Origin of the sequence: Halomonas icarae, from assembly GCF_009901955.1 — a bacterium.
GTDB lineage: Bacteria > Pseudomonadota > Gammaproteobacteria > Pseudomonadales > Halomonadaceae > Halomonas > Halomonas icarae.
In genome coordinates, this window is the sequence record NZ_WUTS01000001.1 from 2,435,745 (window position 1) to 2,490,722 (window position 54,978).

At 65.3% G+C, this 54,978-nt stretch carries 57 protein-coding genes and 2 pseudogenes (1 of these 59 cut by a window edge); 39 read left to right on the forward strand and 20 right to left on the reverse strand.

What is annotated here, in order from left to right; all coding sequences use genetic code 11:
• Nucleotides 1–276 (forward strand): pyruvate kinase alpha/beta domain-containing protein (locus GRB80_RS10990; RefSeq protein ID WP_272922908.1); only part of this gene is annotated, 276 nt, incomplete at its 5' end.
• A 4-nt stretch (nt 277–280) separates the two neighbouring features.
• Entirely contained in the window at nt 281–772 is a 492-nt protein-coding gene (locus GRB80_RS10995; protein WP_132042179.1) for a methylglyoxal synthase, read from the forward strand.
• A gap of 31 nt (nt 773–803) precedes the next feature.
• On the opposite strand, the gene GRB80_RS11000 is transcribed toward GRB80_RS10995, so the two are convergent.
• Entirely contained in the window at nt 804–1,196 is a 393-nt protein-coding gene (locus tag GRB80_RS11000; RefSeq protein ID WP_132042180.1) for a fluoride efflux transporter FluC, read from the reverse strand.
• The gene (locus GRB80_RS11005) at nt 1,193–1,573 is read right to left on the reverse strand and encodes a fluoride efflux transporter FluC (RefSeq protein WP_161423615.1); all 381 of its coding nucleotides are present in this window, start codon (nt 1,571–1,573) and stop codon (nt 1,193–1,195) included. Before GRB80_RS11005 ends, GRB80_RS11000 begins: the two co-directional genes overlap by 4 nt.
• A 241-nt stretch (nt 1,574–1,814) precedes the next feature.
• Here GRB80_RS11005 and GRB80_RS11010 point away from each other — a divergent pair, with 241 nt between their 5' ends.
• Entirely contained in the window at nt 1,815–4,187 is a 2,373-nt protein-coding gene (locus GRB80_RS11010) for a mechanosensitive ion channel domain-containing protein (RefSeq protein ID WP_161423616.1), read from the forward strand.
• A gap of 339 nt (nt 4,188–4,526) precedes the next feature.
• On the opposite strand, the gene GRB80_RS11015 is transcribed toward GRB80_RS11010, so the two are convergent.
• Genes GRB80_RS11015 through hemC form a run of 4 tightly spaced genes read right to left on the reverse strand, consistent with a single transcriptional unit; the run spans nt 4,527 to nt 8,938 of the window.
• Entirely contained in the window at nt 4,527–5,783 is a 1,257-nt protein-coding gene (locus GRB80_RS11015; protein WP_132042183.1) for a heme biosynthesis HemY N-terminal domain-containing protein, read from the reverse strand.
• A complete protein-coding gene (locus GRB80_RS11020) occupies nt 5,780–7,192 on the reverse strand; it encodes a uroporphyrinogen-III C-methyltransferase (protein ID WP_161423617.1) in 1,413 nt (470 codons plus the stop codon). The genes GRB80_RS11015 and GRB80_RS11020 overlap by 4 nt, the downstream gene beginning before the upstream one ends.
• Nucleotides 7,193–7,199: 7 nt before the next feature.
• The gene (locus tag GRB80_RS11025) at nt 7,200–7,997 is read right to left on the reverse strand and encodes a uroporphyrinogen-III synthase (protein ID WP_161423618.1); all 798 of its coding nucleotides are present in this window, start codon (nt 7,995–7,997) and stop codon (nt 7,200–7,202) included.
• Nucleotides 7,997–8,938 (reverse strand): hydroxymethylbilane synthase, encoded by a 942-nt coding sequence (hemC, locus tag GRB80_RS11030; protein WP_132042186.1) that lies wholly within the window; start codon nt 8,936–8,938, stop codon nt 7,997–7,999. The genes GRB80_RS11025 and hemC overlap by 1 nt, the downstream gene beginning before the upstream one ends.
• Before the next feature lie 276 nt (nt 8,939–9,214).
• Between hemC and argH the strand changes: the two genes are divergently transcribed.
• The 7 genes and pseudogenes from argH to GRB80_RS11065 all read left to right on the forward strand — a co-directional run bounded on the left by argH (nt 9,215) and on the right by GRB80_RS11065 (nt 15,372).
• Nucleotides 9,215–10,633: an argininosuccinate lyase gene (gene argH, locus GRB80_RS11035; RefSeq protein WP_132042187.1), complete on the forward strand. Its 1,419-nt coding sequence runs from the start codon at nt 9,215–9,217 to the stop codon at nt 10,631–10,633.
• A pseudogene (gene lptM, locus GRB80_RS16380) lies at nt 10,633–10,749 on the forward strand (LPS translocon maturation chaperone LptM); the annotation flags it as partial. The gene argH and the pseudogene lptM, both read left to right, overlap by 1 nt.
• An 86-nt stretch (nt 10,750–10,835) precedes the next feature.
• The gene (gene lysA / locus GRB80_RS11045) at nt 10,836–12,122 is read left to right on the forward strand and encodes a diaminopimelate decarboxylase (protein ID WP_161423620.1); all 1,287 of its coding nucleotides are present in this window, start codon (nt 10,836–10,838) and stop codon (nt 12,120–12,122) included.
• Nucleotides 12,122–12,970 (forward strand): diaminopimelate epimerase, encoded by an 849-nt coding sequence (gene dapF / locus GRB80_RS11050; RefSeq protein ID WP_161423621.1) that lies wholly within the window; start codon nt 12,122–12,124, stop codon nt 12,968–12,970. The genes lysA and dapF overlap by 1 nt, the downstream gene beginning before the upstream one ends.
• A 41-nt stretch (nt 12,971–13,011) precedes the next feature.
• A complete protein-coding gene (locus tag GRB80_RS11055) occupies nt 13,012–13,728 on the forward strand; it encodes a DUF484 family protein (RefSeq protein WP_132042191.1) in 717 nt (238 codons plus the stop codon).
• Nucleotides 13,721–14,638, forward strand: a complete 918-nt coding sequence (locus GRB80_RS11060; RefSeq protein ID WP_161423622.1) for a tyrosine recombinase XerC — start codon at nt 13,721–13,723, stop codon at nt 14,636–14,638. The genes GRB80_RS11055 and GRB80_RS11060 overlap by 8 nt, the downstream gene beginning before the upstream one ends.
• Nucleotides 14,635–15,372 (forward strand): HAD family hydrolase, encoded by a 738-nt coding sequence (locus tag GRB80_RS11065; protein ID WP_132042193.1) that lies wholly within the window; start codon nt 14,635–14,637, stop codon nt 15,370–15,372. The genes GRB80_RS11060 and GRB80_RS11065 overlap by 4 nt, the downstream gene beginning before the upstream one ends.
• Before the next feature lie 104 nt (nt 15,373–15,476).
• On the opposite strand, the gene yihA is transcribed toward GRB80_RS11065, so the two are convergent.
• Nucleotides 15,477–16,106 carry a ribosome biogenesis GTP-binding protein YihA/YsxC gene (gene yihA, locus GRB80_RS11070; RefSeq protein ID WP_161423623.1) on the reverse strand — a complete coding sequence of 210 codons (630 nt, stop codon included), beginning with the start codon at nt 16,104–16,106 and terminating at the stop codon, nt 15,477–15,479.
• A 233-nt stretch (nt 16,107–16,339) separates the two neighbouring features.
• On the opposite strand from yihA, the gene GRB80_RS11075 reads away from it, so the two are divergent.
• From GRB80_RS11075 to GRB80_RS11095, 5 genes are all read left to right on the forward strand, one after another.
• Nucleotides 16,340–16,960, forward strand: a complete 621-nt coding sequence (locus GRB80_RS11075; protein ID WP_161423624.1) for a c-type cytochrome — start codon at nt 16,340–16,342, stop codon at nt 16,958–16,960.
• Nucleotides 16,961–17,140: 180 nt separating this feature from the next.
• Nucleotides 17,141–17,773 (forward strand): thiol:disulfide interchange protein DsbA/DsbL, encoded by a 633-nt coding sequence (locus GRB80_RS11080; RefSeq protein ID WP_161423625.1) that lies wholly within the window; start codon nt 17,141–17,143, stop codon nt 17,771–17,773.
• The gene (locus GRB80_RS11085; protein ID WP_161423626.1) at nt 17,774–18,598 is read left to right on the forward strand and encodes an endonuclease/exonuclease/phosphatase family protein; all 825 of its coding nucleotides are present in this window, start codon (nt 17,774–17,776) and stop codon (nt 18,596–18,598) included.
• A 79-nt stretch (nt 18,599–18,677) separates the two neighbouring features.
• On the forward strand, nt 18,678–19,223 hold the full coding sequence (locus GRB80_RS11090) for a TRAP transporter small permease subunit (RefSeq protein ID WP_132042198.1): 546 nt from the start codon (nt 18,678–18,680) through the stop codon (nt 19,221–19,223).
• Nucleotides 19,223–20,638, forward strand: coding sequence for a TRAP transporter large permease (locus GRB80_RS11095; protein ID WP_132042199.1), 1,416 nt, complete (start codon nt 19,223–19,225; stop codon nt 20,636–20,638). Before GRB80_RS11090 ends, GRB80_RS11095 begins: the two co-directional genes overlap by 1 nt.
• 5 nt (nt 20,639–20,643) lie before the next feature.
• Here the strand turns inward: GRB80_RS11095 and GRB80_RS11100 are convergent, their stop codons facing one another.
• A complete protein-coding gene (locus GRB80_RS11100; RefSeq protein WP_132042200.1) occupies nt 20,644–21,075 on the reverse strand; it encodes a YqaA family protein in 432 nt (143 codons plus the stop codon).
• A 66-nt stretch (nt 21,076–21,141) separates the two neighbouring features.
• On the opposite strand from GRB80_RS11100, the gene thiD reads away from it, so the two are divergent.
• The 3 genes from thiD (at nt 21,142) to dtd (ending at nt 23,400) form a co-directional block, all read left to right on the forward strand.
• Nucleotides 21,142–21,954, forward strand: coding sequence for a bifunctional hydroxymethylpyrimidine kinase/phosphomethylpyrimidine kinase (thiD, locus tag GRB80_RS11105; protein WP_161424326.1), 813 nt, complete (start codon nt 21,142–21,144; stop codon nt 21,952–21,954).
• A 102-nt stretch (nt 21,955–22,056) separates the two neighbouring features.
• Nucleotides 22,057–22,902 carry a universal stress protein gene (locus tag GRB80_RS11110; RefSeq protein WP_132042201.1) on the forward strand — a complete coding sequence of 282 codons (846 nt, stop codon included), beginning with the start codon at nt 22,057–22,059 and terminating at the stop codon, nt 22,900–22,902.
• Between the two features lie 60 nt (nt 22,903–22,962).
• A complete protein-coding gene (dtd, locus tag GRB80_RS11115) occupies nt 22,963–23,400 on the forward strand; it encodes a D-aminoacyl-tRNA deacylase (RefSeq protein ID WP_132042202.1) in 438 nt (145 codons plus the stop codon).
• Between the two features lie 223 nt (nt 23,401–23,623).
• Here dtd and GRB80_RS11120 read toward each other — a convergent pair whose 3' ends face one another.
• Nucleotides 23,624–25,576: an ATP-binding cassette domain-containing protein gene (locus tag GRB80_RS11120; protein WP_161423627.1), complete on the reverse strand. Its 1,953-nt coding sequence runs from the start codon at nt 25,574–25,576 to the stop codon at nt 23,624–23,626.
• A 50-nt stretch (nt 25,577–25,626) separates the two neighbouring features.
• Here GRB80_RS11120 and GRB80_RS11125 point away from each other — a divergent pair, with 50 nt between their 5' ends.
• The 7 genes from GRB80_RS11125 to GRB80_RS11155 all read left to right on the forward strand — a co-directional run bounded on the left by GRB80_RS11125 (nt 25,627) and on the right by GRB80_RS11155 (nt 31,786).
• On the forward strand, nt 25,627–26,163 hold the full coding sequence (locus tag GRB80_RS11125) for a TIGR02444 family protein (RefSeq protein ID WP_237561974.1): 537 nt from the start codon (nt 25,627–25,629) through the stop codon (nt 26,161–26,163).
• Between the two features lie 90 nt (nt 26,164–26,253).
• On the forward strand, nt 26,254–27,276 hold the full coding sequence (locus GRB80_RS11130; protein WP_132042204.1) for a TRAP transporter substrate-binding protein: 1,023 nt from the start codon (nt 26,254–26,256) through the stop codon (nt 27,274–27,276).
• A 193-nt stretch (nt 27,277–27,469) separates the two neighbouring features.
• Nucleotides 27,470–28,048 (forward strand): TRAP transporter small permease, encoded by a 579-nt coding sequence (locus tag GRB80_RS11135; RefSeq protein ID WP_132042205.1) that lies wholly within the window; start codon nt 27,470–27,472, stop codon nt 28,046–28,048.
• A 30-nt stretch (nt 28,049–28,078) separates the two neighbouring features.
• The gene (locus GRB80_RS11140; protein ID WP_132042206.1) at nt 28,079–29,362 is read left to right on the forward strand and encodes a TRAP transporter large permease; all 1,284 of its coding nucleotides are present in this window, start codon (nt 28,079–28,081) and stop codon (nt 29,360–29,362) included.
• A gap of 17 nt (nt 29,363–29,379) precedes the next feature.
• Complete coding sequence (locus tag GRB80_RS11145; RefSeq protein WP_132042207.1) at nt 29,380–29,820, forward strand: universal stress protein; 441 nt, start codon at nt 29,380–29,382, stop codon at nt 29,818–29,820.
• A gap of 129 nt (nt 29,821–29,949) precedes the next feature.
• Nucleotides 29,950–30,732 carry a BamJ family beta-barrel-assembly machinery protein gene (locus tag GRB80_RS11150; protein WP_132042208.1) on the forward strand — a complete coding sequence of 261 codons (783 nt, stop codon included), beginning with the start codon at nt 29,950–29,952 and terminating at the stop codon, nt 30,730–30,732.
• Nucleotides 30,733–30,763: 31 nt separating this feature from the next.
• A complete protein-coding gene (locus GRB80_RS11155) occupies nt 30,764–31,786 on the forward strand; it encodes an extracellular catalytic domain type 2 short-chain-length polyhydroxyalkanoate depolymerase (RefSeq protein WP_161423628.1) in 1,023 nt (340 codons plus the stop codon).
• Nucleotides 31,787–31,803: 17 nt separating this feature from the next.
• Here the strand turns inward: GRB80_RS11155 and GRB80_RS11160 are convergent, their stop codons facing one another.
• Nucleotides 31,804–32,391: an SCO family protein gene (locus tag GRB80_RS11160; protein WP_132042210.1), complete on the reverse strand. Its 588-nt coding sequence runs from the start codon at nt 32,389–32,391 to the stop codon at nt 31,804–31,806.
• Entirely contained in the window at nt 32,388–32,888 is a 501-nt protein-coding gene (locus GRB80_RS11165) for a hypothetical protein (protein WP_237561975.1), read from the reverse strand. The genes GRB80_RS11160 and GRB80_RS11165 overlap by 4 nt, the downstream gene beginning before the upstream one ends.
• Nucleotides 32,889–32,995: 107 nt before the next feature.
• Here GRB80_RS11165 and GRB80_RS11170 point away from each other — a divergent pair, with 107 nt between their 5' ends.
• Nucleotides 32,996–33,913 (forward strand): AEC family transporter, encoded by a 918-nt coding sequence (locus GRB80_RS11170; RefSeq protein ID WP_161423630.1) that lies wholly within the window; start codon nt 32,996–32,998, stop codon nt 33,911–33,913.
• 185 nt (nt 33,914–34,098) lie between these two features.
• Here GRB80_RS11170 and hemN read toward each other — a convergent pair whose 3' ends face one another.
• Complete coding sequence (gene hemN / locus GRB80_RS11175) at nt 34,099–35,484, reverse strand: oxygen-independent coproporphyrinogen III oxidase (RefSeq protein WP_161423631.1); 1,386 nt, start codon at nt 35,482–35,484, stop codon at nt 34,099–34,101.
• A gap of 113 nt (nt 35,485–35,597) precedes the next feature.
• The gene (locus tag GRB80_RS11180; protein WP_161423632.1) at nt 35,598–36,740 is read right to left on the reverse strand and encodes an NnrS family protein; all 1,143 of its coding nucleotides are present in this window, start codon (nt 36,738–36,740) and stop codon (nt 35,598–35,600) included.
• Nucleotides 36,741–36,826: 86 nt separating this feature from the next.
• Here GRB80_RS11180 and GRB80_RS11185 point away from each other — a divergent pair, with 86 nt between their 5' ends.
• The 8 genes from GRB80_RS11185 to GRB80_RS11215 all read left to right on the forward strand — a co-directional run bounded on the left by GRB80_RS11185 (nt 36,827) and on the right by GRB80_RS11215 (nt 44,394).
• Nucleotides 36,827–37,237 carry a YbaN family protein gene (locus GRB80_RS11185; protein ID WP_161423633.1) on the forward strand — a complete coding sequence of 137 codons (411 nt, stop codon included), beginning with the start codon at nt 36,827–36,829 and terminating at the stop codon, nt 37,235–37,237.
• Nucleotides 37,238–37,269: 32 nt separating this feature from the next.
• On the forward strand, nt 37,270–37,719 hold the full coding sequence (locus tag GRB80_RS11190) for an Rrf2 family transcriptional regulator (protein ID WP_132042216.1): 450 nt from the start codon (nt 37,270–37,272) through the stop codon (nt 37,717–37,719).
• 252 nt (nt 37,720–37,971) lie between these two features.
• Nucleotides 37,972–38,286 (forward strand): c-type cytochrome, encoded by a 315-nt coding sequence (locus tag GRB80_RS11195; protein ID WP_132042217.1) that lies wholly within the window; start codon nt 37,972–37,974, stop codon nt 38,284–38,286.
• An 83-nt stretch (nt 38,287–38,369) separates the two neighbouring features.
• Nucleotides 38,370–38,861, forward strand: coding sequence for an FMN-binding protein (locus GRB80_RS16385; RefSeq protein ID WP_237561976.1), 492 nt, complete (start codon nt 38,370–38,372; stop codon nt 38,859–38,861).
• Nucleotides 38,840–40,480: a 4Fe-4S binding protein gene (locus tag GRB80_RS16555; protein ID WP_309663553.1), complete on the forward strand. Its 1,641-nt coding sequence runs from the start codon at nt 38,840–38,842 to the stop codon at nt 40,478–40,480. The genes GRB80_RS16385 and GRB80_RS16555 overlap by 22 nt, the downstream gene beginning before the upstream one ends.
• 2 nt (nt 40,481–40,482) lie before the next feature.
• Nucleotides 40,483–42,375, forward strand: coding sequence for a TAT-dependent nitrous-oxide reductase (gene nosZ, locus GRB80_RS11205; protein WP_132042219.1), 1,893 nt, complete (start codon nt 40,483–40,485; stop codon nt 42,373–42,375).
• Nucleotides 42,376–42,430: 55 nt separating this feature from the next.
• Complete coding sequence (locus GRB80_RS11210) at nt 42,431–43,804, forward strand: nitrous oxide reductase family maturation protein NosD (RefSeq protein WP_161423634.1); 1,374 nt, start codon at nt 42,431–42,433, stop codon at nt 43,802–43,804.
• Complete coding sequence (locus GRB80_RS11215; RefSeq protein ID WP_237561977.1) at nt 43,801–44,394, forward strand: ATP-binding cassette domain-containing protein; 594 nt, start codon at nt 43,801–43,803, stop codon at nt 44,392–44,394. Before GRB80_RS11210 ends, GRB80_RS11215 begins: the two co-directional genes overlap by 4 nt.
• A gap of 143 nt (nt 44,395–44,537) precedes the next feature.
• Here GRB80_RS11215 and GRB80_RS16620 read toward each other — a convergent pair.
• Nucleotides 44,538–45,017 (reverse strand): annotated as a pseudogene (locus GRB80_RS16620) (IS110 family transposase); the annotation flags it as partial.
• A 123-nt stretch (nt 45,018–45,140) separates the two neighbouring features.
• Here GRB80_RS16620 and GRB80_RS11225 point away from each other — a divergent pair.
• The 4 genes from GRB80_RS11225 to GRB80_RS11240 all read left to right on the forward strand — a co-directional run bounded on the left by GRB80_RS11225 (nt 45,141) and on the right by GRB80_RS11240 (nt 47,312).
• Complete coding sequence (locus GRB80_RS11225; RefSeq protein ID WP_309663555.1) at nt 45,141–45,617, forward strand: nitrous oxide reductase accessory protein NosL; 477 nt, start codon at nt 45,141–45,143, stop codon at nt 45,615–45,617.
• Nucleotides 45,618–45,719: 102 nt separating this feature from the next.
• Nucleotides 45,720–46,259: a hypothetical protein gene (locus GRB80_RS11230; RefSeq protein ID WP_161423636.1), complete on the forward strand. Its 540-nt coding sequence runs from the start codon at nt 45,720–45,722 to the stop codon at nt 46,257–46,259.
• A gap of 89 nt (nt 46,260–46,348) precedes the next feature.
• Nucleotides 46,349–46,924: a peptidylprolyl isomerase gene (locus tag GRB80_RS11235; protein ID WP_161423637.1), complete on the forward strand. Its 576-nt coding sequence runs from the start codon at nt 46,349–46,351 to the stop codon at nt 46,922–46,924.
• A 22-nt stretch (nt 46,925–46,946) separates the two neighbouring features.
• Complete coding sequence (locus GRB80_RS11240; RefSeq protein WP_161423638.1) at nt 46,947–47,312, forward strand: DUF6164 family protein; 366 nt, start codon at nt 46,947–46,949, stop codon at nt 47,310–47,312.
• Between the two features lie 77 nt (nt 47,313–47,389).
• On the opposite strand, the gene ahpF is transcribed toward GRB80_RS11240, so the two are convergent.
• From ahpF to GRB80_RS11270, 6 genes are all read right to left on the reverse strand, one after another.
• Entirely contained in the window at nt 47,390–48,943 is a 1,554-nt protein-coding gene (gene ahpF / locus GRB80_RS11245) for an alkyl hydroperoxide reductase subunit F (protein ID WP_161423639.1), read from the reverse strand.
• 171 nt (nt 48,944–49,114) lie between these two features.
• Nucleotides 49,115–49,678 (reverse strand): alkyl hydroperoxide reductase subunit C, encoded by a 564-nt coding sequence (gene ahpC / locus GRB80_RS11250; RefSeq protein WP_161423640.1) that lies wholly within the window; start codon nt 49,676–49,678, stop codon nt 49,115–49,117.
• A 134-nt stretch (nt 49,679–49,812) separates the two neighbouring features.
• Nucleotides 49,813–50,217 carry a ribonucleotide reductase subunit alpha gene (locus GRB80_RS11255; RefSeq protein WP_161423641.1) on the reverse strand — a complete coding sequence of 135 codons (405 nt, stop codon included), beginning with the start codon at nt 50,215–50,217 and terminating at the stop codon, nt 49,813–49,815.
• A 116-nt stretch (nt 50,218–50,333) separates the two neighbouring features.
• Nucleotides 50,334–51,374, reverse strand: a complete 1,041-nt coding sequence (locus GRB80_RS11260; RefSeq protein ID WP_161423642.1) for a proline racemase family protein — start codon at nt 51,372–51,374, stop codon at nt 50,334–50,336.
• Complete coding sequence (locus GRB80_RS11265; protein ID WP_161423643.1) at nt 51,371–52,564, reverse strand: zinc-binding dehydrogenase; 1,194 nt, start codon at nt 52,562–52,564, stop codon at nt 51,371–51,373. Before GRB80_RS11265 ends, GRB80_RS11260 begins: the two co-directional genes overlap by 4 nt.
• Nucleotides 52,565–52,828: 264 nt before the next feature.
• Nucleotides 52,829–53,356 carry an HPP family protein gene (locus GRB80_RS11270; RefSeq protein WP_132042231.1) on the reverse strand — a complete coding sequence of 176 codons (528 nt, stop codon included), beginning with the start codon at nt 53,354–53,356 and terminating at the stop codon, nt 52,829–52,831.
• Nucleotides 53,357–54,153: 797 nt separating this feature from the next.
• On the opposite strand from GRB80_RS11270, the gene GRB80_RS11275 reads away from it, so the two are divergent.
• Nucleotides 54,154–54,978, forward strand: partial view of an HlyD family secretion protein gene (locus tag GRB80_RS11275; RefSeq protein WP_132042245.1) — the 5' portion only. 210 nt of this gene lie beyond the right edge of the window; 825 of the gene's 1,035 nt are visible here — the first part of the coding sequence; the start codon lies at nt 54,154–54,156; its stop codon lies beyond the right edge, outside the window.

Here is a 54,978-nt window from a genome sequence, read left to right on the forward strand (position 1 = left end):
TACACGCCGCTGATCGCCTCGCGCATCCGTTCCGGGCTGCCGATCATCGGCCTGGCCCACAGCGCCATCGCCCAGCGGCGCATGGCACTCTATCGCGGCGTGGTCTCGCTACCCTTCGACACCAGCGCGATGACGGCCGAGGAGCTCAACGACCGCGCCCTGGCGCTGCTGGTGGAGAAGGGCATCGCCGAGCCGGGAGATCATGTGATGCTCACACGGGGCGACGAGATGAATGCCCATGGCGGCACCAATACGTTGAAGATTCTGGGGGTATAGACCAATGAACCACCCACGCCCCAATCGCAATGTCACGCGCACTCTCCCGGCACGCAAGCGCATCGCCCTGATCGCCCACGACGGGAAGAAGGCGGAGCTGCTGGAGTGGGCCGAGCGCTGGCGCGAGACACTGGCTCATCATGAGCTGATCGGCACCGGCACCACGGCCAGCCGGGTGTCGAAGGCACTCGAGTTGCCGGTTCGGGGACTGATGAGCGGCCCTCTCGGCGGTGACCAGCAGATCGGTGCCCTGATCACCGAGCAGAAGCTCGATCTGTTGGTCTTCTTCTGGGATCCCTTCTCGCCCCAGCCCCACGACCCCGACGTCAAGGCACTGCTGCGCCTGGCGGCACTCTGGAACGTCCCGGTGGCCTGCAACGCCGCCAGCGCCGACTTTATGATCAGCTCACCCTGGCTCGACCAGAACTACACGATGAATATTCCCGATGCCGGCGCCTGGGTCTCGGGCCGCATCTCCCCTCAGGACGACCAGTGAAGCCGCCACCTTAAAGGGCTGCCGAGCCCCGCTACTCCAGCAGCGTGGCCAGCCTCCTTCCGCCAAGATGGCCGACCCAGGCGGCACTCAGCCACCCGGCGAGACTCAGCGCCACATACACCAGGGCCATCGCGAGGTGACCCTGGCTCAACATGGCGAGAGTCTCCAGACCAAACAGCGAGAAGGTAGTAAAGCCCCCGCAGAAGCCGGCGATCAGCAAGGGCTGACAGCGCGACACTCGACCATGAGGGCGGCCCGCGGCGTAGGCGGCAAGCAGGGTGATCAGCCCCGAGCCTGCCAGGTTCACGACCAGGGTCGCCCAGGGAAAGCCGGGGGCTGCCATCCATACGCCTATCTGAAAGCGCGCCAGGCTGCCCAGCCCACTACCCAGGCCGACGGCCGCATAGGCCCGCCAGTTGCTCACGCCAGGCCTCCCGCAAGCCAGGCACCCAACACCAGGGCGGCAAGCCCCATGACCAGGGTCGCCGCCATGTAACCCATGGCCACGGCGCCCTGCCCCTGCTGCCATAGCGACAGCGTCTGCAGGCTGAGAGATGACACCGTGGTATAGCCGCCCAGCAGCCCCGTACCCAGCAGTGCCCAGGCCCCGGAGGGCGACCCCTCGGCAGGGAAGCCAAGCCAGCCAACCAGTAGACCCATGGTCAGAGCGCCACTGAGATTCACCACCAGGGTGCCCCAGGGCAGGCGCGAACCCAACTTCCCTGCCACGGCGTCACCGAGAGCGAGCCGCAGCATGCCGCCCAGGGCCCCACCCATCAGCACCGACAGCGCGTCCAGCATGCCTGGCTATCTCCCGAGAACGAAAAATGCCACCCAAAGGTGGCGAAAGAGTATCGCATGCTTGCCGTGGTGGCAGCAGAACCGCCACCACGGCAAAGATGACACATCAAACCACCCATGTACAATGGCTGTACATGAAATGCCATCAACGACACCGGACTCGTGGCCTTATGCCAAAGTCCGTATCATGGCCTGACAACGTCAATATACCGCCCACACGCCAAGAGATGGAGGTCACAGCGTGAACCCCAAGCGAGCCCTACCCCTGATGCTCGGCTGGCTGTTGCTGGCACTGCTGGTGCTGGCAACTCCCGCCCAGGCACAGCAGGCGAGCGGTAGCAGTGAGCCACCCGCCTACTCGACCCTGGCCGACCTGCTCGAGAACCAGGAGACCCGACAGGAGCTGATCGATCAACTACGCGGCATGGCCGGCGACGTGGCCGAATCGGCCCCTGGCGAAGCCGCCAGCGCCGCCCCCTCGCTGCCACGCCAGCTGGCAGAGCTGACCAGCCGTGTCGCCAGCGATATCGGCAGCCAGCTCGAGGCCATCGCCTCGGCCATCGGCGGCATGTTCGCGAGCGACCTGGAAAGCACCTTCGACATGGGGGTCTTTATCAGCGCCGCCGTCAACCTGGGCCTGGTGATCCTGGCGACCTTCGTGCTGTTCATCGTCGTGCGACGCCTGGCCAGGCCACTATTCACCGGCATCAGCCAGTGGTCGCTGAACGGCCGCGGCCTCACCCCGATTCTGCGCCTGATCATCTGCGTGGCACTGGCCGCCGTGGTCGATGTGCTGATCGTGTCTCTCGCCTACCTGGGCGGCAACCTGATCGCCACCTTCGCCATCGGCCAGACCGGCGAGCTCTCCACCCAGGCCTCGTTGTTCCTCAACGCCTTCCTGGTGATCGAGCTGCTCAAGGCCGGGGTGCGCATGCTGTTTGCCTCACGCTACGACGGCCTCCGGCTATTGCCCATCTCCTCGGAAGAGGCCGCCTACTGGAATCGCTGGATCGCCCGGCTAATCGGCCTGGTCGGCTACGGGCTGATGGTCGTGGTACCACTGGTTACCGCCTATCTGTCACCGGCGGTCGGCAAGGGCCTGGGTACCCTGATCATGGTCGGTGCCTTTCTGTATGCGGTGGTGGTGGTACTCAAGAATCGCAAGCGTCTGCGTGACGCCTTCAATGCCAAGGCTCACCAGACCACCATGGCCGCCAGCCGCGTCTCGCTACAGCTGTTCGCACGCACCTGGCACCTCTTTGCCCTGGCCTACTTCACCATGGTGCTGGTGCTGACCCTGACACGCCCCGAAGATGCCCTGCCCTTTGTGCTCTTCGCCACCCTGAAGACCATCGGCGCCGTGGTGGTGGGTCTGCTGCTCTCCAGCTTCCTGACTCAGACCATCGGGCGTCGCATCCGCCTCTCCGATGATCTGCGCCGCAAGCTGCCGCTGCTCGAACCACGCCTCAACAGCTATGTGCCCAATGCCCTGCGGGTGATCCGCACCGTCATCGTGGTGCTGATCATCATGGTGGTGCTCAACGCCTGGGGCGCCTTCGATCTTGCCGCCTGGTATGCCTCGGAGGTGGGCCGCAACCTGGTCGGCAAGCTGGTCAGCGTGGCAACGATCCTGGCCATCGCGCTCATGGTGTGGCTGGCGCTGGCCAGCCTGATCGAGCACAAGCTCAACCCCGATACCGGTGGCGGCATGCCCTCGGCGCGTGCCCAGACGCTGCTGTCACTGTTCCGCAACGCCCTGGCCATCGCCCTGGTGACCATGACGGCGATGATCGTGCTGGCCGAGATCGGTATCAATATCGGCCCGCTGATTGCGGGTGCCGGGGTACTGGGCCTGGCCATCGGTTTCGGCGCCCAGAAGCTGGTTCAGGACATCATTACCGGCATCTTCATCCAGGTGGAAAACGCCATGAACACCGGTGACGTGGTCACGGTGGGCGGCATCACGGGTACCGCCGAGAAGCTCAACATCCGCTCGGTGGGCATTCGCGACCTCTCGGGCACCTACCACCTGGTACCCTTCTCCAGCGTCGATACCGTCTCCAACTACATGCGCGGCTTCGGCAATCATGTCGGCGAGTACGGTATCGCCTATCGTGAGAATATCGATGCTGCCATCGAGCAGCTGCAGCTCGCCTTCGAGGACCTCAAGGCCAGCGACGAGCACGGCCGCAAGCTGCTGGCTCCCCTCGATGTCGCCGGCGTCATCGCCCTGGCCGACAGCTCGGTCAATATCCGGGTGATCATCAAGACCACTCCCGGCGATCAGTGGGCCGTGGGCCGCGCCTACAATCGCCTGGTCAAGCTACGCTTCGACGAGGCCGGCATCGAGATTCCCTTCCCGCATACCACGCTCTACTTCGGGCAGGACAAGGCCGGTTCCGCACCGCCCGCCAACCTGCGCGTCATGCAGCAGGACTTCACCATCGACGGCAGCCCGGCCGGGCAGCCCAAGTTCGACGGCGGAGCCACCGATGACCGCTTCATCCCTGACCGGAAAGGCGCCAACTCGGCGAGCAAGCGCATCAATCCGCGTCATGAGCAGGTGGACCCCGAGAACAGGAAGCCCAGCGGCGGCGATGTCGATGAGCCCTGAGCTCGGTGCGACCGTTCATGTGTAGCATGGCCGCGGGGCCGCCTTCGGGCGGCCCCCCTTTTTTCGGCTCCTGACAGACTGATGTAGGGCGCTTTCACTGAATGAGGGCGCTCCGGCTCTTCATCGCTCATCACAACCGACGGCCGCAGCTCCTCATGGCAATCGCTCGGGATCAGACAACGTCATCCAGGCGCCGGTCGACACCACTCGCTCGTGGCATCGACCTCCTGCAAGACAGCACCACACTGCTGGCGGAAGCCCTTTCGGTGCTCGTCGATAGCCCCAGAAACGCGAAGGGGGCGCCGAAGCGCCCCCTTCCGTCATGCAGAAGACCAGCCGTCAGGAGGCCTTCTTCACCTGCTTCTCATCGAGCACATCCTTGTCCTCGCTGGGCTGGGGCAACGAGGGAAGCGACTTGTCGAGCAACTCGACGCTCTGGCGATAGTAGAGCTGGCTCTTCTGATGCTCGCCCAGGTTGGCGAAGAGCCGTGCCAGCTCGGCACACACCACACCGCTCGGACGCTGGCGCTGGCTCGCCTCGAAATACTCCTGGGCCTTGCCCCAGTAGGCGTTGCGCAGCGCCAGACGCCCCAGGGTCAGCAGCAGGTCGGGGTCGTTGGGTCGCTCCTTCAACCACTGCTCGGCGGTGACCAGCTGACGGGACGCATCCACATCGAGCAGGCCATAGCGAAGGACCAGACGACTGTCCCAGTTCTCCTTGAGGGAGTGACGCAGCAGGCGCTCGGCGATGGGCTCCTGGCCGCCGTGCACCAGCGCCTCGGTATAGAGCACGATCAGCTCGACGTCGCCACGCAGATGGTCAGGCATATCCGCCCACAGGCTGCGCACCGCCTCGATATCGCTGCCCTCGCGGGCTTCACGCACGATCAACTCGCGATAGGCACGCCGCTCGAGCTGGTCGCGCTCCTCCGGAGAGATCAGCCGCTGGGCGCCCAGGCGCGGCATCAGGCGACGTAGCCCATCCCAGTCGCTGACGCTGAGGTACGCCTGCTTGAGCTGCTTGAGCACCTGGGGATGGTTGGGCAGCTGACGGTCGAGCCGGGTCAGGATGGCCAGCGCCTCCTCATACTGCTGACGGTCAAGCAGCAGCTGGGCCTGCACCAGCCCCACGGCGCTATCGGCGCCCTCGGTGCTGAGATGAGCACGCTTGAGCAGGGTATCGGCCTGCTCGAAGCGACCCTGATAATGGGCCGCCAGCGCCGCGGAGAGATAGTTGACCAGCGGCGTGCTGGAGTCGTCCGCCGACTTGACCAGCGACTTCTCGGCCTTCTTCCAGCGACCTTCGGCCAGCGCCACCAGGCCACGCACGGTGCGCTTCATGGCGGAGCGATGCCGCGAACGGTTGTTCCAGACCTTGAAGCGGGAGACCGGGCGCGACAGGCGCATCAGCAGGCGCAGCGCGAAGTGCAGCACCAGGAAAGCCGCCAGCAGGAGCACCAGCCCGAACCAGAAGGAGGTCTGGAAGGAGGTATCTCCCACCCGGACCAGCCAGTAGCCGGGCACCGACATCATCAACTGTCCGAACAGTGCACCAATGGCCAGGCCTATGACGATGATCAGTATCAGCTTTCTCATGCCTCATCTCCCTGGCGCGACTCGAAGCGGCGCTCGATGAAGGTGGCCAGAGCCTGCTGGGAGCCGCTGATGTCGGGCAGCTCGGGACGAACCGCCTTGCCCTTCAGCTCACGCAGACGCGCGAGCACCGACTGCACACCGCTGTCATCGGTATCGTAGTAGCCTTCGATCAGGGTGATGGCCTTGTCCAGGCTGGCCTCGAAAAGCGTTTCGTCTTCCTTGAGCAGGGCCAGCTGGGCCTGCTCGATCACCAGGCGTACGCTCTGACGCAGGTAGGACTCCTGCTCCGGCGAGATCAGCGCCTCCAGGGCCTCATCATGCTTGCGCACGGTGACCAGGCTCTTCAGCTCCTGGCCGAAGCTCGAAAGCTGCTGCTGCCAGGAGCCCGTCGGCGCCTCCTCCATGCTGGAGCTGGCGGTGATCTCGTCGATGTCCTGGGACAGCGGACGCCCGGCGATCTGCTCCTGCTGGGCATTGAGCGTCAGCCACAGCCCGGTGCGGTCCACCTGGGGTACTGCCTCCAGACCGGAGAGCTCATTGGCGATCTCGCGACGCACCGGCACCAGCGCCGGGTTGTCGGCCTCCTTGAGGCGCGCGTCGGCGGTGCGCAGCAGCGCGGCTGCACCCTGCACATCACGCTCCAGCTGGAGGCGCTGATTGGCCAGGCGCAGCAGATAGGCCGCCTCGGCATGCAGCCAGTCACGCTCGTCGGTCTGCTGCTCGCTGGAAAGCTCGGCCAATACGCGGTCGAGGGTCTCGTTGACCTCGCCGCGGTAGTCGGAGAACTTGCCCTCGAGCGACGATACGGCCTCCTCGAGGCTCGCCTGACGCTCGCTTTCGGCCTCTTCGAAGCGCGACTGCAGCTGATTCAGGTCACCAGTGGTAGCGGCCTGACTGGTCCGGGACTCCAGCTCGGCGAGGCGCGCCTGCTGGGCATCCAGCTTCTGCCACGCCTGCCAGCCGAACAGCCCAGCAGCGATGGCCAGCAGGATCACCAGCACGATCGCGACCACGCCGGCCTTGCCCCCCTTGCCGTCACCACTGCCGCCGGTGCCGATGGGCGTACCAGCCTTGGCACCCCCTCCACCGGGCTGGGGCTTGCCGGCCTTGGTGGAAGATGCCTCGTTCTTGCCGGCGGCAGGCTTTCGGTCGGTCGATTTGCCGGCCTCCGGCTTGCTGCCCGACGCGCCCTCCGGGGCTTGATCGGAAGCGGGCGACTCGACGGACGCCTGGCCCGAGGCGGGCTTGACGGCCTCGCTCCTGCCACCGCCAGCCTGATTCGACTTGTCATGCCGGCGTGAGCGGCGCTTGCCGGAGCCATTGCTCCTGCTGGCCTCGTCACTCGAGGTCGCCGACCGTGCGCCGTCAGACGCCTTCTGTTCTTCCTGCTCGTGTGGTTGCTTGCTCATCTTGTCGCTAGCCCTTTTCGAGATCGTCTTGATCGACATCGGCTTCCTGCGAGTCACAGGCATTGGACACGGCCGCCGCCAGTGCCGTCGGGGTGGCGCCACGCGCCACGACGGGGTCACGAAACCCCAGCTTGCCAGCCAGTGTAGCCAACCGGGCGCTGGAAACGATTAGCGGTTGGTTCAAGGCGGCGCCTGCACACCATCTTGCCAGATAATCGAGGATTTCTCCGCTGCTGACCACCAGTGCGCGGAAGTGGCCCGTGGCCAGGCACTCTGCCATGGCCGGCTCGGGGGGTTGGAGGGTGCGTCGATAGACGGCCAGACGCGTCACCCGAGCCCCCCGTGCGGCGAGTGTTTCTGCAAACAGGGTACGTCCGCCTTCGCCGGCCACCAGCAGCACCTTCTCATGGTCGAGCGCGCGCAGAGAGCCCAGGGTGAGCAGCGCCTCGCTGGTATCCTCGCCGGCGATCGCCGGGGGCACATGGACCCGCACACCGAGTCGCTCATGCAGCACGGCGGCGGTCGCCGCCCCCACGGCATAGTAGTCGATGCCCACCGGCAGCTGGGGCCAGAAGCGGTCCAGCGCCTCGGCGAGGCACTCGGCGGCGAAGGGGCTGACCACCATCACGCGTCGGAACTGATCGAAATCGAGCCAGGCCGCACGCTGTTCGGAGGTCTCGGGCAGCGCCTCGACGCTCATCGCCTCGAAGCGCGCGACCGGCAGGCCATAGGCGGCGATCGCGGCGGCCAGCACGGCGCCGCGCTCTCCGGGACGCGTGATTACCACCCGCGGCTGAGTCTCCATCAACCGGCGCCGTAAACCTCGGCGAGGATCTCTCCGGCGCCCATCTCCAGCAACTCCTCGGCGACCCGGATGCCCAGCGCCTCGGGTTCATGAATCGAGCCGCGCCCCTCGGTACGCAGCACGCGAGCCCCATCCGGGGTTCCGACCAGGGCGCGTAACCACAGGGTCTGGCCGTCGTTCTCGAACACCGCATGACCACCGATCGGCACCTGGCACCCTCCTTCGAGACGAGTGTTCATGGCCCGCTCGGCACGTACCCGAGTGGCGGTATCGGGATCATCCAGCGGTGCCAGCAGGCTGATCAACTCTGGATCATGAAGGCGGCACTCGATGCCCAGCGCGCCCTGGCCACAGGCCGGCAGGCAGACCTCGGGGGGCAGCTCCTGTGCGATACGCTCGCCCAGATTCAGGCGACGCAGTCCGGAGGTGGCCAGAATGATGGCATCGAAATCGCCGGCATCGAGCTTGCCCAGGCGAGTCTGGACGTTGCCACGCAGGCTGAGGATCTCGAGGTCGGGACGCGCCTCCCTGACCTGCAGGCCGCGGCGCAGGCTGGAGGTGCCCACGCGCGCGCCTTCCGGCAGCTCGTCGAAGCTGGCGTAGTGGTTGGAGACGAAGGCGTCGGTCGCCTCCGCACCGGCCAGAATCACCGAAAGGCCCAGCCCCTCGGGGAAGTTCATGGGCACATCCTTCATGGAGTGCACCGCGATATCGGCTCGCCCGTCGAGCATCGCCTCCTCGAGCTCCTTCACGAAGAGCCCCTTGCCCCCCACCTTGGCCAGCGGGGTATCGAGGATCTTGTCGCCGCGGGTGGACATCGCGACCAGTTCCACCTCGAGGCCAGGATGAAGGGCCAGTAGCCGGTCGCGGACATATTCGGCCTGCCACATGGCCAGTTGACTCTTGCGCGTGGCGATGCGCAGCTTGGTGATGGATTGCACGAAGTTCTCCCTGTGCCGGCACCCTCGCTGGCATCGAGCCAGGCAGGCATACGGCGAAGTTGACATGCATGACGCACGATGGGACCCATCATAACAAGCCCCCAGCCGGAGAGGAAAAATCCCCAGCCCGTGCGGCTCCGCTGCCCTGTCGGCGAAGGGCGCCCCCTCGGCGACTCTGGTACACTCCTGGCATGTCGCGCCTGCCGCCGCGAGACCGGCGGCCGCAGGGGGTCCACCCCCAGTCAACCGCAACCCGTCATGCAGGATCCCGAACCGATGACCTCGAACTCTTCCAACTCCGGCACCAACCAGTCCTGGGGAGGCCGCTTCAGCGAGCCAACCGACGCCTTCGTCGCCCGCTTCACCGCCTCGGAGTCGTTCGACCGCCGCCTGGCCTTCCACGATATCCAGGGCTCCATCGCCCACGCCACCATGCTGGCCCGGGTCGGCGTGCTCAGCGAGAACGAGCGCGATGCCATCATCAACGGCCTGGACGAGGTGCGCAGCGAGATCGAGCGCGGCGAGTTCCCGTGGTCCGTCGAGCTGGAAGATGTGCACATGAACATCGAGGCACGACTGACCGCGAAGATCGGCATCACCGGCAAGAAGCTGCATACCGGTCGCTCGCGCAACGATCAGGTCGCCACCGATATTCGCCTCTTCCTGCGTGACGAGATCGACCGGATCGCCATGGAGCTTGCCCGCCTGCGGACGGGGCTGATCGAGCTGGCCGATCGCGAGGCCGATACCATCATGCCGGGGTTTACCCATCTGCAGACGGCCCAGCCGGTGACCTTTGGCCACCATCTGCTCGCCTGGCAGGAGATGCTGGCCCGCGACCATGAGCGGCTGCTCGACTGCCGCAAGCGGGTCAACGTGCTACCCCTGGGCGCCGCGGCGCTGGCCGGCACCACCTACCCCATCGATCGCCATGTCAGCGCCGAGCTGCTCGGCTTCGAGCGCCCCGCCGAGAACAGCCTCGATGCGGTCAGCGATCGCGACTTCGCCATCGAGTTCACCGGCTTCGCCAGCCTGCTGCTGATGCATCTGTCGCGCATGAGCGAGGAGCTGGTGCTGTGGACCAGCGCCCAGTTCGACTTCATCGACCTCCCCGACCGCTTCTGCACCGGTTCCTCGATCATGCCCCAGAAGAAGAACCCTGACGTCCCGGAGCTGGTGCGCGGCAAGACCGGCCGTGTCTACGGCCATTTGATGGGCCTGCTGACCCTGATGAAGTCCCAGCCGCTGGCCTACAACAAGGACAACCAGGAGGACAAGGAGCCGCTGTTTGACGCCGTGGACACCGTCAAGGACTGCCTCAAGGCGTTCGCCGACATGGTGCCCGCCATCGAGCCGAAGAAGGCCAGCATGGCCGAGGCGGCCCGTCGCGGCTTCTCCACTGCCACCGACCTGGCCGACTACCTGGTGCGCAAGGGGGTCGCCTTCCGCGACGCCCACGAGATCGTCGGCCAGTCGGTGGCCTTCGGCCTGGCCGAGGGCAAGGACCTCTCGGAGATGACCCTCGACGAACTCAGGCAGTTCTCCGACACCATCGAGCAGGATGTCTTCGAGGTGTTGACCCTGGAGGGCTCGGTGGCGGCTCGCAACCATATCGGCGGCACCGCCCCCGATCAGGTGCGTGCCGCCGCCCAGCGGGCCCGTGATGCACTCTCGGCCCTTGCAGGAGGCGCCTGATGGGCCGCCTGGCTTTCTCTGCCCTGGTCTTGTTCCTGGCCCTGGGCCTGGCCGGTTGTGGCCAGAAGGGACCACTCTATCTGCCCGGTGACGAGCAGGCCGCCGAGCAGTACGGCCCCCGCGAGAGCCAGCAGACCAGCGATGCCCAGCAGGAGAGCACCGAGCGCGACCAGGACGCGCCTCAGGAGACGGAGGAATAGCCATGGACCACTTCAACTATCGCGACGGTGTGCTCTACGGCGAAGAGGTGCCGCTGAGCACCATCGCCGAGGCATTCGGGACGCCCTGCTATGTCTACTCCAAGGCCACCCTGACCCGCCACTTTCGCGCCTATACCGAGGCGCTGGGCAGCCATCCTCACCTGATCTGCTATGCGGTCAAGGCCAACTCCAACCTGGCGGTACTGGGTCTGCTCGCCCGCCTAGGCGCCGGCTTCGATATCGTCTCGGTGGGCGAGCTGGAGCGGGTGCTGGCCGCGGGCGGCGACCCGGCCAAGGTGGTCTTCTCCGGCGTGGCCAAGCAGGAGGGCGAGATGGCCCGAGCGCTGGAGGTCGGCATCAAGTGCTTCAACGTCGAGTCACGCCCCGAGCTCGAGCGCCTCGACGCGGTCGCCGGCCGGCTCGGCAAGGTGGCCCCGGTATCGCTGCGTGTCAATCCGGACGTGGATGCCGGCACCCACCCCTATATCTCCACCGGGCTCAAGGACAACAAGTTCGGCATCCCGGTCGACGAGGCGCTGGAGGTCTACGAGCTGGCCGCCAGGCTCCCCAACGTGCGCGTCACCGGCCTGGACTGCCATATCGGCTCCCAGCTCACCGAGCTGGCTCCCTTCCTCGATGCCCTGGACCGACTGCTGCTGCTGCTCGAGACCCTGCGCCAGCGCGGCATCGAAGTGGAGCACCTGGACCTCGGCGGCGGTCTCGGTGTGCCCTACCGCGACGAACAGCCCCCGGCGCCCTTCGACTACGCCACGGCCCTGCTCGAGCGCCTTTACGGCTGGGAAGGCAGCGAGGGGCTGACCCTGCTGTTCGAGCCGGGGCGCTCCATCGCGGCCAATGCCGGGGTGCTGCTGACTCGAGTGGAGTTTCTCAAGCCCGGCGAGACCAAGAACTTCGCCATCGTCGACGCCGCCATGAACGACCTGATCCGCCCCGCACTCTATCAGGCGTGGCAGGCCATTCTGCCGGTGGACACGCGCCATCCGCGGCCCAGCGACACTTACGACGTGGTCGGCCCGGTGTGCGAGACGGGCGACTTCCTGGGCAAGGAGCGCACACTTGCCATCGCCCCTGGCGACCTGCTGGCGGTGCGCTCGGCCGGCGCCTACGGCTTCGTGATGGCCTCGAACTACAACAGCCGCCCGCGCCCCGCCGAGGTGATGGTGGACGGCGACCGGAGCCATCTGGTGCGCCGCCGCGAGCGACTCGATGAGCTGTGGTCGGGTGAGGCCCTGTTACCGGACGACACCGGGTCGGAGGGCGGGCACTGATGCTGCTGCACTTCACCAAGATGCATGGCCTCGGCAACGACTTCATGATGGTCGACCTGGTGACCCAGCGTGCCCGCTTCACTGACGACCAGGTCCGCCGCCTGGCCGACCGCCGCTTCGGTGTCGGCTTCGACCAGCTGCTGGTGGTCGAGCCACCCCGGGATCCCGACATGGATTTCCGCTACCGCATCTACAACGCCGACGGCAGCGAGGTGGAGAACTGTGGCAACGGCGCGCGCTGCTTCGCCCGCTTCGTGCGCGACCAGCGCCTCACCCACAAGCGCGAGATCCATGTGGAGACCGCCGGCGGCCCCCTGGTGCTGAAGGTGGAGGAGGATGGCCGCATTCGCGTCGACATGGGGGAGCCCCGCTTCGCCCCGGCGTCGCTACCCTTTACGCCTGAGCCCTTCGAGGGCGACACGGACCGGGTGCTGCACCGCCTCGAGGTGAACGGTGAGTCCGTCGAGCTGGGGGTGGTCTCCATGGGCAATCCCCATGCGGTCATGCGAGTCGATGCTGTCGACGAGGCGCCCGTCGAGCGCCTCGGCCCGGCCATCGAGGCTCATCCGCGCTTTCCCAGGCGAGTCAATGTCGGCTTCATGCAGGTGGTGTCCCCCCACGAGATCCGCCTGCGGGTCTACGAGCGAGGCAGCGGGGAGACTCTGGCCTGCGGCACCGGTGCCTGCGCCGCAGTGGCCAGCGGCATCCGCCAGGGCCTGCTGGAGAGCCCGGTGAGCGTTCACCTGCCGGGGGGCGAACTGACCATCGAGTGGCACGGCCCCGGCACGCCGCTAGCGATGACCGGTCCCGCCGAGCGCGTCTTCGATGGCCGCCTGCTGCTGTATTGACCGCGAACCATCCCGATCCCGCGCCAACCGAAGGAGATGGCATGTCACAAGCCGCACCAGAACCGCGCAAGACGCTCGACCCGGACCGGGTCGCCGAATGGTTGGCCATCCACCCCGACTTCTTCGTCGGGCGTGAGGGCCTGCTCCAGCAGCTCAAGGTTCCCCATCCCGAAGTGGGCGGTGCCACCTCACTGCTGGAGCGTCTGGTTCACGACCTTCGGGCCCGCGCCGAGAAGGCCGAAGACCGCCTGGAACAGCTGCTGGAGTCGGCGCGCCACAACGAGGCCCAGTATCGGCGCACCCGGGAGCTGGTCCTGGCGCTGGTAGCCGCCCAGGATCGTGACGCCCTGGGGCAGGCGCTCTCCACCCAGTTCAGCGAGCACTTCGCCACCCCCGCGGTAGCACTGTGGTGCCCGGCCAGCCTATCCGATGCCGAGCCACGCCCCCCACAGGCGCCACGCCAGGTGATCGACGAGCATGCCGGCTCACGCCTGGCGGGACTCCTCGATGGCCGTACCAGCCGCTGCGTTCGCCTGACACCCACCGACTGGAAACGCCTGCTGCCCCACACCAGCGCGCCGCGCCGCTCGGGCTCCGGTGCCATCACTCGGCTGAGCCTGGGTGAGCCCCTCGGCTACCTGATACTGGCCAGCCATGATCCGGACCACTTCCGCGCCAGCATGGATACCCTGTTTACCGAGTATGTGGGTGATGTGGTGGCACGACTGCTGATACGCCTCGGCCCCGACCATGCCTGAGCACGGGCCGCTCGCCGACGAGGTCGAGGTCTTTCTCGAGGGGCTGTCGCGCACCGCCAGCCCCGCGACTCTGGACGCCTATCGGCGCGACCTGGCCAATCTGCTCGCCTTCATGGACGAGCAGGCGATCACGGCATGGCAGCAGCTGGACGCCGCGCTGATGCGCCGCTTCCTGGGCGGTGAGCGCGCTCGTGGCCTGGGGCCACGTAGCCTGGCTCGTCGCCGTTCGGCCTGCTCGAAGCTCGCCGAGCACCTGCTTGCGGCGGGGCACCTCGACCACAACCCGGTGGCGCTGGTGCGCAGCCCGCGTCTGCCGCGACATCTGCCACGCCCGGTCGATGTGGACCGCCTGACGAGCTTTCTGGACACCCCCCACGATGGCTCGCCCCTGGCGATACGCGATCAGGCGATGCTCGAGCTCTTCTACTCCAGCGGCTTGCGCCTGGCCGAGCTGGCCGGGCTGGATCTGGACGACCTGCACGGCGAGCGTGTGCGGGTGCTGGGCAAGGGCAGCAAGCCACGCCAGACCCCGGTGGGGTCGCGTGCCCGCCAGGCCCTGGAGGCATGGCTGCAGATACGCATGAACATGGCGGTGCCTGGCGAGAGCGCGCTGTTCGTCAGCCAGCGTGGCGGTCGGCTGGGCCACCGCGCCATCCAGCAGCGCCTGGCGCTGGTGGCCCGGCACCGCGGGCTAGACGAACATCTACACCCGCATCGCCTGCGCCACTCCTTCGCCAGTCACCTGCTGGAGTCGAGCCAGGACCTGCGGGCCGTTCAGGAGCTGCTCGGCCACGCCAACCTCTCCACCACTCAGGTCTACACCCACCTCGACTGGCAGCATCTGGCGGCCAGCTACGACGCCGCTCACCCGCGAGCACGGCGCCGACCCAGCGATGAGACTCCGACATGAATCTAGAGGCGATCACCTTCGATCTGGATGACACCCTGTGGGACAACGGCGGCGTGATGCGTCGGACCGAGCAAGGACACTACAGCTGGCTCGATACGGCACTCGCCGAGTGGCAAGCCGTTGAGCCCGCCGGCCGCTTCGCCACCCGTTTCCCGCTGGATGCCTTGTTGGCACGCCGCCTGGCCCTGGCCACGGCCCACCCGCCACGACGCGGCGACTTCACCTGGCTTCGCCAGCGAGCACTGAGCGAGCTGCTCTCGGAGTACGGGCTGGCGCAGGAACATGCCGAGCATTGGGCCCGAAGAGCCATGGAGCGTTTCATGGAGCTTCGCCATGAGGTGGAGCCTCACCCGGAAGTGGAGCCTATGCTCGAGCAGCTGGGCAAGCACTACCGCCTGGCCAGCATCACCAACGGCAATGTCGAGGTGACTCGCCTGCCGCTGGGGCGCCACTTCCCGGTGACCGTTACCGCCGGCGAACTGCTCGCCCCCAAGCCCGACCCGCGCCCCTTCCTGCTGGCCCTGTCCCACCTCGGCACACATCCCGAGGGAGCGCTTCACGTGGGAGACTCCTGGGAGGAGGATGCCCTGCCCGCCCGCCGCCTGGGCATGCAGGCGGCCTGGATCGGCCCCGACGATCGCCCGATGCCCCACGGCATCCACCGCCTGGATCATGTCCGCGAGCTGCCGGCGCTGATCCAGTGGATGGAAAAGACCCGTAAGCGCACAGGATAAGCTGGAGGGGAGGTATGGAGAGTGCCTCCTCGGCGGCACGCTCCCCCCGGCGCTTGTTCAAGGGAGGCTCCGTCCTTTTCAAAGGAGAGGCTCCGTCCTTGCGATTACTCTTCCAAGCCACCCAGCAGCCAGCCATCGAGGCGTGCCTCGAGCTCCTCGATGCCCTGACGCTTGAGCGACGAGAACAGCTGGATAGTCACCAGATCCTCCCACTCGCGCAGTCGTGAGCGCACCTGCTGCAGGGCACTCGCCGCCGCACCGCGCTTGAGCTTGTCGGCCTTGGTCAGCAGGATATGCACCGGCATCTCCTGCTCATCGGCCCAACCCAGCATGGTCTGGTCGAACTCGGAGAGCGGATGACGCACATCCATCACCAGCACCAGTCCGCGCAGGGCATCGCGGTGGCGCAGATACTCGGAAAGATGACGCTGCCACTCCAGCTTGACCGCCTCCGGCACCTTGGCATAACCGTAACCGGGCAGATCCACCAGGCGCCGGTCACTGTCGTCACCCAGCGAGAAGAAGTTGATCAGCTGGGTACGGCCGGGCGTCTTGGAGATACGGGCCAGCCCGCTCTGCCGCGTCAGCGTATTGATTGCGCTGGATTTTCCCGCATTCGAACGGCCCGCAAATGCCACCTCGGCGCCACCGCCGTCGGGGCAGTGAGCCAGGGTCGGGGCGCTGATAAGAAAGCGGGCGGTCTGGTAGTTGAGACAAGGGTTGAGTCGCGCCATGGGCAAGAATTCCTGACATTGATCAAGGGCCCGTCGGCTTGCATTCCCGCCGACGGAGTGATTCGGTATAATACAGTGTCTTTTGTCTGCGACCCGGGGCACGCTAGTGTACCACCGCGCCCATGACGTCCGCGATTGGCCCTCTCGATAACCCAGAGACTGGCCGACGTCGCGATCCGGGCGACACCCAGGGTACGTACCGGTCAACAACGTAACGGCATAGTGGATTAGCGATGAGAAAGTTACTGGCAAGCCTGGCAATCACCATAGGCGCCGTCGGCGCCGCCCACGCGGACCTCGAGGCCGATGCCGATGCGGCAGCGGGCAAGGAGAAGGCAGTGGCTTGCGCCGCCTGTCATGGCCAGGAGGGTATCAGTCCGTCGGGCGCCTTCCCCAACCTGGCAGGCCAGCAGGCCTCCTACCTGGCCAAGCAGATCATGGATATCCGCGACGGCAACCGTGTGGTGCCGCAGATGGCCGGCCAGGTCGACAACTTCTCCGACCAGGATGCCTGGGACGTGGCCAAGTTCTTCGCCGACAAGCAGGCTGCACTGGGCCAGGCAGACGATGATGAGCTGCTGGTTGAGCGCGGCCGTGAGCTCTATCGCGCCGGCGACATGGCCAAGGGCATCCCGGCCTGTGCCGCCTGCCACACCCCGACCGGTCAAGGCATCGGCACCGCCGTCTATCCGGCACTCTCCGGCCAGCACACCGACTACGTCGTTTCCACCTTGCAGGACTTCGCCGCCGGCAACCGTGCCAATGACCCGGCCAATATCATGCGCGATATCGCCTCCAAGATGAGCGACCGCGATATGGAAGCCGTGGCCAACTATGTACTGGGCCTGCACTGAGGTGCTGGACCTGCACTGAGCCCGCCTCGCTCGGCGGCTCTGTACACCATCGGGGCGGCCTTCGGGTCGCCCCTGTCATATCCGCCTTGGCATCTCGGGAACCCAGGCCCGAGGATGCGCTCAAAGGCAGCGACATCCGGACACGCCCGGACGCGATTCCTCACAAGGAGAGAGATGCCCATGTTGAAACCCCTGATGCTTGTGCTTGCTGGCCTCGCCCTACCCGGCCTGGCCAACGCCCAAAACCTGGTAGAAGGTGAGCACTACGAGGTGCTGCCCGAGGCTGTTGAGACCCACGTGGAAGAGGGGCAGATCGAGGTCACCGAGGTCTTCTGGTACGGCTGCCCCCACTGCTACAACCTCGAGGAGCCACTCAACGCCTGGCTGGCGGAGACTCCCGATGACATCAGCTTCCAGCGCATGCCGGCCACCATGGGCGGCGACTGGAACAAGCACGCCCGGGCCTTCTACGCCGCCGAGGCGCTGGGCATTCTCGACGCCATCCATGACGACTTCTTCCACGCCATTCATGAAGATGGGCAGAGACTGACCGACAGCGGCGACATTGCCGACTTCTTCAGCGACTACGATGTCAGCGAGGAAGAGGCATTGCAGGCCCTCGACTCCTTCGCGGTAAAGAGCCGGGTCAACCAGGCCAACACCCGCATGCGCACCATGCGCCTGATGGGCGTACCCGCCCTGATGGTCGACGGCCGCTACCTGGTGACGCCGAGCAGTGCCGGCAGCCTGGCCAACATGCCGCAGATCGCCGAGGCTCTGGTCGACAAGGTTCGCGAGGAGCGTGAGGAGTAGATGTCTCACCTCGCGGAAGCAAGGGTGCCGCCCCTGAAGGGCGGCCACCTCAAGCTGCTGACCTTCAACCTGCAGGTCGGCATCCAGACCTCGGCCTACCATCACTACCTGACCCGTAGCTGGCAGCACCTGCTGCCTCACCCCCGGCGGCTACGCCGCCTCGCCATGGTCAGCGAGGTGCTGGGCCGCTTCGATATCGTCGGCCTTCAGGAGGCCGACGGCGGCAGCTTCCGCTCCAGCCACGTCAACCAGGTGGAATACCTGGCCACCCGTGGCGGTTTCCCTCACCACTATCAGCAGCTCAACCGCAACCTGGGCCGAATCGCCCAGCACAGCAACGGCCTGTTGTCGCGGCTTCCCCCGGCCCATATCGAGGAGCACCAGCTTCCCGGCACGCTGCCCGGACGGGGCGCCATTCATGCCCGCTTCGGCGAGGGCCCCGACGCCCTGCACCTGTTCGTCGCCCATCTGGCCCTCAGCCACCGCGGCCGTGTCCGCCAGCTCGACTATCTCTCCGAGATCATCCAGCCGCTGCGCCATGTGGTGGTGATGGGCGATCTCAATTGTACTCCCGAGCAGCTCCATGGCCATCAGCGCTTCTCCGCTTCGTTGCCGCTTCACCCGGTGCGCCCTCCCTTGAGCTACCCCTCGTGGCAGCCGCGTCGCGCCCTGGATCATATCCTGCTCTCCAACTCCCTGGAGGCCGACGAGGTCCGCGTGCTCGACCACCTGTTTTCGGACCATCTGCCGATCGCGGTAGACGTTCGTCTGCCGCCGGCCTGTCTGCAGGCACTTGTCACCCACCCACGGGGGGACGCCAACTAGGCCGCGAGGTCGGCAACGGGTGACGTTTGACGCCGAATCGGCGAAGATGCGCCTCCCTGACCATCCTGCAGGAAGAGACATGCCCGACACTCGCCCACCGGCCCTGCTAAGGGGGCTTGACGCCGTGACCGACCTGGTCGGCCGTACCACCGCCTGGCTGGTACTGGTGATGATGGCGGTACAGTTCGCCATCGTGGTGATGCGCTACGTCTTCGGCATCCACAGTATCGCCCTGCAGGAGTCGGTGATGTACATGCACGCCATGGTATTCATGCTCGGGGCCGCCTGGACCCTGCAGCATGATGGCCATGTGCGTGTCGACATCTTCTACCGCAAGCGCTCGCCACGCAGCCGAGCGAGCGTCGATCTGTTCGGCACCCTCTTCCTGCTGTTGCCGGTGACGCTCTATATCCTGCTCGGCAGCCTGGGCTATGTAAGCAGCAGCTGGGCGATCCTCGAGCGCTCTCCCGACGGCGGCATTCCCGGCGTCTTCCTGCTCAAGAGCCTGATACTGGCGATGGCGGCACTGCTGCTGGTGCAGGGTATCGCCCAGCTGATTCGTCAGACGCTGATCCGTAGCGGCCGACTCTCTTCCGACACCCCGCGCCACGAGGAACAGCTGTAATGTTGACGACGCTGCTTGAACTGATTCCCCTGCTGCTGTTTGTCACCATCTGTGGCGTGTTGATGCTCGGCTATCCGGTCGCCCTGTCGCTGGCCGGCACCGCTTTGTTCTTCGCGGGTCTCGGCTTCGCGCTGACCCAACTGGGAGCCCCCGTCCTCTTCGAGCCGGGCTACCTCAGCGCCATGCCCAATCGCCTCTTCGGCATCATGACCAACCAGACACTGCTGGCGGTGCCCCTGTTCGTGCTGATGGGGGTGCTGCTGGAGAAGTCACGGGTCGCCGAGACGCTGCTCGACGCCATGGCCCTGGCCTTCGGCGCCCTGCGCGGCGGACTGGGCATCGCCGTGGTGCTGGTCGGCATGCTGCTGGCCGCCTCCACCGGCATCGTCGGCGCCACCGTGGTGACCATGGGGCTGCTGTCGCTGCCCACCATGCTCAAGCGCGGCTATTCGGCCTCGCTCGCCACCGGCACCATCTGCGCCACCGGCACCCTGGGACAGATCATCCCGCCCTCCATCGCCCTGGTACTGCTCGGCGACGTGCTCTCCAATGCCTACCAGCAGGCCCAGCTGGCGATGGGCGTCTGGAGCCCCAAGACCCTCTCGGTGGGCGACCTCTTTATCGGCGCCCTCATCCCGGGGCTGCTGCTGGTCGTGGCCTATATCCTCTACGTGGCCCTGACTGCCTGGCTGAGGCCCAGCCTCGCACCCCCGGTGGACCGCCAGGCACTGATGGAGGAGCTCGGTCACGAGGGCAGCCTCTGGCCGCTGCTGCTCAAGGGGCTGCTGCCACCGGTATTGCTGATCGTGGCGGTTTTGGGCTCGATCCTCGGCGGCTTCGCCACCCCCACCGAGGCCTCGGCGGTGGGCGCCTTCGGCGCCCTCCTGCTGGCGCTGACCAATCGCCGCCTGAACCTCACCATGCTGCGCGAGGTGGTCCACTCCACCGCGCAGGTTACCAGCATGGTGTTCCTGATCCTGATCGGTGCCGCGCTGTTCTCGCTGGTCTTCCGCGCCTTCGGCGGCGAGGAGCTGGTCGTCGAGCTGTTCGAATCGCTGCCCGGCGGCGTGGTGGGAGCCACTCTGGTGGTGATGCTGGTGATCTTCCTGCTCGGCTTCATTCTCGACTTCATCGAGATCACCTTCGTGGTGGTGCCCATCGTCGGGCCGGTGCTGCTGGCCATGGGGCTAGACCCCATCTGGCTGGGCATCATGATCGCCATCAACCTGCAGACCTCCTTCCTGACGCCACCCTTCGGCTTCGCGCTCTTCTATCTGCGCGGTGTCACGCCCGAGTCGGTGCCCACCTCGGCAATCTACCGTGGCGTGATCCCCTTTATCCTGATCCAGCTTGGCATGCTGCTGACCCTGGCAATATTTCCCTGGCTGGCGACCTGGCTGCCCTCGGTGATCTAGGCTAGCTACCGACAGAGCGGGGCCAACCAGGCCTCGGCGAGCCACAGCACCAGTGCATAGCGCCCCGCCTTGGCCAGCCCGATCAGCAGGATGGCCCGCCACCAGGGCAGCCGGAAGAGTCCGGCCAGCACGGTGAGCGGGTCGCCTACCACCGGCGCCCAGGAGGCCAGCAGACTCCACTCGCCGAAGCGTCGGTACCACTGTTCGGTGCGCACCAGGCTCGCCGGCGAAGCGGGAAACCAGCGACGCCCCTGGAAGTGGCGCGCGTAGCGACCCAACGCGACATTGACCAGGCTGCCCAGGGTGTTGCCGAGGGTGGCCACCGCCCATAGCGTCAGGGCCGGCTGCTCCAGACACCACAACCGGGCCAGCCATGCCTCGGAGCCGCCGGGCAGCAGGGTGGCGCTGGCCAGAGCCACCAGGAAGAGGCTCAGCATGGCCTCCCCCTCTCCCCTTGCAGTAGGCTGGAAACCTTCCAATGACCCTGTGATGACATGACGATGATGACCCTCTCAGACCGGATTCCCAACGCCCTGACCATCGCCGGCTCCGACCCCAGCGGCGGCGCCGGCATTCAGGCCGACCTCAAGACCTTCTCGGCACTGGGCGCCTATGCTACCAGCGTCATTACCGCCCTGACCGCCCAGAACACGCGTGGTGTCAGCGGGGTTCACCCGGTGCCCGCCGACTTTATCGCCGCTCAGCTCGCGACACTGCTCGACGATGTGCGCATCGATGCGGCGAAGATCGGCATGGTGGCCAGCCTCGAGGTCGCCGAGGTAATCCGCGACACCCTGGTGCAACGTCGTCCTCGCTGGGTGGTGCTCGACCCGGTGATGGTGGCCAAGAGCGGTGATATCCTGGTGGACGACGCCGGCATCCGCGCGGTGCGCGAGGTCCTGGTGCCCCAGGCCGACCTGATCACCCCCAATCTGCCCGAGGCCGCGGTGCTGCTGGATCTCCCCGCACCGATCGACCGCACCGGCATGCTGGCCATGGCACCCGCCCTGCGCGAGCTGGGGGCCGGCGCCACCCTGCTCAAGGGAGGGCACCTGCGCGGCGAGGAGTGCCCCGACCTGCTGGTCACCGACGAGGCGGCCACCTGGATCGAGGGGGCCCGGGTCGATACCACCAACCTCCACGGTACCGGCTGCACGCTCTCCTCGGCGATCACCGCGCACCTGGCGCGGGGCGACACCCTCCAGGAAGCGGTGGCCTCGGCCAAGCGCTGGCTGGGCGAGGCGCTGGCCGCCAGTCGACGCCTGGAGGTGGGCCACGGCCATGGGCCGGTGCACCACTTCCACGCCTGGTGGTAACCCCCCTTCGGTGCCTTGGCCTTGCAGCACGCCTTGCAGCAATGGCCAGGGCCTCCCATGCTGAAGGTCTACACCGCCGTGGCGCCACGCCCAGGAGCCATCATGAATCCGACCCTGCTGTTCGCCTGCGACCTCTCGGCCGAGAACCGTGCCGCCTTCGCCAGGGCGGTGCGTCTGGCCACCGAGCAGGGCTCACGCCTCGATGTACTTCACGTGCTCGACCCCTACCTGCCTCGCCGCGTGCTTCACGACCTGGAGGAGGCCGTGGTAGCCGACATGCAGGCCACCCTCACCGATATCCGCGAGGAGTACGCCCTTCCGGAGCCACGGGTGCTGATGCAGACGGTCACCGGCACCCCCTTCACCGAGATCATCCGCGAAGCCCACGAGCGCGAGGTGGACATGATCGTGCTGGGTGCCCACCGCAAGCGCGGCCAGCCCGACCTTGTTGCCGGGACCACCCTGGCTCGGGTGCTGCGTAGCGCTCCCTGTCCGGTGCTCTCGGTGAGCCACACCGCCAACCAGGACTGGCAAGAGGTTCTGCTGCCCATGGACTTCTCGCTCACCTCCCGGCACACCCTGCGCGAGACCCTGAGGCGCTTCCCCGAGTCGCGCCTGACGTTGCTCCATGCCTGGGACATCCCCGGCGAGCGCGAGCTTGGCTCGCGCAGTGACTTCGCCCGCTGGCGCGACCGCGAGGTGGCGCGCCTGAAGGCCCAGCTGGAAGCCGAGGTGGAGCGCCTGATGACCGAACTCGACGACGTGCCCGAGGTGACGCTGGTGCTGGAACAGGGGGCCCCTCTGGAGGTGCTGATGAACCGGCTGCGTCACCAGCCGCCGGACCTGCTGGCACTGGGAAGCCGGGGCCAACTGGGCCGCCAGAGCCTGATCACCGAGTCGCTGCTGGCCGAGCCCCACTGCGACATCATGCTGTGTCGTGCCTGGTAGCGGAGGGCTCGACCGGCATGTGATACCCTGCGCGACGTTCATGATTGCAGGGAGACAGGGATGAAGGCGTTGATTCAGCGCGTGTCCCGCGCCAGTGTTGAGGTGGAGGGAAGTGTGGTCGGGGCCATCGACCACGGCCTGCTGGCCCTGGTGGGCGTGGAGAAGGGCGACGACGAGGCCGCCGTGGAGCGGCTGCTTCACAAGCTGCTGCACTATCGGATATTCAGCGACACCGAGGGCAAGATGAATCTCAACCTGCAGCAGGTGGACGGCGGCCTGCTGCTGGTTTCCCAGTTCACCCTGGCCGCCGACACCCGCAAGGGGCTGCGCCCCAGCTTCTCCAGCGCGGCCCCGCCCGCCGATGGCGACCGCCTCTTCCATCGACTGCTGGAACGCGCCGAGGCCGCCTGGCCGAAGGTCGCGAGCGGCGAGTTCGCCGCCGACATGCAGGTCGCGCTGGTCAATGACGGCCCGGTGACCTTTCTGCTCGAAAGCTGAGCCTGCTGCAAGCCTGTTTACACCGTGCAAGTACGAGCCGCGCCCCCCGGCTTGAAACCCTGCCGCTGCGCTCGCGACCTGTCCGTCGGGTCACGATATAATCCCTCACGGGTGACCCTCGCTCGCCATCCCTGGCGATCGCCGAACGTCGCTTCGCTTGCGCCAGCAACCCGGGGTATATGTCGCTTTTCGTGCTTGCTCGGCTCTCCCAGACACAGACACCTCAGCCACCGAGTTCGGCTTCCATGGTTTCCAACGCCTCCTCGGCGGCGAGCCACTCCGCCTCCAGATCCTCGAGGCGGGACTTGAGCTCACCCTGGCGGGCCAGAGTCGCGGTAAGCTCCTCCTTGCGGGCGGGGTCGGTATAGAGCTCGGCATCACCGAGCACCTCCTCCACCCCGGCAAGCTCCGCCTGAACCTTCTCCATGGCCTGCTCGGCGCGATCGCGCTGCTTCTTCAGCGGGCGCAGCTTCTCGCGCAGTTCGGCGGCGGCGCGACGCGACGCCTTGCGATCCTCCCTGGGGACGCCCCCTTCTAGCTGACGCTCCTGCCTGTCTCCGCGGGCCTCGCGGCGCTCGCCCTCCAGGCGGGCCTTGAGCCATAGCCGATAGTCCTCCAGATCACCGTCGAAGGGCTCCACCCGGTGATCGGCCACTCGCCAGAACTCATCCACGCTGGCACGCAACAGGTGGCGGTCGTGGGAGACGATGATCACCGTGCCCTCGAAGCCCGCCAGCGCCTCGGTCAATGCCTCGCGCATCTCGAGATCCAGATGGTTGGTGGGCTCATCCAGCAGCAGCAGATTGGGTTTCTGCCAGGCCACCAGGGCCAACGCCAGGCGCGCCTTCTCGCCACCCGAGAAGCGCCCCACCTCACCGAAGACATCGTCACCCGGAAAGCCGAAGCCACCCAGAAAGTTGCGGATCTCCTGATCGCTGGCGGTGGGCGAGAGCCGCTGCACATGCATGAAGGGGGTGGAGACGAGATCCAGCCCCTCCAGCTGGTGCTGAGCGAAATAGCCGACCTTGAGATGCTCCCCGGCGATGCGCTTGCCGGCGAGGAGCGGCAGCTCACCGGTAAGCGCCTTGATCAGGGTCGACTTGCCGGCACCATTGGGGCCCAGCAGGCCGATGCGCTGTCCGGGCAGCAGTGTCAGCCTGACGTTGTCGAGCTGGACCCTTTCCGTGTCCGGCGTCTCACCCCCGGGGCGATAGCCCAGTCTTGCCTCGTCCAGCACCAGCAGTGGGTGGGAGGTCTTGTCCGCGGCGGGCAGGCTGAAGTGGAAGGGGGAGTCGGCATGCGCCACGGCGATGTCGCCCATGCGCTCGAGCATCTTCAGGCGGCTCTGGGCCGCGCGGGCCTTGGTGGCCTTGGCGCGAAAACGAGCCACGAAGCGCTCGATCTCCTCGCGGCGCGCCTGCTGCTTGGCGGCCTCGGCCTGCTGCAGCGCCAGCTTCTCGGCCCGGGTGCGCTCGAAGGTGGTGTAGTTGCCGCGATAGAGCACCAGGGAGCGGCGATCGAAGTGCACGATGCTGTCGCACACCGCATCCAGGAAATCGCGGTCGTGAGAGATCAGCAGCAAGGTGCCGGGATAGCGTGTCAGCCACTGCTCGAGCCACAGCAGGGCGTCCAGATCGAGATGGTTGGTGGGCTCGTCGAGCAGCAGCAGGTCGGAGGGCATGAACAGGGTTCGCGCCAGGTTGACGCGCATTCGCCAGCCCCCCGAGAAGGACGATAGAGGGCGTTCCAGATCCTGCTGGGCGAACCCGAGGCCTACCAGCAGCTGGGCGGCCCTGGCCGGGGCGCTATAGCCGTCCAGCGCCTCGATGACGCCGTGCAGCTCCGCCTCACGATGGACGTCGACGGCCTCTCGGGCCTCCGCCAGGGCCGCCTCGGCCCGACGCAGCTCGGTGTGACCATCGAGAACATGATCGAGCAGCGAGCGCGACAACGCCTCCACTTCCTGGGCCATATGCGCGATGCGCTGTCCACCGCTCATCTCGACCTCGCCGCGGTCCGGCGTCAGCTCGCCGAGCAGCAACTTGAACAAGCTCGACTTTCCGGCACCATTGGCGCCGACGATGCCCGCCTTGTGACCGGCATGCAAGGTCAGGTCGGCGCCCTCCAGCAGGGCCTGGGTGCCGCGTTGCAGGGAAACTTGGCGCAGTGCGATCATGCGGGCTCCACAAGAGTGCGGCCGCCGCTCGAGGCGGCGACGAAAGGACAATGAGCGACGATTCTACCGAAATGCTGAGCGTTCTGCGGGCTCGGCTCGTCGATGAGCCACTGTGGCCCTTTGCCCTGGCGCTTTACGCTCAGGAAGGGGTCGAGGCTGCCTGCCTGCAGTTGCAGGACGACGCCGGGGCCGATGTCTGTGAGCTGCTATGGCGCTGCTGGCTGCTGCAGCATGGCGCCGTGCCGCAGCCAGACTGCGAATCGGCGCTTGTCGAGGTACGCCGCTGGCAACGCGACGTCACCCTGCCGTTGCGGCGCCTGCGTCGCGAACTCAAGGCCGCCGCCGGTTCACTCGAGGGCGTGGCCAGACTACGCGACACCCTCAAACAGGCGGAGCTTCAGGCCGAGCGGGAGACGCTCACACGGCTGGAAGCTCTGGCCATGACCCGTCCTCTGAGGATGCTATCCCCCGCCGATCAGCCGGCGGAAAAAATCTTGCTAGATGCCCTGCAACTGCAGAAAAAACCCTATCTTTCAACGCTAAATCGCCTTGTGACGCGTCTTGACCCTCCTCGGAGCCCACGCTAGCCTGAAAAAGCCGCGTGAATCTAATATTCACTCGATGCCTTGTGGCAAGCACTCGCGAGCCCAGGCAAAACCTGTAGAGGGACCACAAGAATGAAGTCACACAAGCTGTTGACCACCGCCGGTATCGGCGCACTGATGTTCGGCATGACCTCTGCCGCCATGGCAGACAACTGGCGCTATGCCCATGAGGAGTACGAGGGCGACGTTCAGGACGTCTTCGCCGTGGCCTTCAAGGAGTATATCGAGGAAAACTCCGATCACAGCGTGCAGATCTACCGCTTCGGTGAGCTCGGTGAGTCCGATGACATCATGGAGCAGACCCAGAACGGCATCCTGCAGTTCGTCAATCAGTCGCCCGGTTTTACCGGCTCGCTGATCCCCGAGGCCCAGATCTTCTTCGTCCCCTACCTGCTGCCCACCGACGAAGAGACCGTCATCGAGTTCTTCGACAAGAGCAAGGCCATCAACGAGATGTTCCCCGAGCTCTACGCCGAACAGGGGCTGGAACTGCTTCAGATGTACCCCGAAGGCGAGATGGTGGTCACCACCGACGAACCCATCGATACCGTGGATGACTTCGAGAACAAGAAGATCCGCGTGATGACCAACCCGCTGCTCTCGGAAACTTATAACGCCTTCGGCGCGACCCCCACGCCGCTGCCTTGGGGCGAGGTCTACGGCGCCCTGCAGACCGGCATCCTCGACGGCCAGGAGAACCCGATCTTCTGGATTCAGTCCGGCGGCCTCTACGAGGTATCACCGAATCTGGTGTTCACCGGTCACGGCTGGTTCACCACCGCCATGATGGCCAATCAGGATTTCTTCGATGGTCTCTCCGAGGAGGATCAACAACTCGTGCGTGACGCCTCGGAAGCGGCCTATGACCACACCATCGAACATATCCAGGGCCTTGCCGAGGAAGCCCTGAACAAGATCAAGGAGGACTGCGACAACTGTACCTACACTCGCCTTGACGAGGCGCAGATGCAGTCGCTGCGTGAGCGCGCACCTCAGGTCGAGGAAGCCTACGTCGAGATGGCCGGCGAGAGTGGCGCCGAGCTGCTCGAGCAGTTCAAGGCCGACCTCGAGGCCGTGACCTCCGACGAGGAGTAATCCCCTCGCCGTCATGACCAGAGGGGGGTGGCCCATTCCGGGCCACCCCCTGTTCGTTATAACGAAAACAGAAGCCCCAGAGCCGTACAGCGTGCATCCAGCGTTGACCCTCTAGCCACGCCGCGACCCTCGAGGGCGTATCCTGACTGTCGAGACGCGACTTTCCAAACTGCATGCTGAAGGGAGTGCAGCCATGACAGATGAAGAAGCCGAAAAGGCCTATCGCTCCGGCTTGCCCGGGCCTCTGGGGGTGATCGACACCCTGATAAGCAAGCTGGAGGCGGTGCTGCTGGCCATGGGCGTACTGCTGATGGCCGTCAATACCATCGCCAACGTGATCGCTCGCTTCGTGATCGGCGACAGCATCTTCTTTACCGGCGAGATCAATCGCATCCTGATCATCATGATCACCTTCGCCGGTATCGGCTATGCGGCGCGCCATGGGCGGCATATCCGCATGTCGGCCATCTACGATGCCCTGCCGGTAAGTGGACGCCGCGCCCTGATGATCATCATCTCCCTGTTCACCTCGCTGGTGATGTTCTTCCTGCTCTACTACTCACTCGTCTACATCATCGACCTGCAGTCCAAGGGCAGGGTGCTGCCGGCTCTGGGCTTTCCGATCTGGCTGATCTACGTCTGGGCACCGCTCGGATTTCTGATCACCGGGATCCAGTACCTGCTCACCGCCATCAAGAACATGACCTCCAGGGACGTCTATCTGTCAACCAGTGTGCTGGATGGCTACAAGGACACGGAAACGGAAGTCTGACGCAGGGCGAGCGCCCGAGGGGAGTGCACAATGACCACCATAATGGTTTGTACCATGATCGCCCTGCTGCTGCTGGGCTTTCCGATGATGATCCCGCTGATCACCGCCGCGGTGATCGGCTTCTTCATGATGTTCAATGGCCTGGGCCAGATGGACACCCTGATCCAGCAGATGATGGCAGGCATCCGACCCGCCTCGCTGATCGCGGTACCGATGTTCATTCTTGCCGCCGATATCATGACCCGCGGCCAGTCGGCTGATCGTCTGATCGCCATGGTGATGTCCTTCATCGGCCATATAAAGGGCGGCCTGGCGGTATCGACCGCCACCTCCTGTACCCTGTTCGGCGCCGTCTCGGGCTCCACCCAGGCCACCGTGGTGGCGGTGGGCTCGCCACTGCGCCCCAAGATGCTCAAGGCCGGCTACTCGGATGCCTTTACCCTGGCACTGATCATCAATGCCAGTGATATCGCCTTTCTGATCCCGCCGAGCATCGGCATGATCATCTACGGGGTCATCTCCGAGACCTCCATCGCCGAACTGTTTATCGCCGGCATCGGGCCTGGGTTGATGATCCTGGCGATGTTCTCGGCCTACTGCGTCGCCTATGCGGTGATCCGCGGTGTTCCTACCGAGCCCAGGGCGACCTGGAGCGAACGCTTCACCGCCGTTCGTCAGGCACTATGGCCGCTGGGCTTTCCGGTGATCATCGTCGGCGGCATCTATGGGGGCATCTTCAGCCCCACCGAGGCCGCCGCCGCCTGTGTGCTCTACGCGGTCTTCCTGGAGTTCATCGTCTTCCGCTCGCTGAAGATGCAGCACATCTATGCGATCGCCAAGTCCACCGGCCTGATTACCGCGGTAGTTTTCGTGTTGGTGGCCGCAGGCAACGGCTTCTCCTGGATCATCTCATTCGCACAGATTCCGCAGTCGATTCTGGAGGCCGTGGGCATCAACGAGGCAGGCCCCACCGGCGTGCTGATCGCGATCTGTATCTCATTCTTCGTGGCCTGCATGTTCGTCGACCCTATCGTGGTCATCCTGGTACTGACCCCGATTTTCGCCCCGGCAATCGCGGCCACCGGCCTCGACCCGGTGCTGGTGGGTATTCTGATCACCCTGCAGGTGGCCATCGGCTCGGCCACGCCACCCTTCGGCTGTGACATCTTCACCGCCATCGCGATCTTCAAGCGCCCCTATCTGGATGTGATCAAGGGGACACCGCCCTTTATCTTTATGCTGATACTGGCCGCGGCACTGCTGATCATGTTCCCGCAGATTGCCCTGTTCCTGCGCGACGTGGCCTTCAACTGAGCCAAGGAGAGAGAACCATGTTCAATCGGATCCTGGTCCCGGTGGATGGCTCCAAGGGTGCAATCAAGGCGCTCGAGAAGGGCGTGGGGCTACAGCTGTTGACGGGAGCGGAGCTCTATCTGCTGTGTGTCTTCAAGCACCATAGTCTGCTTGAGGCATCGCTCTCCATGGTGCCCGACAAACTGGAGATCCCCCACGACGTCCTCAAGGAGTACGCCACCGAGATCGCCGTGCACGCCAAGAATCAGGCCATCGAGATGGGGGTGCCCGCCGATAAGCTGCGCGCCTTCGTCAAGGCCGGCCGTCCCTCACGTACCATCGTGCGTTTCGCCCGCAAGCGTGAGTGCGACCTGATCGTGATTGGTGCCCAGGGCACCGGCGGTGACAAGAGCCTGCTGCTGGGGAGTGTCTCCCAGCGCGTGGCGGGCTCTGCCCACTGCCCTACCCTGGTGGTCTGAGACAGCCCCTCTTCGTCCCGGTTTCGCTCGGATGCGGAACCGGGACGACCCTGTTAGAGTCCCATGATTCGCATTCATCCCAGGCGCCATCGGCGCCGGAACCATAAGCCGGAATCACAAGAGAGTCACATGAAACGACTGCTGACCACCGCCTCACTTGCCGCCCTGCTGGGCGCCGCGCCCCTGGCAATGGGTGCCCCGGAGAGTGATGAAGAGAAGCTGGGCTACAGCCTGGGCGTGACCCTGGGCCAGAGCATCCAGCAGGATGTCGAGAACCTCGATGTCGACGCCTTCACCCAGGCCATCCAGGATGTCTTCGCCGGCGACGACCTCGAGATGAGCGACGAGGAGATGGCCGAGGCGCTGATGACCTTCCAGCAGCAGGCCGCCGCGGCTCGTCAGGCCGAGGCCGAAGCCGCCGCCGAGGCCAACCGCGCCGAGGGCGAGACCTATCTGGCCGAGAACGCCGAGCGTGAAGGTGTCGTGACCACCGACTCCGGTTTGCAGTATCGCGAGCTGGCCTCCGGTGACGGCGCCACCCCTGGCGCCCAGGACAGCGTCGAGGTGCATTACGAGGGTACCCTGATCGACGGCACGGTCTTCGACAGCTCCTATGCACGCGGTAACCCGGTCAGTTTTCGCGTCGATCAGGTGATCGAGGGGTGGCAGGAAGCCCTGCAGCTGATGAGCGTGGGCGATACCTGGGAGATCGTCATTCCCCATGAGCTTGCCTACGGTGCCCAGGGCCAGGGCCCCATCGGCCCCTACGAGACCCTGACCTTCAAGGTCGAGCTGCTCGGCATCAACGACGCGCAAGCCCCCTCCAGCGCCAGCGCCGAGGAAGCCTCCGCCGAAGCAGGCATTGATAACGGCGACGAGGATACCGCCAACGATAGTCAGACCAGTGAGTAAGCCTCGCCCGTCCATATGGGCAGCTGCAGCGATGGTTGCTACGCTGCCCATGGAGTCACTGTTCGCCGATACGCCACCTCCCCCCCAACAGCTCCCGGCTCTGGCCGCCAGCGTCGAGGATGTCAGCGTCATCGGCGTCTCCTCTGGCGGCTATATGGCGACCCAGCTGGCCGTGGCCTGGCCGGAACGCTTCGCCGGACTCGGCGTGCTTGCCGCTGGCCCCTGGTCCTGCGCCCAGGGCTCGCTGGGTGTGGCCCTGGGTCAGTGCATGACCACCCAACGCGGCATGCCTGATATGCAGGCTCTGGAGCAGCGCCTCGCCAGCTACCGCGAGCGCGGCCTGGTCGGCGAGGCCGAAGCGCTTGCGTCACTCAGGGTCTATGTCTGGCACGGCGGAGCCGACGCGGTGGTCGAGCCACGGCTGGGAGAGGCACTGGTCGAGCAGTTTCAGGGCTGGCTAAGCGATCCTTCGCAGTTGCAGTGGCGCCGAGACGCCGACGCGGGCCACGGCTGGCCCGTCGACGCCACGCTTGGCAAGACCGATAACCGCGAGCTGGCCGACTGTCATGACGCGGGCCCTCCCTATCTGCTGGCCTGTGACAACGATATCGCCGGCGATGTCCTGAACTGGCTGCACGGTGACCTGACGCCTCCCGCCGACGGTGAGACCCCCGGCAAGCTACGGCGCTTCGATCAGGGCGATTACGACGCCAGGGGGCTGGCCGACACCGGCTACCTGTTCGTGCCGAAACGCTGCGAGGAGGGGGGCTGTACGGTCAGCATGGCCCTGCATGGCTGCAACATGACAACCGAGCAGATTGGCGAGGCCTTCGTGGGCCATACCGGTCTCAACGCCTGGGCGGCGGAGAATCGGCGGATCGTGCTCTACCCACAGGCCGAGACGCGCCTGGGCAACCCCCAGGGATGCTGGGATTGGTGGGGCTATGCGGAGAGTAGCTGGCAACTCGACCCCATGCATGACAGCCGTCAGGGCACCCAGACTCGTGCGCTGATGGCCATGCTGCAACGGCTTCAGGAGAAGCCTGCGCGCTGAACTCGACGGCCCCTGCACTAGAGGATTTCGTGTAGCGCGGCAAGCAACCCACGGTGGGAGGGTGAGTAGAGCACCCGACGCTGGATATTCCCCTCGCGGTCAACCAGATAGAGCGACGAACTATGGTCGATGGTGTAGCCCATGGCGGAGTCCGGCGCGTCGACCTTGCGCCATACCACCCCGTAGCGCTCGGCCAGTTCTTCGAGCTGGACCGGGCTGCCGGTGGCACCGACGAAGCGCTCGCCGAAGAATGCCAGATACTCCTCCAGCCGGGCGAGGCTATCACGCTCGGGGTCCAGCGAGACCATCAATGGCACGAGCCGCTCTCGCTGAGCGGGCTCGAGCTCGGCCAGCGCCTGGCGCACCACCGCCAGGCTCATGGGGCAGACGTCGGGACAGTGGGTATAGCCGAAGAACAGGACCGCCAACTGGTCATCGTCCAGGTGTTCGAGGCTGAACTCCCCCCGGGTCGAGGCCAGTTCTACTGGCCCACCGACAGGACCGCCGTCGACTCCCGCTGTCAGCTGCTGCTGGAACCAGCCGACGCCGCCCACCGCCACCAGCATAATCAAGACCATGCCGGCCCAGACTCCCTTGCGTTTCATGGCCCGCCTCCCCTGACCTCGAAATCGAACCCGCTCCCCAGCTTACCATCGGCCGTCTCGATAACCACCCGTGCCCGCCAGGGCATCACCGTCTCGGTACAGATCGGTATCTGTGCCTCGCCACGATAGCGTCCATCCGCCTCGAGACTCAGGGGGTAGCGATGCAACCCCATGTCCATGTCGCGACCGACGAAATCTACCATCACGCGCTCGGCCTTCACGCCCTGCAGTGACACCTCCAGCGGCATGCGCTGCAGCGCACGAATCTCGCCACGCACGCCGAGATCGAGCGTCAGCTGTCGCTGATCACCCAGTTCTGCCATGCAGGGACCAGCACTCAACTGGCACCCCTGCGACTCGGGATACCAGCGCACCTGACCCATATCACGCAGCAGGTAGCTGGTCAGATACCACAGGGCGATGGTTACCGCGCCCAGGGTCAACAGCACCAGCAGTCGCAACAGCGGGGGGCGTGAGGCAGTAAGTGAGTCGGGCATAGGAGTCGTATTCATCACGCAGGTAGCCGGTATCGGCAAGCTTATCAGTATTCGGCTATGGCAGACTGCGGAACGATGTCGCAGGTAACGAGACCAAGGAGACCGACATGGCGGATATTGCGGGTGCCCTGGGGCCCCTGTTCCTGTTGATTCTGCTGGGCACCCTGCTGGGCAGGCTACGTCAGCCAGGCGCCGACTTCTGGCCACAGCTGGAGCGACTGATCTACTTCCTGCTGTTTCCCGCCATGCTGGTGGCGACCCTGGCCACCGCCGACGTCAGCCAGGTGCCGGTGAGCCGAGTGGCGATCGCCCTGCTGGGTCCCATGGGCGCCTTCGCCATCGTACTATGGCGGCTGCGTGGCTGGCTGGGCATGCAGGCCGCGGCCTTCACCTCGACCTTCCAGGGGGCGCTGCGCTTCAATACCTATGTGGGGGTGGCGGGCGCCGCGGCACTGCACGGCATCCCGGGCGCCACGGTGGCCGCGGTGGCCGTGGCACTGATGGTCCCGGTGGTCAATGTCCTCTGTGTCTCCAGCTTTATTGCCGCCGGCACTCTCGGACGCGGCAGCCTCGCCAAGAGCCTGACGGCCCTGGGCCGCAATCCCCTTATTCTGGCCTGCCTGGTCGGCATTGGACTCAATATCGGCGGCATCGGCCTGCCGGGCTGGAGTGAAGCGACGGTGGAGCTGCTGGGGCGTGCCGCCCTGCCCCTGGGGCTGGTGGCGGTCGGCGTGGCCCTGCGCCCCGCGGCCCTGGTACGCCTCGACCGTGGGATCTGGGCAAGCCACCTGGTGAAGCTGGCACTGATGCCGGCCCTGGCGCTGATACTGGCACTGCTGCTGAGGCTCGACCCGGTGAGTCGCGATGTGGCGCTGCTGTTCGCCGCGCTACCCACCGCCACCTCGGCCTATATCCTGGCCCGCCAGCTGGGCGGGGATGCCGAGATGATGGCCGCCGTGATCACCGGCCAGACGTTGCTGGCCATGGCGACCCTGCCGCTGTGGCTGCGCCTGGCGGGAGCCTGAAGCACGATTTAATAAAAAACGTTCGCATTTGTGTTGACGACACAAACGAGAACGATTACTCTTTTTTTGACGACGTTGATGAGGCGTCGCCACCAGGCGGGGCCCGCCAGTCTCCTGGCCTGGTTTCTCCCTCTCATTGCTAGACACGGTCTTGCGCCACCCTCCTCGAGGGTGGCTTTTTTTGTTCACACCGTGCGCGAGTAGCGTCCCGTGCTATGAGCCAGGTAGGCATCGAAGGCCATGGCGGCGTTGCGCATCATCAGTCGGCCGGCCGGGAGCAGCTCGATCTCGTTATCGCGAATCGCCAGCAGGCCATCATCGGCCATCTCCTGGAGCTCGCTCAGGGCGTCGGCGAAATAGTCGCGGAAGATGATCCCGTGCCGCGCCTCAATGGCGGCGAAGTCGATGCGGTTATGGCACATCAGGGCATTGATCACGTCGCGACGCAGGCGATCATCGTCGCTGAGCCGATAGCCCCGGAACACCGCGAGTCGCTCCTCTTGCAGACGGTGCTGGTACTGGGCGGTCTCCTTGACGTTCTGGCTGTAGGTATCACCCACCTTGCCGATGGAGGTGATGCCCAGGCCGATCATGTCGCAGTCGGCATGAGTGGAGTAACCCTGGAAGTTGCGCTGCAGAGTGCCGTTCTTCCGGGCCAGGCTCAGCTCGTCATCGGGCAGGGCGAAGTGATCCATGCCGATATAGACATAGCCGGCCTCGGTAAGCCGTCGAATGGTCAGCTCCAGCAGCTCCAGCTTGCGCTCCGGAGGCGGCATGTCCTCGGGGCGTATCAGCCGCTGCGCCTTGAACAGCTCCGGCAGGTGCGCGTAGCTGTAGGTGGCGATCCGGTCCGGGCGCAGCGCGATGATCTTGTCCAGGGTGGTATCGAAGCTGGCTACCGTCTGCAGCGGCAGGCCATAGATCAGATCGACGCTGATCGACTGGAAGCCTGCCTGGCGAGCGGCATGAACCAGGGAGACGACATCCTCCTCGCTCTGCACCCGATTGACCGCCTTCTGCACATCGGGATCGAAGTCCTGTACCCCGAAGCTCAGGCGGTTGAAACCCAGCGCATGGAGCTCGTGAATCTGCTCGGGGGTTACCGTGCGTGGATCCACCTCCAGCGAGAACTCGCGCTCCTCGGGCGACGCGAAGTGGAAGGCGGCATCCAGGCTTGCCATCAGCTCGCCGAGCTGGTCATTGCTCAGGTAGGTCGGCGTGCCGCCCCCCAGATGCAGCTGAGTCATGCGCCGGGTTTCGTCGAACAGCGCCCCCTGCACCCGGATCTCCTGCTGCAGCCAGGCCAGATATTCCGCCGCACGCTCGGTGTTATGGGTGATAATCTTGTTGCAGGCGCAGTAGTAGCAGAGGCTCTTGCAGAACGGAATATGCACATAGACCGATAGCGGCTTGGGCTCGGCGTCAGCATTGCTGCGCTCTGCGGCGGCACGATAGTCATCCTCGGCGAAGGCCGCATGGAACTGCGGCGCCGTGGGATAGGAGGTATAGCGCGGGCCGGGACGATCGTATTTCTCGACCAGGGGGCGATTGAAGAGCTGATGGTCTTGCATGGTCAAACGGCCTCGTTGAATGACTTGGCATCGTCGCGGCGATGCCCAATGGTGCGCAGTATGCCAGCCTGAAACCGGCGCGTCGGTACCCTTGTGGAGGTAGTTGACCCCGGTCAACTCCCTGGCCGAATCGACACTCGCCGCGACCACACGAACAGCCGCCAGGCGGCGAGCAGCCATGCCAGACTCCAGACCAGGGCAGAAGCCCACAGCAGCGACAACCAGGCCGCGCCCGCGGGAAAGGCCACCAGGCGCAGCACGGCCGCCACACTGAACAGCAGCGCCAGCAGCAACAATATCGGCTCCCGCTCGGGCCGCCCCCTGGCCCGGAGAATCGCCTGGCGCAGCATGATCCCGCTAGCCAGAGTGCCCAGCGCCCCCACGGTAAAGGCGTGCAGCACACCGTTCAGTGGTTGGCCCAGCCAGAGTGATCGGGCCAGTAGCAGCAACCCGCCCCCCAGCCAGGCATAACCCAGCAGCAGGCCGATAAGATCGGGGCGCCGTCGGCAGGCCCAGGGACGCCAGCACCATAGCCGCCACAGTACCAGCAGCCCCGCCACCGCTACCAGGGAGGCTGCAAGGCTGGTAGTGATCGACCAGGGTGCCAGCAGCGGGGTCATCCCCAGCAGCACGATCAGTGCCGCCTCCAGGCGCGGCTGAACCCCGGCACCGGCCTGGCGTCGGCTGGCCATCAGGTGGCCATTGACCGCCGGTGCCAGCACACGACCGCCCATGAAGGTCATCAACAGCACCAGCCACAGCACGGCGTGCTGTACCAGCGCGGAGGCCGGCACGCCCGGCCGTGTCAGTCGCTCCACCAGAGTTGCCACGGCAAGCAGACAGAGCAGCCCCAACAGCGGCGAGAGCAGTCGATTACGCCACTTCTTGGCGGCCAGGAAGCGCGGCACCAGCCGCCAGGCCAGCAGCAGGGCAAACAGGCCATCGGCCAGCAGCACGGACAGTGCCTCCGGCCAGACCAGACCCACTCCCCTGGCAACCAACCAGAGTGCCACCAACCCCAGTAGCCAGTGACGCGGCAGCGGCCCCAGCAGGTAGCCGGTAATCACCGCGAGGGCGAAACCGAACAGCAGTTCGCGACCATGTGCCGCGGGGGAGTCGATCAGCCCCAGAGGGATAGCATGGTAGAATGCCAGCAGTGACAGCGGCACCATCAGGGCCGTATGCAGCGCCGCCAAGGGAAAGAAGAGCCGCCAGGCCGGCGTTCTGTGGTGTGAGGTGTCGGCTTTTGTTGACATGGGGCAACTCCCAGGTCGGCTGCAGTGCTAAGATGCATGTATCTTACCACTTAATACGCTACCCCCCGGGTTGGGGAGATCATGACATGTCGGGATCCGCTTCGCGTCTGGCATGGTGCGGCCTTACCTATGGCTGTATTGGCCTGGGCACCGCCGGAATGATACTGCCGCTGCTGCCGACCACCCCCTTCCTGCTGCTGGCCGCGTGGTCGGCACCCAAGGGATCGCCGCGCCTGACGCGCTGGCTGCACTCCCATCCGCGGTTTGGCCCCATCTTGCTGGCCTGGCGCGAGCGGCGCGCCATACCACGACGCGCCAAGACGCTGGCAACCTTGCTGCTGTCCCTGAGCTGGGTGATGCTGTGGGCCGGCGGTGCCCCGCTCACGGGGCTGGTGGCATCGGGGCTGCTGTTTGCAGCGGTCGCCGGCTTCGTGCTGAGCCGACCCGTTGACGCGGCGCCGCTGTCCGTCAAGTCCCACCCCCGGACCCAGCGCTGATTCGAACACGACACGAGGCGACGCTTTCTGCCATGCATCTGACCCGTTTCACCGACTACTCCCTGCGCGTGCTGCTCTATCTGGCGGTGAAGGGTGAAGAGCGCTCCACCATCACCGAGATCGCCGAGCGCTTCGACATTTCACGCAACCACCTGATGAAGGTGGTCCAGGACCTCAGCCACCACGGCTATATCACCTCCATTCGTGGCAAGCATGGCGGCCTGTTGCTCAAGCGCGAACCGGAAAGCATCGTGCTCGGCGAGCTGATACGTCGCACCGAGCGCGACCTGACCCTGGTGGAGTGTTTCGGCGACGATAACGAATGCCTGATCACCCCCGCCTGTCGACTCAAGCATATTCTCGCCGAGGCTCTGGGCGCCTTCCTGGCGGTGCTCGACGGCTATACTCTTGAGGACCTGCTGGGCTCTCGCCGTCAGCCGCTGATCCAGCTGCTGCAACTGGACGAGCCGCCGGCCGCCTGAGCCCTTTATCAACTGATGAACGATATCTACCGGCTGGCATCCCTCATGCCCTCACCATCCTCGCATCCGGCCGCTTCACCTATCGTTGCATTAGGCTTTGCTTTACCTTTTTACCTCGTCTGACTAAGCTGGAGATGACCCACGTCAAGCCAGACACAATCATTGTTTGGCATCATGACAACAGTTGTCCGGTGGGCTAATTGGCGCAGCCGGGCTTTTCAGGCATAAAAAGATGCATTCCGGAGGCTCCTTATGAAACTGATGCTCGTTGCCACCCTGCTGGGTGGTGCCCTCCTGGCCATGGACGCTCAGGCCGCCGGTGACGCCGCCGCCGGCGAAGCCAAGATCGCTGTCTGCGCCGCCTGTCATGGCACCGACGGCATGGCCACCGCTCCCATCTACCCGAATCTTGCCGGCCAGTCCGCCACCTACCTCGAGAGCAGCCTCAAGGCCTATCGTGCCGGGGAGCGCGGCGGTGGCATGTCCGCGATGATGACCCCCCAGGCTCAGAGCCTCTCCGATGAAGACATCGCCGATATCGCCGCCTACTACTCCAGCCTGGAGTAACAGCCCGGGCCGGCCACGGGCCGGCCCCTCCTGATGGGCGGCGGCAAACGCCGCCGAGGATTCCGCCCACAAGGACCTTCCCAATGCACGCATCACCTTCCCGGCCAGTCGGCGTTGTCGGCTTGCTGATGGCCCTGCTTTGCCTGCTGATCAGCCTGCCGCTTCAGGCCCTGGAGCTCAACCAGGTGCGCGAGGGCTTCCCCACTGCGGACCGACTGGAACCTGCCGACTCCCAGTGGCCGGTCAGCCGGATAATGAGGGGTGATGAAGTGCTCGGCTATGCCTTCGAAAGCGTCGAGATGGCGCCAATCCCCGCCTACTCCGGCAAGCCGGTCAATATGTTGGTGGGCTTCGATCTCGAGGGCCATATCGTCCAGGCCGACGTCATCAACCATGCAGAACCCATCATGCTGGTGGGTATTCCCGAGTCGAAGCTTGAGAGCTTCGCCGATGAGCACGTCGGCGCCCACGTCAATGACCGCATGAAGGTGGGCGACAACCTGGATGCCATCTCCGGCGCCACCGTGACCGTGATCGTGGCGCCGCACGCAGGGTGGCCGCCGAGCAGGGACTGATCGCCGACCCTTCGGCCACTCCTCCGGCAACGGTGCGACAGGGAGTCTTCTCCCCCGCCGACTGGGGCACGCTGACCGGCGATGGCACCATTCGCCGGCTTCATCTGACCCATGGCGAGGTGGATGAGTCCTTTATGGGCACCCCCGCCGAGGACTACATGCATACGCCCCGGCCGGCGGACCGGACCTTTATCGAACTCTTCTACACCTACCTCAACCCGCCCACCGCCGGACGCAACCTGCTCGGCGATACCGGCTACACGCAGTTGATGGAGCGACTCGATGAAGGCGAGCATGCCATCGCGGTCATGGGCCGCGGTGACTACTCCTTCAAGGGCTCGGGCTATGTGCGCGGGGGCATCTTCGATCGCATCGAGCTTGCTCAGGGCGGCAACACCATCAGCTTCCACGACCGTGACCATCTGCGTCTGGGCAGCCTGGGTATCGAGGGCGCTCCGGCCTTCGACGAACGCGATATCTTTATCGTGCGCGAACAGGCCGCCTTCGACCCCGGTCAGCCCTGGCAACTGGAGCTGCTGGTACGCCGCGCCTCGGGCCCCTTGGACACCGAGTTCAGCCGCTTCAGCGCCGACTACAGCGTGCCCGAGGCCTATATCGAGCGCCCCGAGCCCCCCGAGGAGGTGCCGATCTGGGTCGAGGTGTGGCATGACAAGGCCTTTCAGATCGCCGTGCTACTCGCCGGCCTGCTCGTGCTGACCGGCATCATGATGTTCCAGGATATCCTGGTGAAGCACCCTCGCATCCTGCGCCCGCTGCGCCTGGGCTTTCTGGTCTACACCCTGGTGTTTATCGGCTGGTACTCCCTGGCCCAGCTCTCGGTGGTTAATGTCCTGACCTTCACCAACGCCCTGATCACCGACTTCAGCTGGGGCTCCTTCCTGATCGACCCGATGATGTTCATCCTCTGGTCCTTCGTGGCGGTGAGCCTGCTGCTATGGGGACGCGGCGTCTTCTGCGGCTGGCTATGCCCCTTCGGGGCCCTTCAGGATCTGGTCAACAAGGCCGCCCGCAAGCTCGGCGTGAAACAGTACGAGCCCCCCTTCGGCCTCCACGAACGCCTCTGGGCACTGAAGTACATCATCCTGTTGGGGCTGTTCGCCGTCTCACTGCATTCGCTGGGTACCGCCGAGCGCTACGCCGAGGTCGAGCCCTTCAAGACCGCCATCACCCTGCGCTTCCAGCGGGAGTGGGGCTTCTTGCTCTATGCCCTGGTGCTGGTGGCGATCTCCGCCGTCAACCACAAGTTCTACTGCCACTATGTCTGTCCGTTGGGCGCCGGTTTGGCGATTCCCGCCCGCCTGCGTCTGTTCGACTGGCTGAAGCGGCATCGCGGCGACTGTGGCACTCCGTGCCAGATCTGCGCCAACGAATGCGAAGTGGCCGCCATCCACCCGGATGGTCGCATCAATGCCAATGAGTGCCACTACTGTCTCGACTGCCAGATCACCTACCACGACGACAAGCGCTGCCCGCCGATGATCAAGCGGCGCAAGCGCTATGAAAAGGCGTCGCGACTCTCCACAGGCAAGCGAGGCGTCGAGACCCATGATCCCGCCAGCGCTCGCCTGCAGCGGATTCCGACCTATCAGGAGGATTGACCATGAGTGACAAGAAGAAAGAGATCGAGAATCTCGGACGCCGCCATTTCCTGCGCAACAGCGCGGTCACCGGCGTGGCCGGGGCGGGCCTGGCCGGCGGCTTCGGCGCCGGCACCCTGCTCGGCGGCAGCCGCCAGGCGCGGGCCGCCGAGAGCAGCATCGAGGTCGCCCCGGGCGAGCTCGATGACTACTATGGCTTCTGGAGCGGCGGCCACTCCGGCGAGGTACGCGTACTGGGTGTGCCCTCAATGCGCGAGCTGATGCGTATCCCGGTGTTCAACATCGACAGCGCCACCGGCTGGGGGATCACCAACGAGTCAAGGCGCGTGATGGGTGACTCAGCGCACTTCCTCAACGGCGACTGCCACCACCCGCACATCTCGATGACCGATGGCAGCTACGACGGCAAGTATCTGTTCATCAACGACAAGGCCAACACCCGGGTGGCGCGTATCCGTCTCGACATCATGAAGACGGACAAGATCACCACTATTCCCAACGTCCAGGCGATTCACGGCCTGCGCCTGCAGAAGGTACCGCACACCAAGTACGTGTTCGCCAATGCCGAGTTCCCCATCCCCCATCACGACGATGGCATCGTCAACGATGGCCGCGGCATGGAGAACCCGGAGGGCTACTACACCATGTTCAACGGCATCGACGCCGAGAGCATGGAGGTGGCCTGGCAGGTGATCGTCGACGGCAACCTCGATAACACCGATGCCGACTACACCGGCCGCTTCGTGGCCTCGACCTGCTACAACTCCGAGAAGGGCATGACCCTGGCGGATACCATGCGCGCCGAGCGTGACTGGGTGGTGGTGTTCGACGTCGAGGCGATCGAGGCGGCCGTCGAAGCCGGCGATTTCAAGACCCTGGGCGACAGCGAGGTGCCGGTGCTAGACGGGCGCAAGGGCTCGAAGCTGACCCGCTATATCCCGGTGCCCAAGAACCCCCACGGCCTCAATACCTCGCCGGATGGCAAGTACTTCATCGCCAACGGCAAGCTCTCGCCGACCTGTTCGATCATCGCCATCGACAAGCTCCCCGAGCTGTTCGACGATGCCATCGAGCCGCGTGACGCCGTGGTCGGCGAGCCCGAACTGGGCCTCGGACCGCTGCATACCACCTTCGACGGCCGCGGCAATGCCTACACCACGCTGTTTATCGACAGCCAGGTGGCCAAGTGGAACATCGAGGACGCCATCCGTGCCTACGCCGGCGAGGAGGTGAACTATCTGCGTCAGAAGCTCGACGTCCACTATCAGCCGGGGCACAACCACGCCAGTCTCACCGAGACCAAGGATGCCGACGGCAAGTGGCTGGTGGTGCTCTCCAAGTTCGCCAAGGACCGCTTCCTGCCGGTGGGCCCGCTGCACCCCGAGAACGACCAGCTGATCGATATCTCCGGCGAGGAGATGAAGCTGGTCCACGACGGCCCCACCTATGCTGAGCCCCACGACTGCATCCTGGCACGCGCCGACCAGATCAACCCCAGGAAGGTCTGGGCCCGTGACGACCCCTTCTTCGCCGAGACCGTGGCCATGGCCAAGGAGGACGGTGTCACCCTCGAGACCGACAACAAGATCGTGCGCGACGGCAACAAGGTGCGCGTCTACATGACCTCGGTGGCACCACAGTTCGGCATCACCGAGTTCAAGGTCAAGCAGGGCGACGAGGTCACCGTGGTGGTCACCAACCTCGACCAGGTCGAGGACGTCAGCCACGGTTTCACCATGACCAACCATGGTGTCGCCATGGAGATCAGCCCCCAGCAGACCGCCAGCGTCACCTTCACCGCCGACAGGCCCGGGGTACACTGGTACTACTGCCAGTGGTTCTGTCACGCCATGCATATGGAGATGACCGGCCGCATGCTGGTCGAGAAGGCCTGATAGCACCCATAGGGGCCGGGCAGACGCCCGGCCCCGTTTGTTTGCGGAGAGACGCATGACCCGACAACAACCTCGCGTCGTCCCCCGACTCATTCTCGCTGTCTGGCTGCTTCTATGTTTACCGGGCGGGCTGCCGGGCGGCCTGCTGGCCGCCGATCTGACGGCCACCCCGGGCGAGCCGTTGCAGCCGCTGATCGAGCGGGCCGCAAGCGGCGACCGCCTGCTGCTGCCCGCTGGCCGCTACCCTGGCCCGCTGACCATCGACCGAACGCTGACCCTCTCGGGAGATCCGGGTGCCGTGATCGACGGCGGCGGCGACGGCCATGCCGTGGTGCTGAATGCCCCAAACAGCGTGCTGGAAGGCGTGACCATCGAGAACTGGGGCGCCAACCTCACCGACATGGATGCCGGCATCTTTATCGAGCAGAGTGCCATCGGCAGCGTGATCCGCGACTCGCGTCTCCAGGGGCCGGGCTTCGGCATCTGGCTCGACGCCGTCCACGATGTCCAGGTGCTCGACAATGTGATCCGCGGCGACTCCTCTCTGCGCTCCCAGGATCGCGGCAACGGCGTCCACCTGTTCAACGTTCGCAATGTCAGGGTGGAGGGCAACGATATCCGCCACACCCGTGACGGCATTTACATCGACACCAGCAGCCACAGCCTGCTGCGCGGCAACCATATGCAGGCGCTGCGCTACGGGGTGCACTACATGTACGCCTACGATAACCGGGTGGAAGAGAACACCACCCGCGATACCCGTACCGGCTACGCATTGATGCAGTCCAAGCGCCTCAGGGTGGTGGGCAACCGCTCGGAGGGAGACCGCAACTACGGCATCCTGATGAACAACATCACTGACTCCCTGCTGCGCGACAACCACATCAGCCGGGTTCAACAGCGTCGCGACGCCCAGGGCAAGGGACTGGTCAGCGGCGCCGAAGGCAAGGCGCTGTTCGTCTACAACGCCCAGTACAACCGCTTCGAAGCCAACCGACTGGCCGACAGCGATATCGGCATCCACCTCACCGCCGGCTCCGAGGATAACGAGCTGGTCGGTAATGCCTTCGTCGGCAACCGTCAGCAGGTGATGTACGTGGCTACTCGCGCCCAGGAGTGGTCCGAGGCGGAGTATGGCAACTACTGGAGCGACTATCTGGGATGGGACCTGAATGGTGACGGCGTGGGCGACACTCCCTACGAGCCCAACGATGCCATGGACCGCGTACTGTGGCGCTATCCGGTGGCACGGCTGCTGATGCATAGCCCCGCCGTGCTGGCGCTGCGCTGGGTGCAGCGCCAGTTCCCGGTATTCCGTCCTCAGGGGGTCAAGGACAGCCATCCGCTGATGGAGGAACCCGGCCTGGATGGGCCCGGCCTGGACGGGCCCGGCCTGAATCAACCCATTCTCGGAGACGCCGACGCATGACAGCGGTGATCGACTTCCAGGGTGTGACCCGTCGCGACGGTGGACTGGCACGCCTCGACGCCCTCGACCTCAAGGTGAACGAAGGTGAGGTAATGGCCCTGCTGGGCCATAACGGTGCTGGCAAGACCACCACCATGCACCTGATCCTCGGCCTGCTCTCGCCCAGCGAGGGGCGCGTGGCGGTGCTCGGCGGTGCCCCCGACGGGGCTCATGCCGAGACCCTGCGCCGACGCCTCGGCTATCTGCCCGAGAACGTCAGCTTCTACGAGCAGCTGAGCGGCCGGGAGGTCCTCGACTACTTCGCCCGCCTCAAGCGGGTCGAACGCGGCCAGGTGGGCGAGCTGCTGGACCGGGTCGGCCTGGGCCACGCGGCTGAGCGGCGGGTGAAGACCTACTCCAAGGGCATGCGCCAGCGCCTCGGCCTGGCCCAGGCGCTGCTCGGCGGCCCGCGCCTGCTGCTGCTCGACGAGCCCACCACCGGGGAGAGCGACCAGTTTGGTAACACCGCTCTCATCTGTTTTTCGAGGCCCGCCACGCGGCGCTGGGCGTCTTTCACGTTGTCGACGTACTCCTGCAGCACGACCTGCTGAACGGGGGTGTCGAAGCGAACCGTCTCCAGCCAGCGAAAGTGTGCCGGTATCCACTTGCTCTTGCCGGGGTAGATCTTGCTGTGCCGCAACAAGAAGGCGTTGAGTCGCTGCCGGGCGCGGAGTTCAGCGGCTTTCATGTCCTCCCGGGCACGCGTCAGATCGCGAACTGCCTCCTGCTCCGGCGTCGGCACCCAGACCGGCGTTAACTCCCCAGAGCGTGACAGGCGCGCCAACATCTTGGCATCTCGCCGGTCCGTCTTGATGCGATCCCCAGCACGCTGGGGAATCAGCGTCGGGGCAACGACCTCGCAATCATGGCCGCTGGCCTGAATCTGGTGGTAGGCCCCGTAGCCACAGGGGCCGGCCTCGTAGCTGAACAACAGCGGCTGCCCGTCGAAACGCTGGCTCAACTGACGAACCAGCTTATCGATGGCCGCTGGTTCGTTGGGGATCTCGCCGCGGAACTCGGGAGCTTGGCGTCTGGCCTCGGCGATTGCCACAGAGATACTCGCCTTGTGCACGTCCAGGCCGATATAAGCGGCGTGGACGTTGCTGGCAGCACTAACCCGCTGGGCAACAGTGCGCTCGACAACCGTTTGCTGAGTTGCGTTAGACTGTTTCATGACCTGCCTCCCTCAATAGTGGCTCTGTGTTTCGGTGCCCACCTCAACATAACCCACGACGTTGAGGTGGGGCAGGTCAATCCATGATGTCTACTCTCCGCCTGTGGCGAGTCCGAACCGGAAGTGCTGGCCACCGCCCAGCCCATCGAGGCTGGCGACAGCTGCCACGTTTGCGGCATGCTGATCACCGAACACCCCGGCCCCAAGGGCGAGGCCTTCATGGAGAAACAGGAGGAGCCACTGAAGTTCTGCTCGACCATGGATCTGTTCACCTTCCTCAAGCAGCCCGAGAACGAGACCCAGGTCTCCCACGCCTATGTGCACGACGTGGCCGCCGCTCCCTGGGCCACTCCCGACGACGAGGCCTTCGTGCTGGCCAGCGAAGCGATCTACGTAGTGGGACACGATCAGCGCGGCGGCATGGGTCACACCCTCGCCTCGTTCGCCGAGTCGGCCGACGCCGAGGCATTCCGTGAGGAGCATGGCGGCGAGATGGTCAGCTTCGCCGAGATCGACCTCGAGCTGCTGGGCCGCCTGGGCCGGGGCGAGATGGGCGGCGATATCGGTGGGAGCATGGGCGGCATGCAACATGCGCAGTAGGTAGCGCGAGCAACGGCCCTGTCACGCTGCGCGGGCCCTTAAGCTGCGCAGTGAGGGCCGGCATGCTAGCCTCGGGCGCACCGCCACCCGAGGAGCCCATGGATGTCGACACGCTTTCCCCGTCTCGCTGCCGCCCTGATGGCCCTGATCCTGGCCGGGCCGGCCGCTGCCGTGCAGTTCAACGTCGCCGAGATCCAGCGCCATGGCGCCTGGCAGTCGATGATTCTGAGCCTCGGCGAGGAGCGCCTCTACCGCGCCCTGGAGGGTGATAACTACGCCGACGCCCACTTCAGCGTCAATGTCAGCCAGGGTGCCTGCGAGGCACCCTGGCTGGAGCTGCGCGTGGACCTCGGCGAGCACCAGCCTGAAAGCCAGGTGGTCAACCTGGTACCCGCCGACCTCAGGGTCGATGAGCAGACCATCCACTCGGGACAGGCCGAGTTTCGCACCGAGCGCGGCGACAGCGGCTTCTATATACGGTTCGATCTGCCCGAGCAGCCACTGCTGCTCGATGAGATGCGCCGGGGCGAGATCCTGCGCCTGCGAATGATGCGCGGCCCCGACGACCCCTGGTTCATGATCTTCGCCCTCGATGGTGCCGGCGAGGCAATGGATCGCATGGCGCAGGCCTGTCGCCCCTGAGCTCAAGCAATGAATGAGCCCCGCTGACAGCGGTGCCCCGGCGCCGTATGCTGGGTACCGATATCAACCGCCCCCCCAAGGAGTGCCCCATGCGACGCCTAGCCCTCGCCCTACTGACGGCGACCCTGCCTGCCCTGGCTCTTGCCCAGACCGACGCCGCCCCCGACGTGGTGTTGCATACCAGCGAGGGTGCCATCGGCATCGAGCTTTACGAGGAGCAGGCCCCGCAGAGCGTCGAGAGCTTCCTCGCCTACGCCGAGTCGGGCCACTACGACGGCACCCTCTTTCACCGGGTGATCGACGACTTTATGATCCAGGGCGGCGGCTTCGACACCGACTTCACGCAGAAGGCGACCCGCGAGCCGATCGAGAACGAGGCCGACAACGGCCTCAAGAACCGCCGCGGCACCCTGGCCATGGCACGCACCGGGGCGCCCCACTCGGCCACCGCCCAGTTCTTTATCAACGTCGCCGACAACGGCTTCCTCGACCATGTCAGTACCCAGTCGGGGCGAACCTGGGGCTATGCGGTGTTCGGTCGGGTCGTCGACGGCATGGAGGTGGTGGACACCATCAAGCGCGTGCCCACCGGAAATCGCGGCCGCCTTCAGAACGTGCCGAAAACGCCGGTGATCATCGAGCGCGCCGAGGTACTCGGCGATTGATCGATAGAAGAGGGTAACCAGAGTGGCGACACTGCTGTTTCGGCTCGACAACGTACCCGAGGAGGAGGCCGACGAGGTACGTCGCCTGCTCGAGCAGCACGGCTTCGACACCTTCGAGAGCCGCGCCGGTTTCTGGGGGCTTGGCGTGGCGGCCATCTGGCTGCGCGACAAGGGCGATTACGAGGCCGCCAGAGAGGCGCTGGACACCTATCAGCAGGGGCTCGCCGAACGGGTTCGCGAGGAGCGCGATGCGCTGGCCGAGCGCGGAGAAGCACCCACCCTGCGGCGGCGCCTGCGCCACCACCCCGTGCGCGTGCTGCTGGTTGTCCTGGCATTGTCCGGGGTGCTGACTCTTACCCTGCTGCCCTTCCTTGGCCTGATCAACTGATGCCTGGATACGCCAACGCCCCCGCCGGCTAAACCGACGGGGGCGTTGCATGGTGTGGAAGCCGAGGACTTCTTGGATCAGCTGCGGATCAGATGATCGAAGGCGCTCAGCGCGGCCTTGGAGCCCTCGCCCATGGCGATGACGATCTGCTTGTAGGGGACGGTGGTCACGTCGCCAGCGGCGAAGATCCCCGGCACCGAGGTCATGCCGCGCTCGTCGACGATGATCTCGCCGCGCTCGGAAAGCTCAATGGGTGAATCCTTGAGCCACTCGGTGTTGGGCACCAGGCCGATCTGCACGAACACGCCCTCCAGCTCGACCTGGCGGATCTCGCCGCTGGCGCGCTCCTCGTAAGTGAGGCCGTTGACGCGCTGGCCATCGCCATTCACCTCGGTGGTGCGGGCCCCCAGGATGATCTCCACGTTGGGCAGGCTACGCAGCTTCTTCTGCAGCACCTCATCGGCGCGCATCTCGTCCATGAACTCGAACAGCGTCACATGGCCGACGATGCCGGCCAGGTCGATGGCCGCCTCGACGCCGGAGTTCCCCCCGCCGATGACCGCCACCCGCTTGCCCTTGAACAGCGGGCCATCACAGTGGGGGCAGTAGGCCACCCCCTTGTTGCGATACTCGGCTTCACCGGGCACGCCCATCTCACGCCAGCGGGCACCGGTGGCCAGCACCAGGGTCCTGCTCTTGAGGCTGGCGCCGGACTCGAACTGCACCTCGTGAGCCTCGCCCGGCTGACCCGGCAGCAGCTTGACGGCACGCTGCAGGTTCATGATATCGACCTCATACTCCCTGACATGCTCCTCCAGTGCCGCGGCCAGCTTGGGCCCGTCGGTATGGGGAACGGAGATAAGGTTCTCGATGGACATGGTGTCGAGCACCTGGCCGCCGAAGCGCTCGGCGGCGACACCGGTGCGGATGCCCTTGCGTGCGGCATAGACCGCCGCCGCGGCCGCCGCGGGGCCACCACCGACCATCAGGGTATCGAAGGCCGGCTTCTCGCTTAGGTTGGCGGCCTCGCGCTCGGCGGCACCGGTGTCCACCTTGGCCAGGATCTGCTCCATGCTCATGCGCCCCTGATCGAAGGGCTCGCCGTTGAGATAGATGCTAGGCACCGACATCACCTGGCGCTCTTCCACCTCGTCCTGGAACAGGGCCCCGTCGATGGCCACGTGATGGACATTGGGGTTGAGGATCGCCATCAGGTTCAGCGCCTGGACCACATCCGGGCAGTTCTGACAGGAGAGTGAGAAGTAGGTTTCGAAGTTGAGTTCACCCTCCAGCCCCTTGATCTGCTCGATCACCTCATTACTGGCCTTGGGCGGGTGTCCACCCACCTGCAGCAGCGCCAGCACCAGGCTGGTGAACTCGTGCCCCATGGGGATGCCGGCGAAGACCACGCCGGTCTCCTCGCCGGGGCGATTGATGGCGAAGGAGGGGCGACGCGCCTCCTCGCCATCAAGCTTGAGGGTAATCTTGTCGGTCAGACCGACGATATCGGCCAACAGGCCATGCAGTTCCTTCGACTTGGCGCCATCATCGAGGGACGCAACGATCTCGAAGGGCTGAGTGACCTTGGCCAGATAGGCCTTGAGCTGAGTTTTCAGGTTGTCGTCCAACATGACAGCGTGTTCCTTCATGTTCGAGAGTGTCAGGCCACGAGCTAGCCGTGCCCTGCCGGTTTGGCAGTGCCATCGATCTGGCTCGTGATGCGAAATAGGGCCCCGGGCGGGGGGAGGTGCCCGGGGCGATGTGGCTAGGCCGGAAGAGGGGCCTCGCCACGCAGGCAGGGCTTAGATCTTGCCGACCAGGTCCAGTGACGGAGCCAGGGTCTCTTCGCCTTCTTCCCACTTGGCCGGGCAGACCTCGTTGGGGTTGGCACGCACGTACTGGGCAGCCTTGACCTTGCGCAGCAGTTCTTCGGCGTTGCGGCCGATGTTGCCGGCGTTCAGCTCGATGATCTGGATCTTGCCATCGGGGTCGACCACGAAGGTGCCACGCTCGGCGATACCGGCATCCTCGATCAGCACCTCGAAGTTGCGCGAGATGGCGTGGGTCGGGTCGGCCAGCATCGGGTAGGTCAGCTTGCCGATGGTCTCGGAGCTGTCGTGCCACGCCTTGTGGGTGAAGTGGGTGTCGGTGGAGACGCTGTAGATCTCGACGCCCAGCTTCTTGAACGCTTCGTAGTTGTCCTGCAGGTCACCCAGCTCGGTGGGGCAGACGAAGGTGAAGTCGGCCGGGTAGAAGAAGAAGATGCTCCACTGGCCTTTCACGTCCTGTTCGCTGACGTCGATAAACTCGCCGTTATGGTAAGCGGTGGCCTTGAACGGCTTGATTTCGGTGTTAAGCAGGGACATTCGTTAATGCTCCTTTCGTCGTTGCCTAGGGATGGCTGGAATACGCAGGCATGGTAGCCCGTATTACCCGATAGTATAAATTGAATGGGGGCATCGCCCTGATAATTCAACCCTATGACAAGGGCGGTGCACGGTCAGCCGATGCGCACCGCCTCCCCCTGGCGGTCCAGTGCCAGGAAGGCCTCGACGCTACCCATCTTCAACGACTCGACCATGCGCTCGAGCTGCGCCTCGGCCTGCTCGGAAGCGGGGGCTTCGCTACCACGACCCGAAAGGGCACCGACGAAGACGATGTCCCACTCGACACCGGTGTTCTGCGACTCCGCCACCAGGCCGGCCATATCGGTCAGCTCCTCGGGAGCCTTGTCGACACACAGCACCGGAGCAAGCACGCCGCCTTCGCCCTGCTCGAAGCGGGCGCGCTGCTCGGCGGAAGGGTTGTCCGGCAGTTCGGCACGCGTGAAGACGAACAGCAGAAGCTGGGCATCGGGCTGCAGCCGCGCCTCGCTGAGCAGATCGGAAAAGTTGGTGATGGCCATGCGAAGCCTCCAGGGGGCAATCGAAAAGAAGAGTGAGCGCCAGCCTGCCCCCTTTGGAGGTGGCGCTCAAGGGGAAGGCGGGCGAATCGGCTCAGTCAAGATGGTGGGAGCAAGACTCAGCCGTGGCGGGCGCTGAGGATATGGTGCAGGCCGCTGCACTCCACCAGGGGGTCGTCGCAGTTGACCACCACCTCGGTGTGGCCCAGCACATGGCCCTTGCCGGTGATGGTGTTCTCCACCACCGTATGGGCGCCCTCCCGACGGGTACCGGTGAAGGTGCCGATAAAGCCGGTCTCGCGCAAGGAGATGGTCTCCAGCCGGTCGCCGGGCTCAAGGGTACCCTCATGGCGCATCAGTGCCAGGCGTGCCGAGGTCCCGGTGCCGGTGGTGCTGCGGCAGATCACCCCCGGATGCACATAGGTGGCCGAACGCGAGCGGTAGAAGTCATCGGCCACCTGCTCCACCGGGCCCATGAAGTGCAGGAAGGGCAGTGGCCCCACATCGCCCAGGGTGTAGTGGGAGAAGCCGCGCTCGGCCTGAATCGCCTCGACGATCTTGTGGGCACACTCGGCGAGCTCACGCTCCTCGTCGCGGTTGAGATGAAAGCCAAGCTCACCGGCATCCACCAGGGCATAGAAGCCGCCGCTGTAGGCCACGCTGTAGGCCACCTCGCCCAGCCCCGGCACCTGGATCGAGGCACGATAGGTATCGATATAGCTGGGCAGCCCCTCGCAGGTGATCGCCTCCACCACGCCGTTCTCCACCCTCGCCTCGATTCTGACCAGCCCCGCCGGCGCCTCGAGCGTGAAGCGCTGCACGCCCTCCCGCTTGGGCACGATGCCGGCCTCGAGGACCGCGGTGGCGGTGCAGATGGTATTGGAGCCCGAGTAGATGGGGTAACCCATCACCTCCATGATGATATAGCCGGCGGCCGCCTCGGGGTCACTGGCCGGAACGATCAGGTCCACCGACATCTCGGGCACGCCATAGGGTTCGAACAGCAGCAGCTTGCGCAGGCCATCGGCATCATCGCGCAGGTAGTGCATCTGCTCGCGTACCGTGGCGCCGGGCAGGGGGTCGATGCCCCCCAGCACGATCCGGCTGACATCGCCGCCGGCGTGGGTGTCCATCATCCTGAAGCTGAGCGGACGAGTCATGGGCGCGACTCCTGCTGGGAAGAGGGAGCGGCAAGGGCGAAGGGAGCACCATGCGCCTCCCACTGGCGGTCGGGAACGATGACGATCTTGCCCAGGAAGTTGCTGCCGCGACTGACGAAGTAGCGCTCGGCCTGATGAAGTTCCGAGAGCCGGAAGGTGGCATGCAGTACCGGCTTGAGCTCACCGGAGCGGATCCAGGCGATCAGTTGCTCGGCCTCGTCACGGGTGCCATGGGAGACACCGAAGATCTGTACCTGATAGAGGTAGATGCGCGTCCACAGGATCTCCGAGATATTGCCGCCGCTGGCCCCGGCGATGGAGAGCCGCGGATAGCGGGTGCGTGCCTTCATGTCCTGAATCATGGTATCGATGAAACAGTCGGTCATCTCGCCACCGACCAGGTCCATCACCGCATCGATGGGCGCCCCACCGGTGGCCTCGAGGACCCGCTGGGCGAAGCCCTCGAGCTCGCCGCGATCGATCACCGCCTCGGCACCCAGGGCCTCGAGCGCCTCCGCCTTCTCCGGCTGGCTCACCGCATAGGGAACGGCCCCCAGGATGCGACAGAGCTGGATCAGTGCCGTGCCCACGCCACCGCTGGCACCGCTGACCAGTACCCGCTCGCCGGCAGCCACTCCGGCCGAGGTCAGCATATGGTAGGCGGTCTGATAGGAGCACATGCCCAGGGCGGCGAGCTCGGCATCGTCGAGCTCGGGGTTGGGCACATGATGGAACTGGTCCGAGGGAACGACGACATACTCGGCGAAGCCGCCATCGGCACCGTGACCGTAGTAGTCCGGGGTCAGGTTGATGTCGCGGCGGGCATCCGGGTAGAGGTTGAAGTCGAGCAGGCCACGCTCGCCGATCCGTGCAGTGTCAACCCCTTCGCCCACCGCCACCACGCGCCCGACGATATCGGCGCCCTGAATGCGCGGGAAGATCAGGGTCGGCTCACCGCCCATGGCAAAGGAGGTCACCTCGCCCTTCTTCACCGGGTAGAGTCCCTCCCGGGCCTTGCGGTCGGTATTGTTCTTGGCGGTGGCCGTGACCCCTACCAACACCTCGCCTGGGCCCGGCCGCGGGGTCGGCACGTCGTCTCGGTAGACCAGCCTGTCGATATCGCCATGGCCGGTCAGCAGCATGGCCGACATGGTGGCGGGAACGGTGGCATGGGGAGAGTGCTTCGCCATCTGCTTGCTGCCTCCTTGGTGGGGATGCTGGTGGGGCCACCGACAACGCGTCGGCGGCGTGAACTTGTCCACAGCACAATAGCAGAGCGCCCCCGGAACAACCGAGCCCTTGAGGTAGCAAATAGCGGTGTGATCCTTCCTGTTTTACGGCAAGGAGAGGGCGGTTTTTTCTGTGCCTCTTGCGTCCTTACGGCTTCCCCTGTGTGTTGCTCCCCTCCCCTCTGACTCACTTGGTCCCGAACCGCTTATTTCTGCTCTGGTCCCCTACCAGTGCAGCGGATAGCGCCGATGGCGGGCCAGGTTGTTCACCAGTACTGCCACCACCACCATGATGGCGCTACCGACGCCGATGGGCATCAGGGGATACCACCAGCCCAACCCCGTGATCTCGGGCCCGCCGATCACCGCGATCAGGGCCGCGGCGGCACCGGGCGGGTGCACGCTGTGAGTCAGCTGCATCAACAGGATGGAGAGTGATACCGCCAGGGTCACCGCCAGCGTGGTAGCGCCCAGCAGCTGGAAGCAGGCGACCCCGGCCATCGCCGAAAGCAGGCTGCCCAGCAATACATTGCGCGGCTGTGCAAAGGGGCTTTCCGGTGCGGCATAGAGCAGCACCGAGGTGGCGCCGAAGGAGGCCACGATCAGCAGCTGCTGGGAGAGCCAGTGCGCACTGAGCCAGCAGACCGTTCCCATGCCGGCCACGGCTCCCAGCCATGACCAGAAGGCATCGCCAAGATCAGGCGTATCGCGTCGCAGGCGCTCACCGCGCATCTTTCCCAGATAGGTCTTCATCGTTCCTGAATCGTGAAGGGGTGAGCGGCAGAGTCTGCCAAATTACTTATCGACATGAAAGCAAGTATTATTTATAACAAAATGAATTAAACATGATTGGTATCATATTTCCCTGCCTTGTCGATGCCTCATCCCCCTTATCGACACAGTCAGCATCAACATTGACAGCGAAGCAGACGACGCGCCTGTCAACGAGTTGCCGACACAAAAAAGGCCCGGGGAGAAATTCTTCCCGGGTCCGGCGGCGTCCCCGGCAGGATTCGAACCTGCGACTGCTGATCTCGGTGACCAGCTCGCTAAGGCTGTCGAGCAGCTCCAGCAGGCCGCTGAGCGACAGCATCACAGGCAATATCGCCGAAGAGCAAAGCTCGACGGCGGGCGATCACTGCGAGCGTTACCGGGATCCACGAGAGTAGAGTCGGACATTTGGCGAGGCCTTCAACGGTCAAGGGCCGAGTCGGGGAGCTGCTTGCATGTGCCTGCCGATGCGGTGAGCATAAGCGCTCGAACCCTGCCGCCAAGGTGAACCGGGCATGATGCCCGCTTGGAGGATGGCTTAGGTTGTATGTCGCAGTCACGGCAGTGGTAGGAAAGGTACAGCGGAGCATTCGATGAGCGACCATGGCGAACACCCCCCAAGGCAGCCCCCCCGTGACAATGCCTCATCTTCGGCAACCAACGGAGGAGCCGGTACAGAGCCATCCATTGCGAGTGGCGACACATCGCAACAGACCCTTGCCGACGCATCAGCCCCGAGGACATCGCACCGTAATCCGGCGAAACCGATAACGCTCGTGATGCTGGTGTTGCTGGTCGCACTGGTGGCGCTCTATGCGTTGAGCGACCGTCTGGCCCCTTCCTCATCACGCGGCAGCGTTTCGGCGCATGTGGTGCAAATTGCACCGCGGGTTTCGGGTCAGGTGACGAGCGTGATGGTCGCAGACAATGCGGTGGTAGAAGCCGGCAGCCCACTTTTTTCCATCGATCGGCGCCCCTTCGAGCTGGCCGTCCAGCAGGCCGAGGCCAACCTGAACACCGCACTGCAGAACGTCAGCGCATCCGGTGCCTCGCTGGTCGCTGCACAGGCCGCCGTGACCCAAGCGCGCGTCGCACTCGACAACGCTCGCGCCGACGCGGATCGAATTCTGCGCCTGGAGGCGCGAGGGGTCATCTCTGCCAGCAAGGCCGATGAGGCGCGCGCCCGCGTGGCGGACGCTGCGGCCCAGCAGGAGAGTGCGCTGGCCAACCTCCAGAGCGCTCGGGCTCAGCTTGGGCCCCAAGGAGAGGACAATCCGGCAATTCTGGCGGCCGAGGCGCAACTGGCGCAGGCTCAGTATGACCTGGCCTCGACCATGGTGACGGCGCCGCATTTTGGCGTAGTCACCAATGTCACCCTGTCGGAGGGGCAGTACATCGGCGCCGGCAACCCGGCGATGACCTTTATCGATGCCGATGCCGCCTGGATCACGGTCGACCTGCGCGAGAATCAGCTCCAGAACATCGAGCCTGGTGATACCGCGTACCTGCTATTCGATGCCGTGCCCGGCAAGATCTTCGAAGGCCGCGTACAAAGCATCGCCTGGGGCATCAACCCGGGACGCAATGTGCAGGACGGCCTGGTG

Coding starts and splice junctions, on each gene's coding strand:
- GRB80_RS10995 (WP_132042179.1), top strand. CDS start 281: ATGAACCACCCACGCCCCAATCGCAATGTCACGCGCACTCTCCCGGCA.
- GRB80_RS11005 (WP_161423615.1), bottom strand. CDS start 1,573: ATGCTGGACGCGCTGTCGGTGCTGATGGGTGGGGCCCTGGGCGGCATG.
- GRB80_RS11015 (WP_132042183.1), bottom strand. CDS start 5,783: ATGAGAAAGCTGATACTGATCATCGTCATAGGCCTGGCCATTGGTGCA.
- GRB80_RS11020 (WP_161423617.1), bottom strand. CDS start 7,192: ATGAGCAAGCAACCACACGAGCAGGAAGAACAGAAGGCGTCTGACGGC.
- GRB80_RS11025 (WP_161423618.1), bottom strand. CDS start 7,997: ATGGAGACTCAGCCGCGGGTGGTAATCACGCGTCCCGGAGAGCGCGGC.
- argH (WP_132042187.1), top strand. CDS start 9,215: ATGACCTCGAACTCTTCCAACTCCGGCACCAACCAGTCCTGGGGAGGC.
- lysA (WP_161423620.1), top strand. CDS start 10,836: ATGGACCACTTCAACTATCGCGACGGTGTGCTCTACGGCGAAGAGGTG.
- dapF (WP_161423621.1), top strand. CDS start 12,122: ATGCTGCTGCACTTCACCAAGATGCATGGCCTCGGCAACGACTTCATG.
- GRB80_RS11055 (WP_132042191.1), top strand. CDS start 13,012: ATGTCACAAGCCGCACCAGAACCGCGCAAGACGCTCGACCCGGACCGG.
- GRB80_RS11060 (WP_161423622.1), top strand. CDS start 13,721: ATGCCTGAGCACGGGCCGCTCGCCGACGAGGTCGAGGTCTTTCTCGAG.
- GRB80_RS11065 (WP_132042193.1), top strand. CDS start 14,635: ATGAATCTAGAGGCGATCACCTTCGATCTGGATGACACCCTGTGGGAC.
- yihA (WP_161423623.1), bottom strand. CDS start 16,106: ATGGCGCGACTCAACCCTTGTCTCAACTACCAGACCGCCCGCTTTCTT.
- GRB80_RS11075 (WP_161423624.1), top strand. CDS start 16,340: ATGAGAAAGTTACTGGCAAGCCTGGCAATCACCATAGGCGCCGTCGGC.
- GRB80_RS11080 (WP_161423625.1), top strand. CDS start 17,141: ATGTTGAAACCCCTGATGCTTGTGCTTGCTGGCCTCGCCCTACCCGGC.
- GRB80_RS11085 (WP_161423626.1), top strand. CDS start 17,774: ATGTCTCACCTCGCGGAAGCAAGGGTGCCGCCCCTGAAGGGCGGCCAC.
- GRB80_RS11090 (WP_132042198.1), top strand. CDS start 18,678: ATGCCCGACACTCGCCCACCGGCCCTGCTAAGGGGGCTTGACGCCGTG.
- GRB80_RS11095 (WP_132042199.1), top strand. CDS start 19,223: ATGTTGACGACGCTGCTTGAACTGATTCCCCTGCTGCTGTTTGTCACC.
- GRB80_RS11100 (WP_132042200.1), bottom strand. CDS start 21,075: ATGCTGAGCCTCTTCCTGGTGGCTCTGGCCAGCGCCACCCTGCTGCCC.
- thiD (WP_161424326.1), top strand. CDS start 21,142: ATGACCCTCTCAGACCGGATTCCCAACGCCCTGACCATCGCCGGCTCC.
- GRB80_RS11110 (WP_132042201.1), top strand. CDS start 22,057: ATGAATCCGACCCTGCTGTTCGCCTGCGACCTCTCGGCCGAGAACCGT.
- dtd (WP_132042202.1), top strand. CDS start 22,963: ATGAAGGCGTTGATTCAGCGCGTGTCCCGCGCCAGTGTTGAGGTGGAG.
- GRB80_RS11120 (WP_161423627.1), bottom strand. CDS start 25,576: ATGATCGCACTGCGCCAAGTTTCCCTGCAACGCGGCACCCAGGCCCTG.
- GRB80_RS11125 (WP_237561974.1), top strand. CDS start 25,627: ATGAGCGACGATTCTACCGAAATGCTGAGCGTTCTGCGGGCTCGGCTC.
- GRB80_RS11130 (WP_132042204.1), top strand. CDS start 26,254: ATGAAGTCACACAAGCTGTTGACCACCGCCGGTATCGGCGCACTGATG.
- GRB80_RS11135 (WP_132042205.1), top strand. CDS start 27,470: ATGACAGATGAAGAAGCCGAAAAGGCCTATCGCTCCGGCTTGCCCGGG.
- GRB80_RS11140 (WP_132042206.1), top strand. CDS start 28,079: ATGACCACCATAATGGTTTGTACCATGATCGCCCTGCTGCTGCTGGGC.
- GRB80_RS11145 (WP_132042207.1), top strand. CDS start 29,380: ATGTTCAATCGGATCCTGGTCCCGGTGGATGGCTCCAAGGGTGCAATC.
- GRB80_RS11150 (WP_132042208.1), top strand. CDS start 29,950: ATGAAACGACTGCTGACCACCGCCTCACTTGCCGCCCTGCTGGGCGCC.
- GRB80_RS11155 (WP_161423628.1), top strand. CDS start 30,764: ATGGTTGCTACGCTGCCCATGGAGTCACTGTTCGCCGATACGCCACCT.
- GRB80_RS11160 (WP_132042210.1), bottom strand. CDS start 32,391: ATGAAACGCAAGGGAGTCTGGGCCGGCATGGTCTTGATTATGCTGGTG.
- GRB80_RS11165 (WP_237561975.1), bottom strand. CDS start 32,888: ATGCCCGACTCACTTACTGCCTCACGCCCCCCGCTGTTGCGACTGCTG.
- GRB80_RS11170 (WP_161423630.1), top strand. CDS start 32,996: ATGGCGGATATTGCGGGTGCCCTGGGGCCCCTGTTCCTGTTGATTCTG.
- hemN (WP_161423631.1), bottom strand. CDS start 35,484: ATGCAAGACCATCAGCTCTTCAATCGCCCCCTGGTCGAGAAATACGAT.
- GRB80_RS11180 (WP_161423632.1), bottom strand. CDS start 36,740: ATGTCAACAAAAGCCGACACCTCACACCACAGAACGCCGGCCTGGCGG.
- GRB80_RS11185 (WP_161423633.1), top strand. CDS start 36,827: ATGTCGGGATCCGCTTCGCGTCTGGCATGGTGCGGCCTTACCTATGGC.
- GRB80_RS11190 (WP_132042216.1), top strand. CDS start 37,270: ATGCATCTGACCCGTTTCACCGACTACTCCCTGCGCGTGCTGCTCTAT.
- GRB80_RS11195 (WP_132042217.1), top strand. CDS start 37,972: ATGAAACTGATGCTCGTTGCCACCCTGCTGGGTGGTGCCCTCCTGGCC.
- GRB80_RS16385 (WP_237561976.1), top strand. CDS start 38,370: ATGCACGCATCACCTTCCCGGCCAGTCGGCGTTGTCGGCTTGCTGATG.
- nosZ (WP_132042219.1), top strand. CDS start 40,483: ATGAGTGACAAGAAGAAAGAGATCGAGAATCTCGGACGCCGCCATTTC.
- GRB80_RS11210 (WP_161423634.1), top strand. CDS start 42,431: ATGACCCGACAACAACCTCGCGTCGTCCCCCGACTCATTCTCGCTGTC.
- GRB80_RS11215 (WP_237561977.1), top strand. CDS start 43,801: ATGACAGCGGTGATCGACTTCCAGGGTGTGACCCGTCGCGACGGTGGA.
- GRB80_RS11230 (WP_161423636.1), top strand. CDS start 45,720: ATGTCGACACGCTTTCCCCGTCTCGCTGCCGCCCTGATGGCCCTGATC.
- GRB80_RS11235 (WP_161423637.1), top strand. CDS start 46,349: ATGCGACGCCTAGCCCTCGCCCTACTGACGGCGACCCTGCCTGCCCTG.
- ahpF (WP_161423639.1), bottom strand. CDS start 48,943: ATGTTGGACGACAACCTGAAAACTCAGCTCAAGGCCTATCTGGCCAAG.
- ahpC (WP_161423640.1), bottom strand. CDS start 49,678: ATGTCCCTGCTTAACACCGAAATCAAGCCGTTCAAGGCCACCGCTTAC.
- GRB80_RS11255 (WP_161423641.1), bottom strand. CDS start 50,217: ATGGCCATCACCAACTTTTCCGATCTGCTCAGCGAGGCGCGGCTGCAG.
- GRB80_RS11260 (WP_161423642.1), bottom strand. CDS start 51,374: ATGACTCGTCCGCTCAGCTTCAGGATGATGGACACCCACGCCGGCGGC.
- GRB80_RS11265 (WP_161423643.1), bottom strand. CDS start 52,564: ATGGCGAAGCACTCTCCCCATGCCACCGTTCCCGCCACCATGTCGGCC.
- GRB80_RS11270 (WP_132042231.1), bottom strand. CDS start 53,356: ATGAAGACCTATCTGGGAAAGATGCGCGGTGAGCGCCTGCGACGCGAT.